This window comes from Variovorax sp. GW822-FHT04E09, from assembly GCF_058800845.1.
Window position 1 is genome coordinate 392,477 of record NZ_JBXAMR010000004.1, and the last position, 56,996, is coordinate 449,472.

A 56,996-nucleotide genomic window follows, 5' to 3' on the forward strand; every position below is an offset into this window, starting at 1 on the left:
AGATGTCCGGCGCCAGCGGCGCGCAGCTCAAGGAACTGCTCAAAAAGCTGCCCGAAGGCATGACCTTCGAGCTGAACCTTGAGAAGGAGGACGATTGATGGCACTAACCACCAGCGCCTTGCAGGCTCTGACCCAAGGCTCGGATGCCGATGCTTGGCGCGTCATCGTCGAGCAGGCCGTCGAGATCGCCAGAAAGCCTCTAGCCGCAGGCAATGCGTCTAGCGAGGTCGTTCGGCGCGACCGCGAAATCGGCGCACTGGATTTGTTCCTGTCCTCCAGCGGTTGGGACTTGTGGCAAGCCTTTGGCAGCAGCGTCGAGCGCACCTCGGATCGTCTGCTGCGCTGGTGGACCGAGCCCTTCAGCGCCAAGGCGGTGCTGATCCTCGACGGCCTTTCCCTGCGCGAACTGCCGTGGCTGTTGCAGGGCGCGAAGGAGCGCGGCTTCACCACGCACGAAGTCACTGCCAACGCCTCCGAACTGCCCGGCGAAACCGATGAGTTCGCCCGCGCGCTCGGCTTCGCCAGTCGCAGCAAGCTTCAGAACAACGGCGGCGGCCTGGCGCACAAGCTGCAAGCCGCCAGTACCGAGACGGTAGATTTGCCGTGGAAGGACTGCGAAGCCTTGGTTGGCAGCGCATCCAACCAGATCTTCTGGCACCCCTGGCCCGACGCCAAGCTACACGACGGCTCCGGTGCAGGACAAGGGCTGGAGCCGCTGACCAAGGACGTGGCCGAGCAATTGTCCAGCGATGACTTCTGGGCCTTCGTCGAGCGCCTCGCGACCGGGCGGCGGCTGGTGATTACCTCCGATCACGGCTACGCGGCCACCGGCTACTTCCCCGATGCGGATGGCGAGGTCGGCCAATTCCTCAAGCAGACGTTTGGAAGCTCGCGCAGCAAGGCGGGAGCCGGAGATACCGGCCCCTTCGTGCCGCCCGTGGTACTGCAGATCAACAGCCCTCACGGCGCCCACCTGCTTGCCTTGGGCCGCAGAAAGTGGCGCAGCCAGGGCGGATACCCGACGCTCACGCATGGCGGCCTGTCGCTGCTGGAAGTGTTGTCGCCCTTCGTCGAGCTGACCAGGTAAGGATTGCGGCTGATGGCCACCAAGAAAGAACTACTTCAACAACAAGTTACCAAGGCCGTCGGAGCGGGCAAGACAGTCGCACTCGAAACGGTCGACTTCAACGACCCAAACCGCCCCAAGACTTGCCTGGAGGTGGATTTCCCGATCCTCCCAGTCAATCAGGTGGCAATCATCGAAGGCAACGCGGGTAAGCCGATCTACCAGATGTCGAAGTGGTGGGCACGGCGGCGTTCCAGCGTGTTTCGCTCAATGCTGATCGCGGCGGCGACCAAAGCGCCGGATGACCCTTCCCACGCTGCCAAGCTGGTGTGGGACAACTACTACGCCAACCACCAGAAGAAAGGTGCGTTCAAGCACCTCAAGGTGGCAGACATCTTCATGGGCGGCGGCACCACGCTGGTGGAAGGCTCGCGCCTTGGAATGCAGATGGTCGGCAACGACCTCAACCCGGTCGCGTGGTTCGTGGTCAAGCAGGAACTGGCCAATGTCGATCTAGAGGAAGTGAAGAAGCTCCTCGCCGACGTCGAGGCCGAGGTCAAGCCACAAATCATGCCGTACTACTACTGCGACGGTCCGGAAGGTGAAAAGGGAACGTGGACGCACCTGCCGACCAAGAAAGCGATGCCCGCCGACTTCGACCCGCTCGCCATTCCGCGTGAGCAGCGCAGGGACTATAAGTACGAAGGCCCGGAGATCATCTACACCTTCTGGGCCAAACACGGCCCCTGCCAGGTGACAGGCTGCGGCCACCGCACTCCGATCATGACCAGCCCGGTGATGGCGGTGAAGACGCTTACCGTCAAGCATTGGGCGCACACCTGCGGCAAATGTGGCAATGCGTTCGATGTGGAGGAAGAAGCCGCGCGCATGGCTCCCGACGCGCCTTTCTACGTTGCGCCCACCGAATCGCCGTACTCTGTGCTCGACCGCAAGAAGGGGGTGATCTGTCCGCACTGCGGTCACACCGCAATGGTGAATCTCGGAAAGGGCAAAAACAAGAAGGTGGAACTCAGTCTGCTGGTGCATCCGCAATGGCTAGCAGGCGAAGCGAAGCAGGATGCGAGCGGCCGGCCCTACGGCGGTTCTGTGCAAGACGATGCCGAAGCGACTGCGCTTTGGGATAAGGCGCGAGCCTTGAAAGGTCGATTGCTGGAAGTGCGCGGTGCGTTACCGGACGAAGTGACTGATCCGAAAACCAAACTTTCATTCAAGACAGACAAAGGTACTGTCCCAAAGCCTGCACACTTCGCTTGCGCAGCGTGCGGTACAGCTCAGCGCATCGTGTCCTCGCTTGAGGCGACCAAGAAAACTGCACCCTCAAGTGTCTTTGCAATCCAAGGCTATGCCCCCATGCGCGATGCCGCTGGGAAGCCATACAGTGGTCGATTCTTTGCAGCGTGCGATTCGGCACTTGCCCGGCAGTACGACACGGCCTTTGCGGAATGGGAAGCACGGAAGGATTCCGATCTACGCGACTTTTGGCCAAAGAGCGAAATTCCGTTCGGTCACATGACTCACCAGCGGCAACCGCTACCGCAGCACGGTTACCTGAACTGGTCAGACATGTTCAACCCGCGTCAGTTGCTGGTTCACGCGCAACTGCTGAAGGCCATCATGAATGTCGGGACCTACGACTGGAGCGTGCGCGAGTACGCTCTTGGCGCTTACCAACAGTACCTGCGCAATCAGAATTCCTTCTGCTTCTGGGATAGTGGGTACGACAAGCTCGTGCCTCATTTGAGTAACAACAATTTCCATCCGAAGAACAACGTCGTCGAGAATTGCGTTTTCCCGATACTGGGCCGTGGCAACTGGGTTTCTTGTAGTGAGGCCCTGATTGAAGGGCGCGAATGGGCTGTGGCGCCGTGGGATGCTGTCAGCGTTGAAACGCTCAAGCGACAGGACGCGGCCTTGGCCGCTCAAGTCACAGGCAAGAGTGAGAAGGTCTATCCAGGTGACCCTGTAGGCGAAGTCGGCGTCTTCCAGGGGTCGTCCACCGACCTAACACATGTTCCCACGGGCAGCCTTGATTTGGTCATCACCGATCCGCCTTTTGGCGGCTTGCTGCACTACTCGGAGCTGTCCGATTTTTTCTACGTTTGGCTGCGCCTTGCGCTAAAGGACAAGTACCCTGATTACTTCGGCAAGGACTACACACCCAAGTCGTTGGAGGCCGTTGCCAACCGCGCGCGCGAGCCAGAAGATCCGGACGGTTTCTATCAGCGCCTACTCACGCAGTGCTGGCGTGAAGCGCATCGTGCGCTGAAGCCCAGCGGCATCCTGGCCTTCACCTTCCACCACAGCGAGGACGAGCCGTGGGTGGCGGTGCTGGAGTCGCTATTCGATGCGGGCTACTACCTCGAAGCGACGTATCCCATTCGCTCCGACGAAACTAAGGGCGATGGTGAGTTCGGCTCCAAGACCATCGAGTACGACATCATTCACGTCTGCCGCAAGCGCACCGAAGAACCCAAGCCGGTGAGCTGGGGCCGGATGCGCCGCGAGGTGATGGCCGACGTGCGCCAGTTGCAAACCATGTTGGAAAACCACGCCAAGGAAGGCCTGCCCGCCGCCGACATCCAGGTTATCCGACGTGGCAAGGCGCTGGAATACTTCTCTCGTCACTACGGCAAGGTCTATGTCGATGAAGGCCGCACCATCTCCGTGCGCGATGCTCTGGTCGGCATCAACCAGCTCATCGACGAGGACGCCGATAAGGGCAAGGAAGCGCCGCCGGTCAATGCGGAGCCGATCACGCGCCAATTCCTACGCACCTTCGGCAGCGCACCTGCGCTGAAGCGCGACCAGTTGCAAAAGTTCCTCAAAGGCTCGATTACCACGCCGGACGAGTTCGTGCAGCGCGGCTGGTGCGCAGAAAAGAACAAGGTCTTTACCCGCACCGACCCGCTGGATTTCGCCCGCGAGTGGTCGGGTAAGCATCGCCGCAAGCTGACCTCCGATCTGGATCAGGCCTTGGTGCTGATTGGCGCCTGCTTCGACGGCAGCGGCATCAATGCCTCAGACACGCTGAAAAACGACAACTTCAAGCCGCATGTAGCGCTTAAGCCTTTGCTGGAATGGCTGCACCGCAACGGACCGGATCAAACGACCCGTAACGCAGCCTCGCGCGCGGTGTCCATCCACAATACATGGCAGGCCAGCCAAGCACCCCAGCCTGCGCAGGCCTCCTTGTTCGATGACGATGGGGAGTACGAGTGATGAGACAACTGCGTGACACAGTGTGGCAACGGCGCGGCACCAGTTGGGTGTGGGACGAAGAGGCTCGCAACCAGATCTGCGCGGCCAGCGAGGTGTGGAGCCTACGCCAGTTCCTGCGGGCCAGCAAAGCACCGGGAAACTGGCCCGACGACCTGCCAAGCAATAGCGGCAAGACGCTGGTCGTGGCTGGGCTGGACGGCAGCCTCGATCTGCTGACGTCGACGGATGCCGAAGCGTGGCTAGGCGATGCGATCAAGCCCGCCATCCTGTCCTTTCAGGACGAATGGGGAAGCGATGGCGCGCTGGTGTTCTGGCTACCCGGCGGCCACAACCGCGTCAGGGCACACCCCGCCACGGATGAGGTAGGCTGGCTCTGTCACGCGCCCCACGGGCATCAGATCGACCTCGGCCGCGTCCTGTGGGGCCAAGCCAACGAGTACCCGCAGGAAATCCTGCTGCGTGAGGGCGGCAAGCCTGCCGGCTTATTTCACCTGCGGATTACCTGAGGGCGGCGCGTGACGGCAGAGAATCAATTCCAACCCGGCGAGCGCATCACGCACCACGAGTACGGCCAGGGTGTCGTCCTCGATCCGGCGCGTGACGGCTACTTGCGCGCGTTCTTCGGCGTAGGCGAACGTCGCGTGCCTGTGGCGTCACTGCGGCGCGAACTCACGCGCACCGAACGCATCCTGCGCGCCGTGGATGGCGGCGTAGAGCGGTCGCGCAAGGCTTGGCTGTCCTACGAGGCAAACGCGCTGCCGGTGATGGAAAGCGCCTCGGCGCTGACCTCGGCCAAGATCGATCTGCTGCCGCATCAGGTGGTGCTCACGCACCGCATTGCCACCGCCTCTCCTCGGCGCTACCTGATCGCGGACGAAGTAGGGTTGGGCAAAACCATTGAAACCGCGCTGATCCTACGCGAGCTGGCCAGCCGGGGTGAACTGACCCGTGCGTTGATGGTGGTGCCTGCAGGCCTCGTGAACAACTGGCATCGCGAATTGAACGAGGTGTTCAACCTCGACTTCGAGGTGTTCGGCTCCGAAGGTGACATCACCGACCGCAAGACCAACGCCTTCGCCAAACACGACCGGCTGATCGCCAGCATCGACACCTTGAAGCGCCCAGCCCGTATCAAGCGCTTGCTGGACGCGCCGCGCTGGGATCTGGTGGTGTTCGACGAAGCGCACCACCTCACGGCCTATCGCACAGGCGGCAAAGTGCGCAAGACCGAGAACTACAAGCTGGCGGAGGCGCTAAAGGATCATTCGCGCGACCTCGTGCTGCTGTCGGCCACGCCGCACCAGGGCAATCACTTCCAGTTCTGGATGCTAGTGCAACTGCTCAACCCGACCCTATTTCGCGGCCCTGACGAGATGGTCGAGGAGCGGCACCGGCTTAATACGGTAATGGTTCGCCGCACGAAGGCCGACGCCTGCCAGCCCGACGGCTCGCCACTGTTCGCGCGGCGCTGGGTTCACACCGAATCCTTCGTGATGAATCAAGCAGAGCGGCTGTTCTACGAGAAGCTGCGCGGCTATCTCGAGGACGGCTTCGACCTCGCGCGCCGCCAAGGCAACCAAGGACGTGCACTGGGATTCCTGATGGCAATCTTCCAGAAGATCGCCGCATCGAGCTTTGCTGCCGTGCGCCGCACACTCAAGCGCCGCCTATTGATGCTGACGCTGCATGAGGCGTTTCTGCGCGACAGGGAGCTAGACATCGAAGGTCGCGAACGCCTGACTGAAGAAGCTCGCGAGCTGATCCACGAGGAATTCGGCCTGCCTCGCGACAGCATCGGACGTAGCGAAGTAGATCGCGTACTGGCCGATCTGAAGTACCGGCTCGTCAAGAAACTGGACGAAGAGGCGTTGGAGATGGCCTCCGACCCGTACGGTAGCGAGTATTCGGCTACGCACGCAGAAGAAGCCGCTTCAGCGGTTGTGAACCTGCATCTGCCCGAGGAACGCCTGCGTATCGGCGACCTGCTGCGCGTGTTCCCGGCAGAGCGGGAAACGAAGATGCAAAAGCTGCTCGATGGCTTGGGCACGCTGTGGAGGCAGAACCCCAACGAGAAGATCGTGATCTTTGCCACCTACCTTGGCACGGTGGACTTGATTGCTTGCGAGATCGAGCAGATCTTCCCTGGCCAAGGCGTTGCGGTGCTGCGCGGCGGCGACCACGGCGCCAAGGTGGCGGCGGAGCGGCGGTTCCGCCAGAAGGATGGCCCGCGCGTGCTGGTCTGCACGGCTGCTGGGCGTGAAGGCATAAACCTACAGTTTGCGCGTGTCTTGTTTAATTTCGACCTGCCGTGGAATCCGATGGACATGGAGCAGCGCATCGGGCGCATCCATCGCTATGGCCAGAACCACACCGCGCAGGTTTACAACCTAGTGCTGTCCGATACTATTGAAGGTCGCATCTTCTTGCTGCTCGACGAAAAGCTCACTGAGATCGCCCGTACGGTCGGCAAGGTGGATGAACAGGGCAACGTGGCGGAAGACCTGCGCGCGCAGATTCTCGGTCAATTGTCGGAACGATTGAACTACGACCGGCTATATCAGGAGGCGCTATCCGACCCGGAGCTTAAACGCACGCAGGTAGAGTTGGAGGCGGCGCTGTCGAACTCCCGCGAGGCGCGGCAAGTGGTGTTTGACTTGTTCCAAGACCTCGACGGCTTCAGCCTCGATGACTACAAGCCCTTTTCGGACGTATCGTCCAGCTTGGATCGGTTGGTGCGCTTCCTTTCGGCGGCGATCACGGATCGCCAACAGAAACTGATCAAGGCTGACGAGAACACCTACGACCTCGTCACCATCGAAGGCACACTCCGCACCCGCTTCACCGTGAGGCGCGAAGCCGCGACCAATCAGGACGATCTGCAACTGATGGGCCTGGATCATCCGTTGGTACAGGACGAATTGAGCCGCTGGCGGAGTGTTCCGCCCGAGGAGGTCGGTATTGCCGTGTCCGGAGATGTCGACGAACCAGTGCTACTGTCGCTATGGATGGTCGAGACATCTATTGGCAAAGGCGAACGTCGCGTGGCAGTACACCCTATTGCCGTCAAGCAGGATGGCACACGTGTCCCCGCAGTTGAGCGCCTATGCGAGAAGTATCTGCAAGCGCCACCCGCTTTGCAAGCCCTCCATCCTGAGGAGCGAATCAACTTGTTCTCCAAAGTGGTCGAACCAACTTTGCAGCGTGAGTTGAAGCACAAGGGAGCCGCGAACGGTAGTGGTGCCTACTCCGCGGAATTGATCGGCTACGTAGAGGTCGTTGGTCATCGACCTAGTTCGTAGTGAATGCCGAGACAAGTACTCGAGCTCGCTCCTCGGAGCAGACCTCTGTCCGGCGCTCAGGTTCGGTGTCGTCTCCAGATTGGCGAAGCGATTCTTCGCCAGCCTTAGCGAAGTTCAACTTGTTCATCGCATTTTGAGTTTCACGAGTGTGCTGTCAGTGGATTTGATGACGAGGTAGGGCTCTTCAAAGGAGACCTTTGCGCCATCTTTCAAATACCGAGAGTTACCCAAATTCGCCATTGCGAGCAAGTCACACGTAGACCCTTTAGCGCACGAGTAGAACCAGCCATCCACACGAATGGTGCCGGAACCCCTTGGTCCATAGAAAGCGTAAACAGTGAAGTCACCTGCGTCCGGGATCTTTACCGTATGCGTTTTCATCTCGTGAACCGGGTACGCCTTCGCGATCCAAGCAGTAACGGCCTCGACATTCTGAAAACGCATCGGCGTTTCCTGGGCTCCGGCGCAGAGAGAAACCAGAACAAGGCACAGTGCGACTAGTTTGGAATACATATTTTTCCACATTGGATTGGGTAGTCGTGAGGAGGACTGGGGGAGAAACCTAAGGGGCGCGCAGGATGGCGCCCTTGCTTTTCCGACCAACTGCCGTCGTAGTCCTGACGATACCAATGGTAGTCGCCAGTCAGGCCCATCGAACCAAGCGGCTGATCTTGGCGAATGAACAACTTCCCTCCGTGGTATCCGGCAGGACAAGACTGATTCTCTCGGGGTGAGATTGCACCGTCTCGTCCTGCTGCGTCGAGTATGTTCCTGCAGAAGTACTGCGAAAACTCCCTTCCAGTGGGTTCGCCGGGGTCTATCCCTCCGCCGCCCCAAATCTGGCTCCCCTCTCGACCGCGTCTGTTCAAGGCGTATGAGTAGCAATTGTTGTTCAGTCGCCAAGCCTCGCTTTCGTTGTATCTGGGGTCAAACACTGGAGCAGAGTGATTTCCCCCTGCGCCCCACTTGTTATCGCCCCAGCGGTCCAATCCATATGGATCGCTGTACTTCAGCGGATTTCCACCTACATACCCAAACCGATTCCATCCGCCTTTCAGGCCAATCGGGTCCGCTTGGCTATACCCCCCAGTCTTGCCGTCATAGCTCCTGAAGTAGTTGTAGAACAACCCCGACTCCTCATCCGCATACTGCCCCGGATACCGCAGGTTGAACTTCACCTCTGACACGCCCGTGGTGCCCGGATTCGGCGTCACATCCAAGTCGGCAAACCGATTCCTCGCCGTCGTCGGCTTGTCTTCCCCGAACGCGCTGTAGCCCCACTGCCAGACCGCTTGCCCGCTCACATCGGTGAGCTTGCGCGGCGTGTTCAGGTGGTCGCTGTGCACCGCATAGGTCGCGCCGTTGATCACCGCCGCGATCGGCATCGGGCCGTTGGCCGTCGGCAGGTAGATGTACTGCGCCTGCCCGCCGCTGTTGGTGCCGCCGCTGCCCACCTCGGCGATCAGCGTGCCTTGCTCGTCGTAGACATACGTGTAGCCCTGCTGCTCGGCCTGGTTCGTTGCGGGGCTCCACAATCGGGTGAAGAAGGCGATCAGGCTTTGCATGAAGCCCGGGTCGGCCTCGTCGCCCTGGCTCGGCGGGTACAGCGGCTCGGTCTTGAACACGCGCTGGCCCAGCGCGTTGTGCGCGTAGCGCGTGGTGGGGCTGATGTCGGTCGCGCCCGTGGTGGCTGCAGCCAGCCGGCCCTCGGCATCGTAGGCGTAGCTACGAAGGCCGTCGGTCACGAGGTCGCCGTTGGCGTTGTACCCGTAGGTGACGCTGGTGTTGCTCGCGCCGCTGATGGTTTGCGCAAAGCCCGTCAGACGGTTGCTTGCGGCGCCCACGGTGTAGGTGCGCTGGGTGCTCTGGCCGCCGAGCACGCGCGTGCTGTTCGCTCGGTTGCCGTTGGCGTCGTAGCCGAAGCTGGCGGTGTTGCCCGTGGCGTCGAAGCCGGTGATGCGACCGACCGGGCTGTAACCGACGCTCCAGGTGACGTTGCCGTTCGCGACGGTGGTGTGCGTCGGGTCGGCGTCGCCGGGGCGGTACAGGTTCTGCGTGAGGCTGGTGATGCGGCCCGCGGCGTCGTACACGTAGCTGCTGAACTCGGTGCCGGTGAGCCGGCCCGCGGTGTCGTACACGCGGCTGGCGGCCACGGACGCGGGCGGGGCGGCGGCAAAGGCCCATTGCCATGCGGTGGGCTGGCCGAGCGGGTTCCATGCGATGCCGCTGACGAGCGGGCTGCCGTTCCAGTTCAGGCCTGCGAGGCGGCCGGTGGCGTCGTACAGGTGAGTGAGCGTGGCGCCGTTGGGGTAGCCGATGCTGGCCAGCGTGCCGTTGGCGTTGTAGCCGTAGCTCACCTGCTGCACACCACCGTTTGCGAGCGTCTGCTTCTTGAGCGTGACGCGCCCGAAGGCGTCGCGGGTGTACTCGGTGGTGCCGCTGCGGTCGATGACTTCCGAGAGATAGCCCTTGCTGGTGGCTGTGAGGTCGTAGCGCAGCGCGGTCGTCTTGCCATCGGCGAAGACAAGGCTGGTCGGCCGGCCGAGCAGGTCGCGCGCGATGGTGGTGGCCTGTCCCATGGCATCGGTGATCTGGCTGGGCAGGCCGAGGCTGTCGTACTGGGTGCTGGCGCCGCCCGTGTCGGCGCTGGTCTCGGCCGTGGCGTTGCCTTGCGCGTCGCGGGTGTAGCCGGTGACCACGCCCTTGAAGTCTTTTGCCTCGGTGACGGCGTCGAGGGCGTTGTACTTCAGCGTGGCCGTGGCATTGGCCGCGTCGGTCACTGCCTTGACGCGGCGCAGGCTGTCGAGGCCGTACTGGGTGCTCTGGTTGAGGCCGTTGGTCTCGCTCGCGAGTTCGCCGTTGGCGTCGTAGCCGAACGCGCGAGGCTGGTCGGGCCCCTCGGTAACGGTTGAGATGCGGTTGAGCTTGTTGAAGATGCGCATCATCTTCCAGGCAACCGCGCCGTTGCTGTCCTTGACGTGCACCCCCCTTCGGTTGCCCATGTTGTCCAGGTCGTAGATGCCGCTCTCGCCACGGTTGTTACTCCAGCCAGTGACGCGGTGCGCGGTATCGTAGGTGTAGCTGAGCACGAGGCCGCTCGGCAGCGTCACCGACTCGACAGTGCCGAAGGGCTTGTAGGTCAGTGTGGTGGTCTGCGCACCGGCAAGGCCTGCGCCAACGGTCTGGGTCAGCAGGCGGTCGCGCAGGTCATACGCATAGGAAGTGACCAGCCCGTTGGGAGCTGTGGTGCTGGTGACCCTGTTCGCCGTGTCGTACACATAGCTGGTGACGTGGCCCAGGGCATTGGAGGCCGTGAGGACGTTGCCCCAAAGGTCGTAGGTGTAGCTCGTGACCGCGTCGTTGGGCTCGATGGCCGTAACAACAAGCTGCTTGACGTTGTAGGTCCACCGCCAGAGCTGGGCCTGATTGGTCGCCGTGTCGGTGATGGTCTTCGACAGCATGTTGCCGAAGGCGTCGTATGTATAGGCAGTGGTGCGGCCGGGTTCAGTAACCAACACGGGCAAGGCGAAGGTTGCATGCCATTGAGTGACCACCGTGCGGGCATCGGGGGTACCGGAGGCGTGAACGACGGTGGTTGGCAGGCGGCGAGCAACATCCCAGGTTGTTGTCGTCACCGCGCCCTTGAAGTCGGTCTCGCTGGTGATAAGGCCGTTGGTATCCTGCAACCGACTGGCGGCATCGGGCTCGCCTTCGCCGGAGGGCAGCGACCCCGAGGTCACGGCCAACTTGCCGGCGGCGACGCTGTAGCGGTAGGTGCGGGTGGTTCCCCAAGGGTCTTGTACGGTGGCCGAATCGGCGGTGGATGAGTAGTACACACCGTAGTAGTCCACTCCGCCAGCCAGATAGGTGCTGATAGCGCGCCCCTGGTCGTCGTAGCCGAAGGAGCCCCAGAGCACGCCGGCTTCGTCGATGATGTCCGTCAGGGCTTGCGTGTAGTTGGCGTTCCTATAAAGGAATGAGCGGTTTCTGCCATCCGGATACAACACTGAAGACAAGCGCCCCGGGGCATCGTAGCCGTAGCCAAAGACTCTTCCATCCGGGACGGTGACAGTGCTGAGTTTGTCGTTGGTGTAGGAAAAGGCCAGAGTCCGGCCGAGGGTATTGGTGACGCTGGCCAGACGCCCATCACCGTTGTAAAGGTAGGTGTTGATCCAACCGTTGCGGGCGACCACCGTTTGCAGCTTGCCGTCGGCGGTGAAGCTGTAAGTACTGTCGTCATCGGAGCGATGCCAGACCCAGGCGCCGTTGAGTTGGGTCAATGTGTCGGCGCCATTGCCCGCGCCAGGAGTCCAGGCGGAGTTGGCATCGGCGCGCATGAAGCTCCGCAGATAGCCTGCAGGCAGGCTGATGGTGATCGTCAGTGGTTCTGTGCCAGGCGTGGCCGTCAGGCCGGTGTTGTAGTTGTGGCTCCAAACTAGGCCCAGCCCCGATGCCGGCCCCGCAGTACCACTAGCCCATGTGCTGCGATAGGTCCGCACGAACGACAGGGCGTCGGGCCCGGAGTCGGACCAGTCTGTTTCGGCGCGAAATTTCTCAGCGGATGCAGGGAAAATCGGATGACCAACAAAGGCACCGTCAACCCGAGGGCAGGACTGCGGGCCAGAGGGCGGTTCGGGAGCAGCGGCTTGGCAAGAGGTGCGGGTGGGGGTTTCTGCGAAACCGCCTTTGCAATCGCACGAATTCCTATTGTTCAACTCGCTGTTTGCAGGACACCCAGTAATGACCTGGACAATCGTGTCCGACATGTACATCGGGCCGCCAGCATTGATGTAGTACACCATGCACTGATTCGTTTTGCCCCCCGCATCGACACCGAAGGAATGCGAAGTCACGGTGACGCCAGCAAAAGCCGATGACAGCGCAAAGGCATCACAGGCTGCAGACGCGCTAGACGCCCGAACCCCAACCGACCGGTCATTCGTCGTCCAGTACGACATCGGAGGCACACCAGCCCACGCACAGCCGATAAGTCCAAGCATCAGCGCAACCAGAGATTTCCTTGCCGCATCGCCAGTCGCGGCAAGAAGCAGGCGCCAAGGGAGGATGCTCGAGGAGTGACGGGAATGCCTCATGGCTTTGCCCTCAGGGACATACGCGCGCAGCCACGGCCTCAGCCAATCCATGCCGACTCCTTCGGCCGGATCGGCCCATTGATATTGCATCAAATTGTATCTTTTCGTCAGCGGCGCTTCTGTGAAGAAGACCGCGCGCCGGCTTGCGATGCCTTCCGGTCACAGCGGAGGAGCGGGTACACGACTCTCTGGGTGTCAGTCGCCTAGGTCAACGCCACCGGCGCCGCGTGCGCCTTTGGCAGTAGTTGCTTCACACGCTTGCCCCAGAGGCTTGAATCTCGGCTCAAACCGAGGTTGCGCCGGCGTCCTTCCCGTGCCAAAGCCCAGCGGCAACACTGAGCAGCACGAATGACGAGTAGGTTTCGGGATCGGGCGCCGCACCGGGGAACAGCACATGGCGGCCGTGGTTGCAGAAGCGGCAAGCGGCCACGATGTTGGAAGCGATGGTGGGCCCGTCATCCATCTGCGCGGTCAGATGCTCGGCAGTCAGCCGGAACATTTCCGCCTGCTCGCAGGAGATGCCATGCGCCGCCGCGAACGATGGCGCGCCTTTGCGCCACATCGGGTGCCGGCAGTAGAAGCAAAGATGGCCCTGGGCCAAGAACGCGCTCTCGCGGAGCGCGCGGAGTTTGCGCGTCATAAGGTTTCACGTTGAAGTGATCCCCCGTTGACGCTTGGCGCAGCTCGGGCACCAGCAGCTTGGCCGACTGGCGATGCGCCGGCGTTGCGCCGGCGCTGTCGAGGTTCTCAGGCCCCGATCAGGCCGAAGTGTATCGCGGCGCCGGCGTCATCAAAGCGCGGTCACTTTCGACGATTCCCAGCAATACCTCTACTTCGGCGTCTAGCTGCTCAACAATGAGTCGACCGCTTCGAAGCAGCTTTGCACCTAGCGCAGCCAGGCCTCCGAGGATCGCGGCTCGATCCGCGACACGCTGGCAGGCAGTGGGGTCGCTCGCGGCTTAGTCCCGACCACGGGAAGCGAAGGCGGTGAACTACTCGCGCGTCCGCTCAGCATCGCTGGAAGCAGTGCGGCGGCGACCATCGAGTGCAGCCATTTTTCTTTTGGTAGGCATTGACGTTGTTCTGTTGAGCTTTGGCACGGGCGGCCCGTATCGCAATCACGTGCTGCAGATCGTCGAGCGCCCGTAACTTGCCGAAGCTGTGCGAGGCCCTGGCCGATTGCGTCAGCCGATCCGGGCAGAGCGCTTACCTAGTAGGCCGCCGTCTTGCCTGCAAGGCTGGCCGCATACGCAAACAGGCGGTCTTTGGCTTTCCGTGGCTTGCAGTAGCCGTAGCACGCGTCGTAGAGGATCGAAAGCGGCACCAGCGCCTCCAGCAGCTCCTCCTGAGTCGCGTCCGCTGAAAACTCTTTGCCAATCGATATGTTGCTATCAACATCCGTCGCAACGTCGGCATAGCGGCTCAAGCATTCGAATGCAGCGCCGACCCGATTGGATCTTGATCCAACAACACCAGTCGCAGTAGTCACCTGCAGCCCCGGTACGTCCAACAGGCGCTCGATTAGACGACGATGGTCTGCAAGCAGGCCAAGCAGCGCCAGCCTTTCACTCCAGCCCCACATGGAAAACTCAATCGCAAGATGCGGATTTGAGCGAACCGGCTCGCGCCCCGGAAAGGCCTGCGGATAGCCCCGGCAGAACTTCAGGCTTAACTCGATGCCGCACACATCTGGGCCGGTCGGATTGGCCGGCCTCGGAATAGGGCTCCCGGTCTTCACGAAATAGTCATCTGAGGGACGCAGCCTGTACTCGCCCATCACCACCATTCGCTCCCTGGACATTAGCAGCTCGCATGTTGACTCCTTGAACATCCGCGAAGGAATTAGAGGCTTTGCGGCACCAAACAAGTTATCGCCCACATCGGCCATGCCGCTCCACAACTCAAAGTCCTCTATTTGGTCATCCTTCGAGGCTTCTAATTTCCCAGATCCATCTAAACACTCTGAACCGTCTAGACCGCCCAGAGCATTCCGAGCACTTTTTTGATCAACAGCCGAATAGCCTTCAGGCTGACGACTAGGCGCCGAAGAGAAGGACTCCAGTTGACTCAATATTGATGCTAACAATTAACCCCCTGATGAAAAAAACAGACAGCAAAGCAGCCTCAAATGGACAAAGGCAGGGCCTATCAAAAGACAGTCATTTTTGATCTTTTGAAAGCCATATTTAGCCCCCCCGTGACATGAAGATGTGCCAGCACGAATACAGATCAACGTTGATACGGACTCCTAGCCCTCCTAGTCCCCTAGCCGAGAGCCTAAGAGGGTTGAGACAGACAAGAGCCTCGTACTACACGGGCTCTATGAGAAACGCCTCAAGATCCATTGAAAACACAGTGATTCTGTTGATTCGGCCTCTACCTCTCCTTACCCTGAACACCCCTTGACAGGGAAAGCAATGTAGGTAGTGTAGGCAAACTCAGAGGTGTAAGGCAGCACTGGCTAGGGTTGTATGCTTTTTTAAAGAATTACAAAAAAAGCCTACACTGCCTACACACCACACGGGTCCCCCTCCTCCCCTCCTCGGGAAAGGGAGGCAGACGCAATCAAAAGAACATGCGCACCATCACCCTCATCGATAAAGACAACTCTATAAAACGTCCGTTTTGTAGAGCTTAGCGCACTGCTTTTCTCCAGCAGCAATTCCCCAGCCTCAGCAATCAACAATGAAAAAAGACGCCAGCCTTGAAACCTCGGTCGATCAAAAGAAGGCCTTACCAGATCAGTCAACCTCAAAAGCCAACGCTAAGGAGGCGGCACGAAAACAGATGAGTGATGACTTTAGCCTTCGACTCGTCAATTTCCACGGTGCGCGGTGCATGAAAATGTGGGCCATTGTGATGATCAGCTTAGGCCGCCTTCCTTTCAGCGATTTGCGCGATTCACTGAAGGAAAACGACAAGAAATTCAACAACGCTTACAAGCGTCGCACTCGGTTTTTGAAAGGGCGACTCACCACCCATCCCGAAACTGGCTTGGCACTTTCGCTCCCCTACTATCCCGGAACTGATGCTGGCACCCCTTTGGAGAACCGGTACTTAGATGTTGTCAGTTCTTTTGAAGTGCTGCGCGACAAGTACAAAGAAGATATTCCGGAAGAAGTACGTGATTTGGAAAGGTCGGTCAAGCACATCCCCATTCCTTCGAGCGCGCATGATGAGATTCCAGAAAACAAAAAGGCCAAGCGCGATCAGGCAAAAACCATTGCAGCCCTGATGAGCCAAAACATGCAAACGCTTTTCGTCCAATTGGTGGTGGATAGGTATGGAACCCTGACGGCCAAGACGATGGGTGGTATTGCCGACGTGATGGCCAAGGACCTCAAGGTGACCGGTTTGAAATTGGATGCGATCAAAACACAGCTGCGACTGGCGCTGAGCGGCGACTTCGAGTAAAGCCAAGCACACTCAAACAATCATGTCAAACGGAGTCCCAGCGGCTCCGTTCCTCTTTTTGAGGGCCAGAAATCAAGCTCCGGGTTTCCAGCACTCGCTGGTTTTCAACAACTCTAGGAGCCCCTCCATGGCAACCCCCTCCCCCTTGGCATCGCAGCACGTGATGCCTTCCGGCCTCGTCGTCCCTCCGGCGGCCCTGGCCCTCATGCGCCGCCCCAAGGTCCTGGCCCTCACCGGCTGGAGCAAGTCCACCCTCGCAAATCGCGTGGATGCGGGCGACTTCCCCGCCCCCGTTCCTAGCGGCCCGCGCACGGTCGGTTGGGTCGAGGCCGAGGTTATCGCTTGGCTCGAAGCCCGGATCCGTGAGCGTGATGCCCGCATCGAAAAGCAAAAGGCCTTCGACCAGAACACTCAAGGCATGCGAGGTGCGCACGCATGAACCGAGCATCCCGTCGCAAAGTGCTACTCGATCCTGAAGTCAAGGGCTCGCGCAGCAAGTTCAAGCAGTTCTTCCACGGCAAGGACCCGGCGCACTTCGCACTCTTCGACAAGGGCGAGGTCAAGACCGCACAGACGCACTACGGTCGATTGGCCAAGGACTTCGACAAGCAGATCGTCGAAGGCAACGCCGATGGACTGAGCGTGTGCATGGCCATCAACAGCAGCCGCGAGGGCAAACGCGTCAAGGACAACTTCTTCAAGGTCAACGCCGTTTTCATCGACAAGGACGAAGGCAAGTTGACGGTCAAAGACCTGCGCGCGCTGCCAGTGAAGCCTCACATGATCGTGCGCAGCTCGAAGAACAAGTTCCATGCCTACTGGCTGATCGACGATTGCCCCGTCTGGGCCTTCTCCGCTGTGCAGACGGCGCTTGCCCAGCTCTTCGGCACCGACACCAGCGTGAGCGACATCGGTCGCGTCATGCGCATGGCGGGCACCCTCAACCCGAAGTACCCCGACGCGGAGCCGGTGAAGATCGTGTACCTGGCGAAGAATCCCAAGCCGCTGAAGCTGTGCAAGCTCATCGACGGATTGGGTCTGAAGCTTGACGCCGACAAGTTGAAGAAGTTGGGTGCGACGAAAGCGAACGAGGCTAACGAGGATGCGCCTGCCACGACGAACATCCTGCCGCCGCCACCGCCCGATGCCAGCGTCCGACGCAAGCTGGAACGCGAACGCATCGTCGCCGCGCTGGCCGCGATTCCCGCAGACGACCGCGATACCTGGATGCGCGTCGGCATGGCTCTGCACAGCTGGGATGCATCGGATGCCGGGTTCCCGGTCTGGGACGACTGGTCGCGCAAGTCATCCAAGCACGATCCCGAAACCCAGCGCAGCACGTGGAGCGGCTTCAAGTCGGGCGGCGGCGTTACGCTGGGCACGCTGTTCCATCTTGCGAAGCTGGAACAGGAACAAGCCCATGACGAGCAGCGCGGCTTCGACGAAGCTTCGCTGGCCGAGCAGTTCTGCCAGTTGCACAGTGACACGCTGCGCTACGACCCCAAGGTGAGTCAATGGTTCGCGTTCGACGGCACGATCTGGGAGCCGAGTACACACCGCCCCCAGATGGCAGCGCGCGAAATGGTGGCGACGCTGAAGCTGGCACGCAGTGGTGGCGCTGCCGAAAAGTTGCGCAGTTTCGGTACGGCTACCGGCTTGAAAGCCATCGTGAACCACGCTCAGCTGCTCCCGGGCATGCTCATCGACGCCAGCACCTTCGACACCAACCCCGACCTGCTGGCTGTCAAGGATGGCGTGGTCAACCTGCGCACCGGCCTCTGGCGTGAGGCCACTCCTGCTGATGGCATGTCCTTTCGCGCCCCCGTGGCATACGACCCGACAGCCACCTGTCCGCTGTGGGACGGGGTCATCAGAGGGGTTGTTTGCGACGACAAGGAGTTCGCGCGGTACTTACGGCGCCTTTTGGGCTACTCCTTGTTCGGACACGCGAAAGAGCAGATTTTCTGCTTGGTGATCGGCTCGGGCGGCAACGGCAAGGGGGTGTTGATGCGGACGATCAAGGCAGTGCTGGACCAGTACGCGCACGCGATCGCGCCGAATGTGCTGTCGCGGGCCTACTCGGGCAACCCCAATTCGCCGAGCCCGGCACTGACGCCGCTGCAACGGGCACGGTTCGTAGCCTGCACGGAACTGTCGGGCGGTGGCCTAGACGAGGCCTTCGTGAAGCAATTCGCTGGCGGCGATCAAGTGACGGCCCGACCCACCTACGGCGAGCAAACGACGTTCACGCCGCCAGGCAAGCTGTGGCTGTCGACGAACAAGATGCCCGAGATCGAGGCCGGTGACCAGGCAATGTGGCGCCGTCTGGTGCCGTTGCCGTTCAAGGCCAATTTTCGCGGCAAGAACGCCGACACCGACTTGGAGGTCAAGCTGAAGAAAGAGCACCCGGGCATCCTGATGTGGCTGCTGCGCGGGGCCACAGAATATGCGCGCGAAGGTTTGGGCGAATGCAAGGCCGTGACCGACTGCTTCAAGGCCCTGAAAGCCAGCGCCGACTCTGTGCAGGCATGGGTCGACGAATGCTGCCGGCCCGATGCCGATGGTCGCATCGCAGCCAGCGAGGCCTACGACAGCTACGCCCGGTACACGCGTGGGGCCAAGCGCAAGCCGTTGTCGAACAAAGAGTTCCCGCAGCGAATGGAGAAGAAAGGCTACGCGCACAAGCGCCGCAGCAGCGGCAGCTTCTTCGAAGGTCTGCGTCTCGTGACCTTGCCCCCCGTCCGACGCAACGGCTAAAGGGCTGGTCGGCGAAAGAGGTGTGCCCGCTCGGTTGGCGCAATGCCGACCGAGCGCAGGCATGCCCTGGCCTCATGTGGCCGTGAGCGGCGTTAACCCGATCTTCACAGGCCTGTCACACCCCTCTCATACCTTGTCCGCCTAATCGCGCACGTCGTCGCGGTGGAGGCGCCGGTGCTGAATCGAGGCGAAGTGGCCACCGATGGGGAATCAAGGGAGGCCGGAATACCGGTGGCCCAGTACGTCCGCATGTCTACGGAGCACCAAAGGTACTCCACCGAGAATCAAGCGGCCGCGATATCCGAGTACGCGATCTCGCACGGCATGCGAATCGTCAAGACCTACGAGGACTCAGGAAAGAGCGGCTTGAACCTCAGAGGCCGCAGTGAGCTGCAGGCGCTGCTGCGCGATGTGAAACAGCCATCCCCGGGGTTCCAAGCCATCCTCGTATATGACATCAGCCGCTGGGGACGGTTCCCCGATCCGGACGAAGCCGCAGCCTATGTGCATGCCTGCAAGAGCCACGGCGTACCTGTGATCTATTGTGCAGAGCCGTTCAAGAACGACGGCTCCATGTCTTCGGGCGTCATGATCAGCGTGAAGCGCAGCATGGCGGCTGAATACAGTCGAGAGCTATCGGTCAAGGTTTTCGCCGGCGCCTGCACCATCGTCCGGCATGGTTGTCGACAAGGGGGCCCCGCTGGTTTCGGCCTGCGACGTCAACTAGTCGACGAGCAGCACAACATCAAGGGCCTCCTATCGCGCGGCGAGAAAAAGAGCATACAGACGGACCGCGTCATCCTGGTTCCTGGTCCGCAGGAGGAAATCGCGGTGGTGCACCGGATCTACCGGCTCTTTCTGGAGGATGGTATGCCTGAGCGTGTCATAGCCGCTGTGTTGAACCGTGAGGGTCTATTGTCCGATGCAGGCGTGCCATGGACGCGCGGCACGATCCACCAGATTCTGACGAACGAGAAGTACATCGGCAATAACATCTACAACCGTACTTCGTTCAAGCTCAAGATCAAGCACATGCGCAACCCGCCAGAACAGTGGGTTCGCAGGGACGGCGCGTTTGAAGCAGTCGTCCCCGCGAGCATGTTCATGCAAGCACAAGCCATCATTGCGGCGCGCTCGCGGCATCTGGACGATGGGCAGATGCTCGAGATGTTGCGGCGGACTCTGGCACAGCACGGCGCGCTATCGGGCATCTTGATCGACGAAGATGACGGCGCGCCCTCCAGCTCAGCCTATCGCACCCGTTTTGGCAGCTTGCTGCGTGCTTACAGCCTTATTGGCTATGCACCTCGGCGTGACTACGCCTACCTGGAGATCAACCGCGCGCTGCGCAGACGCCACCCTCAGCTAATCCAGGAAATGGCCGCCGGTATCGAGCGTGCGGGTGGCTGGATCGCGCACAACGACACCACCGACTTACTCACTGTCAACGGTGAGTTCACCACATCGCTGGTCGTCGCGCGCTGCAAACCGACGCCAGCGGGGTCGTTCCGGTGGCTTGTCCGTTTTGACGCAAGCCTTCATCCCGACGTGACGGTGGTGGCCCGCATGGATCCCTCCAATCGGTACGCACACGACTACTACGTGCTTCCAGCGATCGACTTTTCCGCCGAAAAGATGCCTGTCTTGGAGGAAAACGGCTTCACGCTGGACGCCTATCGCGTCGATTCCCTGGACAGTTTCTACCAATTGGCAGGGCGAGTGGCCCTGCAGGAGGCCGCATGACAACCCTACCGCCGCGTATCGAGATGATCCCCATCGCCGAGATCGCAGTCGTCAACCCTCGCGTCCGCAACCCGAAGGTCCACAAGACCATAACCGATAGCATTGAACAGGTCGGCCTCAAGCGGCCGATCACATTGCGCCGTGTTCCCCCGAGTCATGGCGAGCTACCTTTTGCGCTCGTCTGCGGCCAAGGTCGACTAGAGGCCTGCAAGTTGCTGGGCCAGACAGAGATCGCAGCCCTGGTGTTGGACGTGGACGAGAAGACGGGCCACCTCATGAGCATCGTGGAAAACGTGGCCCGACGCACACCGAGGGCAGTCGAAACCATGGAGCAGGTTCGTGTGCTCACACAACGCGGCTACGCTGACAGCGAGATCGCGGTCAAGTTGGGGTGCACAACATCTTGGGTCAACAATGTGGCCAACTTACTTGAGCGTGGTGAGAAACGCCTGCTGGCGGCAGCGGAAGCTGGCCATATTCCCCTGCATTTGGCCGTCAGTATCTCCCGGGCCAGTGACAGCGAAGCGCAGCAGCTGTTGCTCGATGCCTATGAGAGCGGGGAACTCAAGGGCCGCAAGATCACAGTCGTACGCAAGATACTGGAGCAGCGAGCTCGAAGCGGCAAGAAGGGGAGCAACAGATTTTCGAGGGCTCCCTCTCGGAAGCCGATGACGCCGGAGGAGCTCACAAAGCTCTACAAGCGGGACGGGGAAATGCACCGGCGCATTCAGAAAAAGGCCGAGTACGCACAGCAGTCTTTGCTCCTAGCTCGGCAGATCTTCAAGGAGTTGTTTGCGGACAAGGAATTCTGTGCGCTGTTGAAGGCAGAGAAGCTCAGCAGTGTTCCGCTGCCTCTGGCCGACCTTCTTCCACGCGGAGGGCTGGGGCGATGACAAAGATGCCACCGAAAGTGGTCCGCTTGGGATTCGAGCGTGACTGCGTAGATATTCCCCTAGACCAGATTCGCAGCCCGACGCCCCTGCCCGCCGGTATCAAGGAGTCAGTCAAGTATTGCCAGATTCGCAGTTCAGTGCAGGTAATTGGGCTGGTTGAACCGGTGGTCGTGGCGCTAGACCGCGAGAACACGGGCGCCTTCATTGTGCTTGACGGACGAATGCGTATGGAGGCGTTGCGGAGTCTGGGGGTGCAGCGAGTGCTGTGCTTAGTCTCGACCGATGACGAGGGCTACACCTACAACAAGCGGGTGAACCGCCTTTCTGTCGTACAGGCGCATCGCATGATCGTGCGAGCAGCTGAACGAGGTGTATCGGTGCAGCAACTGGCGGAAGCGTTGAATCTTTCGCCAGGAGCCATTCGCGAAAAGTTCAAATTGCTGGATGGAATTTGCAGCGAAGCCGTGGCGTTGCTGGCGGAGAAGCCGGCAACGTCTGGCATGTTCCGCATCCTCAAGCAAATGAAGCCATTCCGACAGATCGACGTGGCACAAGCCATGGTCAATCTTGGCAACTACTCGGTCAAACTAGCCACGGCAATGCTGCAAAACACCCCCGCTAGTCAATTGACTGAGGAGGCCGCCGCTAAGTCGCAGCATGGCGGTCCGACTGAAGCGCTCCAGCGTCTTGAGCGCGAGCTAGCTGCCTTGCAGGCAGACACGCGCCTACTTGAGGAAGGATATGGGCCAGTAAGCCTGGAACTGGAGATCATCAAGACCCATATCGGTACAACCCTGCTAGAAAACGTCGCGGTGCTCCGATGGTTGGCCAAGACCCGTCCAGAATATCTGCAGCAGCTTCAACGCATTGCCGACATCAAGGAGTTGCCCTCTCAATAGAAGGCCTGGGCGTCGCAATCACGCTAGAGTGCACGCTTGGCCTTCAAGCATGGGAAACCGCTATCAATGCTCGTTCAGCATGAAGCTAGCATGTCCTCTTTTGGCAGCGGGAAGCCGCAGAGGCAGCAAACATGAGATGCGTGTATATCGACGGACCCGCTCACGGAGAAGAGTTGGAATTGGTCGGCGATGGCCTGTCTAGCCATTGTGAGCCGACCCGGTGGCAGTGGGCAAGGAGGCGACCAGCGGCACAGATACGAGCCAGGGATACTTACTCCGGAGTGGGCGCAGCTCGGCTTCACGATGGCTCTTCACTATGTCGGAATAGAACCCGAATCGACCACCTCATCTGTGCAAGCTTTCGCGCCATCCATAGATAGATAGCTCCAGACAACGGCGCGTCGCAGCCACTGACGTGAGCGGATCGTGCCCAGGTCCAGGTCCAGGTCCAGGTCCAGGTCCACGCACGCTAGGTGGTGCCGGTGCCGGCCCCGCGCTCGACGAGCGGTTGCTGGAACTGATTCGGGTGGTCGATGCGGTCGAACAGCATGTTCCCGATCCGTCTCTTGCCGCTGGCAGTGGTGCCGGTGTGCGTGCCCGCCGGATGCGGTATCGCGATGAACTGGGCCTCGTGCTTGAGGACATGATCGGCACCAACGACCTAGTTGACGGGCGTAGGGCCAAACCGTGGGACACCTTCGTATCTGAGACCGCCAAGGTGGCGGCGGCCCATTCTCGCCATCTGGAAACGCGCTAAATGGGCTGCGTGCAAGCGTACCTGCGCCTGCGTGGAGGCGTACGGGCCGACAAGGACTTGCGCACCCACCTAAACAACTGGCAGCCCATGTGCCGAGCCTTTGGGTCCGTCGCCGAACTGAATGCGCGCGTCCTTCAGGACGTGGCGGGCGATGCGGTCACCGTCACGACGATTCACCAAGCCAAGGGCATGCAATGGTGTTACGTGTTCGTGGTCGGTGTGACGGACGGCGTGCTACCCGACAGCCGGAACAAGTCGAAAGAGCAACTGGATGAGGAGCGCCGGCTCCTGTATGTGGCCGTGACACGCGCCCGCCACCGCGTATGGCTGCACCATGCCCCAATGTGGAGCCGACACGCGAGCCACATCTTTGCCGAAGAGTCGCGCTTCATGACCAGCAAGGCGGCGAAATTAACCCTCCACCGGTCCGCCACGCAAAGCAGCTATCCAGCGAACAGATTGAAAGGCTGAATCCCGCGCTGAGAACCTCGATTGCTGGGCTAGCATTGAGGGATGCAATCGCTTACAGACCTATATGCTGCTTTGGTTAAGCCCGAGAATTTCATAGCGGCGGTCTCGGCCGGCGGTGCCGTGGCATCTGCAGTTTGGGCGGGCATCGCCATTCTCCAGGCACGTGCAACGCGCCGACTCGCGCTTGAAGATGCGAAAGCCCGGGACGCAAATGTTGATGGTTACCTCAACGATACGTACCTACAGACGCGAAACGGCCTGCTGCAGGCAGTTTTCGACTGCACCTACGTGAACAAGGCGACCCATCCTAATTCCATCGTGCGCGTGGAGCTTGCGCTGCACTTTATGTCGCAGGGGGCGTCGCACGTTCTGCTGGCGCCCACCAAGGGAGTCGAAACAGAATCCCTCGCTCTCGTGTGCCCCGCGCACATCGGGGCCAAAGCGACCGCGAACGGCATCATGCGCTTCTCTTTGCCGAAAGGCCTGCTGCCGGCCGACGTCAAGCGCTACGAACTGAATGCCTACCTTGTCGACGAGAGGGTGTGCACCCTGTCCGCCCACCTAATGCGAAGGATGGATGCATGAAGGTACAAACCCTGGTGAACGTCCGACCCGTGATTGCCGATGGCCTGTTGTCGCACCCGAGCTGGAACGGCGGACGGATGCTTCCATGTCTGATTGTCCACGCAGAGGAGAGCGATCCTTTCGCACAGCTTTGCAAGCTGCAGTCGCAAGTACCGCCGGGCGACGTGGGTAGCGTCTGGTCATGGCGCCTGCTAGATTCTGGCCACGTCTACCTCATGCTGGATTTTCAACGGCCGGTGCCGAACAAGATCACGGTCCAGTTCAATGTGAGCAGACAGGGTGGGCTGGTGAGCGGCATTCTGGCGACGCGTGCGGTGTACCTGCAGCCGTCGTGCTTCGGCAGCAAGGTGTCCGAAGGGTTCTTCAACCCCGCTTTGCTAGTCGAAGTTCCTGCGGGAGCACCACCTGGGTGGGACCGAAGATTCCACCAGCAACTCAGCAAGCGATTTCGGCGCGAGGGCCGCAGTCGCGATGCGGCGCGAATCGCGGCTGACGACTACCTCCAGAGGACGCAAGAGACATGGGAGCTTCATTCCGGCGCCTCGACAAGCCCTTCCAAGCAAGGATAAGTGCACGGGAATTCGCCAAACTTCCAGCGTTTGAGCCTGGCCAGCTCGAAAGTGATCTTGTCGATCTTGGCCTCGCGCAGTGCAATCTCGCGGTCCTTGCACTGCAACAGCGCGTCGCGCTGGGCAAGGACACGGCCATCCTGGACTGGCTGCTGCACCGCAGTCGCGTCATCACGATCCGCGGCGACAGCTACCGGCTTCGCTCGAAACGCAGCTCTGGGTTGACAGGCCAGGCAGCCACCGAGTCCACAGTCACAACAGATTAATCAACAACCCCGGGGGTCGGTTCTTCATGTCGCCAGGGGGTTAGTTGCTGATGTCGCTTGACACCAGTACGCCCGCATTTCTACGAAGCACCAAAGAAACTCCACCGAGAATCAGGCCGCCGCGATATCCAAGTAAGGATCGGCCGAGGACAGCGTCAAAGGCAAAACTTGACGGCGTTTTTGATCTCATTTCTTTTCACTACACCCGCATCCCAGAGCTTCCGAATCAATCGGACCTGCCGCTGGGGCTCATGCGCCAGATCGTGAGCCTTGTTGATGACGGTGTCACGATAGTTCTGCACACCCGGAAGAGCGGCGAGAGCGCCCATCGCAACCAGCTCGCCAGCGGCCACGACTTCCGCAGCGTGGTCGGGGATCAAGATCTCCTCCGGACTTGCACTCCAAAGCCAAACGCCGTGCTTCTCGAGTTCAGGCTGATATTGGCGCACGCCCTTCCTAAGAAGCGTACCAACGGCATCCACGGGGCCAGGATTCATACGACGCACTTCAGCGAGGAATTTTCCAAGCTCAGAACGCTTGAAATCGGCGACGAACGCGGGAGGATTCTGCAGCTCCTCTACCATGCTTGTGACAAGCTTCTGCGATTTTGTCTTCTTCTTCGGTGACAACGAGCGCATTTCCGCAGCGATTGTCGTGAGCTGGGCGATCATCGCCGCTCGCGCTGGCCCAGTGAGCGTCTTGAACATTGGAAAACTCGTGTCCTGAGAAGCGTCCCAATCGAAGACGGCAACATAGTTCGCCCCGAGCTCCTGAAGGACGGCAGCCAGCGGCGTGACCCCTCCCTTCCCCGCCCCGGAAACGATGTGAATATCCTGCTGCTCCGCCGTTTTTCCAGTTTGAAGTTCAATCAATGTACGGAATAACGTGATGTCACCGGGTCCTTCCACCAACAAGACCTTCCTTGAGAGCATGGCCTCCGCGATGGTCAGCCCGCTACGAGAGACCGCATCCCTCATCTGCTTTTCTGTGCTTCGGATGTTTTGCTGTCGCCTCTCAGTCAGTCTGTTCTCCGTCGTCAAACATAGGTGTGATTCGATCGGGAACATATTGAGCATGTGTGCGGAGTGCGTGGTCATGAAGACTTGGGAGTTCAGCCGCTTCGCGCAAAGCTCTAGATCATCGACCATCGCCCTCATCGAGGTTAGGTGGAGGTGGTTGTCTGGCTCCTCGAACAGGTATAGGACAAACTTGCTAGAGGTCTCTCCGAGCTGGCGATACAGCTCGAGAATCACTGCGCTTTGATGCCCGGTGCCGAGCTTTTCCAACGAATACTCGCGCACCCCAATCTTGAATTTCAGTCCTATTCCGGCGAAAGCCTGGCTCAGATCGACGGAATCGACATCGACCAGAAGCTGATCGACTCGAAGCTGAGATTTGGTCATGTCACGGGTCGCCTGCAACAGCTGCGCTCCCTTTTCTCGGACGACGGATATGAGCGCCTTAGCGCGAGCGTTGAACGACTGAGCCGCACGCATCTTCAACAGCGCGGCCGTAAGCGTCGTGAGGAAAGGCTGCAAGCCGTTTGCCGCAAGGTCTCGCAGCGGCGGCACGTAGACAATCATTACCTCCGACAGGAACGCGAGCCGCTCCGGCTCACTAAGCTGAACAGAGTTGATGCTCGCGGTGACAGATCCGCTCCGACGCACCTGGATGGTGTAAGTGAATTCGTCGCTTGGCGGAATACCGAGACCAGCAGCGATCGCTGGAGTCGGCTTATCGAACTTCAACGAGATCTTCGCGGCCGTCCGAGGACCGAGGCTGTCGACACAAATATTTTCGTTGGCCTTGGCTGGGTCGAAGCTCTCCCGAAAAGCGAACTGCAACGCTCTGCGAATGTTCGACTTTCCGGAGCTGTTAATTCCGCAAATTACATTCGAACGCTGCGGCTCCCAGGTAAATTTCTTCAACGACCGAAAGTGTCTGATATCGATTTCTACGATCTGCATATGCCCCTCCGTGGCCTATGCTACGGACGCGGGCTCAGTTACCTCTCAGGGAAACCGCCAACAACCTATAAGAAGGAGTCCGCTGCGGTGAACTGGTCTGACTGACGCTTCCTTCACGCTTAGCGGTAGTACAAGTGTTGCGGCGACGAACTGCCTCCCGACCTACGGCTAACCCTATTCGGAAGCTCTCGCATATGCAGTAGCCTATGGTGTTGACTTAGGGGTTTGCATGGACCAAGGATTGCAGAAGACCGTCAGCTCGGTCGCGAGCTGGGAAGGTTTGAAGCAGCTCGAAGAGAACGCCAAGCAGAAAGGCCGGCTCACCAACGAACTCGAAACTGCCCTACGGCACCGGTCGACTGAGCTTGCGATCCTCTACATCGAGCAGCGCACTGGTTTGCAGCTTTCGTCGCTTACGCCTGCCGAACGCAGGATCGTGGAGGCCGTGGGCGAGTACGTCGGGCTCATGCGCGCGAAAAAGAAGTACCCCGGCCGGACTCTCGACCAGCTCAAGCATCGCAATCTTCTAGGCGCGGTCGAAGTCGCTGTCGCCCAAATCCGTCCTACGCGGGGTTACGAGACGCTGGTGGAAGCCGACCTTGAAGACCTCGCCTATGAGCAGATCGTGCTCGACCACCCTGAGGAGTTCACACCTCGCGCGCTGTGGTTCTCTCGCAAGACGCTCGGCCTTCCTAATCGCTGGCCCGAGGCGCCTGCGGAGGCCGAGGGAAAGACGCAACAGCACACCGATCGGATGCTAGCCTGGTTCGCGAAACGCGCTGTAGAGGGCAAGGGATTCATCGCTCCGTTCACCAATAGCGACGCGGCGTCTGCGCAGCACTTTGACAAGCCAGCCAAATCCGGCCGTGCGGTCGGAAACATTCAATCCCGCATCGACTTCGCTTGCTATGAGCTGGGCCTGCCCCCACTGGGCCTCACGGCCACGACGCCCTTCGCTGCTGCTTGGCAAGACCAGGGACGCTCCTGGGCATTTCCGATCGTCGGCATGGCAAGAGCCGCGCGGGAGCGCGTGTGGGTGTCCGATGATTTCGAGCGGATCGCGAAGGCGACTCGTGAGCTACCCGCAAAGTCGAAGGTCATTTGGGAAACTACGGTGACCACCGCCGAGGTCAAATTGAAGGTATGGGCTGCAAACTTCGGCTCGCTCGAACTAGGAGCCGACCGGACTATGCCTACGGAGAAGATCCTGCCCAACGATGACTGGATCCGCGACGAGTTGATCCTCGCACTAGACTTGTATCTGCGCTATCGACAAAGCCCGCCTGGCAAGCACTCACCGGAAATACTTGAACTCTCCGCAATACTCGTCCGACTCGGCGAGATTTTGGACGCACAGCGCAACAGCACCTATCGCAATCCAAATGGCGTCTACATGAAGATCATGAACTTCCGCCGCTTCGATCCGCAATACACGACCGGAGGTAAGGTTGGGCTAGGCCGGGGCAGCAAGCAGGAGCAGGTGGTCTGGAACGAGTTTGCCGACTGCCCTGAGCGCCTACAGGAGATCGCAACGGCCATCTGCGCCTCAATCAAATCTCAACAGGTGCCACAGGGCTCGTGGACAGACGAGGAGGACGAGCAGACGGCAACGGAGGGCCGTGTGCTCACCCGGCTGCATCGCACGCGCGAGCGAGACCCAAAGATCGCCAAGCGCAAGAAGGAAAAAGTGCTGAGGGAGACCGGCAAGCTCGCCTGCGAAACATGTGGCGTCGACGCGGTGCAGAAGTATGGCGGAATCGCCGATGGCGTCATCGATGCACACCACACCAAGCCTCTGCACACGCTCATTGAGCCAGGCAAGACCGCGCTCAAGGATCTTGCACTGCTGTGCGCAACATGCCACCGAGTGGTCCACGCGAGCAAGCCATGGCTGACCCTAGAACAACTTCGCGAGGCCATCGATACCCAACGACGTGCGCCTCGATGAATCGCTGCGCACTCTTTTCATGATTTTGCTCGCCATGTGAATGCTGCGGGGATGGGTTCTTGTGAATGAGCAACGTCGCAAACGCGGGCGCTGGATCGAAGTGCTGCGCCATGACGAGTGCCATGGGCGTCTGTTAGAACGGTCTACCGATGGGCCGCCGCTGCTCGCGGCAAGCTCACCACCAGCGTCAGATACGCGGTTTGGTCATCCACTGCAGGTCGACTGCGCAGCCGGATGGTGAGGTGCAGCGCCCCCTCTCCTAGCGCCTCGCCCAGGGTTCGCCCCAGGCCGCGTACCGTACGCACCGTGAGTTGGTATTCGGAGGGGGCCCACAGCACCAAGACCGCGCCCAGTACCTGCTCAAGCCAGATTCCCCGGTCGCTCAGGTCCTCCAAGACCGCCACCATCGCTGCGTCCAAATGTGTGGGTTCGTCCAGTGGTTGCGTGAAGAGCTCGAACTGCACCTGGCCGAAGTCCAAGGTTTCAACGACATCCGAGTGATCCCAGGCCGGCCCCAGAATCGAGAGCCCTTCCAGCACCGAGCGCTGTAGCCCCACATAGAACCATTGCAAAGGCTCAAGCTCAACAGCATCGGCCGGCTGCGCGATGTCGATACGCGCATCGATCGAATCGCAGAGGATGCCGAGCGTCGAGCCGTCGTCCGGCAACAGGTGATTGTTCGCACCAAGCACGATGCCGATGGCATGGGCGTCCCGCCCCCACATGCGCCAGACCAAGAGCATGGCCGCTTCGATCTCGGCGGATGTCATGTCGAAACCAAAGGCCAAGCAAAGAATGCACGCATTCTCAAGATCGACCTGCTCGACCACGGGGAGCGCTTCGCCTGCATCGATCTCGATGTAGTTCGGCTTCTGGTCCAACAGGTCTGCCAACGGCGTGTACGGTGGCATTTCGATGTGGCTGTGAAAGTGCTGAACAAAGCGCCGGCCCGAAGCACCGATGCCGATCAAGCGGACAGCAGCGTTCGGCCCGCTGTCGGCGGGCGTGTGTAGAGCATTCATGGGAGTTATCTGTGACGCCGCGCGCATGTGAGCGGCAGCAATGAAATGAAGGCGGGAAAGCAAAAACGCCGCACCAGCCCCTCGGCCAGTGCGGCGCTTTGCGCGCGTGCAGGATGGCTACGTCAGGTCTTGGGCTTGTGCAGTGCCAGATCCAGCTTGCATTCGCGAATGACCACTTCGGGTTCGCTGGGGTAGCTCTTGCGAAACCGAATGACGCCGGCGGCACGGGTGCGGTTTCCCTCGACTGGCCCCTCGAACTCCGCCACCCACTGATCCGAAGGTGTGTTTTGCCCAGGCCCGGCGATCCCCAGCTTGGTGTTGCCTTGCTCGTCGAGAACAAAGTTGCCGCCGAGCTTCTCGTAGCCACCGCCCTGCGTGGTGCGTTCCATGCGACCTTCGTTGCCCTTCACCGTCAGCGTGACGCGCTGCACAAAGGGACCTTGCGGGCCTTCCTGCGCTTGCCGAATGCCGCCGCAGGTGTAAGTGCCGCTCCAATCCCCAGCCCAGCGGTTGGCTTGGTAGTATTCGCGGGCCTGTTCTTGCATGGCTTTGATGAGCGGCATGGCACCATCCACCTCAATGACGAACCGTGCGTCGCGGTCTTCGGTCATCTGGGTGGCGTAGGCGACGGCCACCTCCTGCGTCTCCCCTGAGAGGGACTTGAGCTCCATGGCCGCGCGGCAGGACTGTTTCTTGGCATCGGCGTGGTACCCCTCGCTGACGATGCGGGTCAGTTCCATCTTGAGGCTGCCTAGGTACTTGCGCATCCAGCCATCGGGATCGTCCTTGGCGTAGTTCCCGAGACCAGCAGTGACGTTCTCGATCACCAGTTCCTGAGCCAGCTTCAAAGTGGCGTCGTCGCCGCAGGCGGGAGGCTTGCTGCAGCCTGCCAGGGTTGTCGCGGCCAGCACGCCAATGGCGACCACGGTAACGAGAGTACGATGACGGGCCTGGGTAATGAGGTTCGTGCTCTTGATCATTTTTGCGTGCTCCTATCCGCCGATACGGCTACGTTCGATGTCCTGGCGGCGCTTCTCGTCGGCCTCGATACGAGCGCGCTCGGCGTCGATGCGTTTTTGCGCGGCAGCGCGGGCCGTGGTCTCATGGCGCGCCTGTTCGTCGCGCTGGCGGTTCTGCTCCGCTAAGGCTTGGTCCTCTTGGCGCTGGTAGGCGGCCTGCCGGCGCTGGCGCTCGGCGTCCACGTAGTCCTTGGTGGCCTGGCCGTATTCGCCCATGAGTTGGATCAAGGCCTGCTTGTAAGGATGCACACGTCGCATGCCCACGATCTCCAGGTCACAGTTGGCCGAATCTGTGACCCGGCGCACCAGCGTCTCGGGCGCTGGGCCGCTGTCGCGCGGCGGGTTGTAGAACTCCGGCGGCTGATTGTTCAGCGTGCTGAGATGGCGGCCGTTGATGGCGCGCACGAATGCCAACACGTTCTCGCTGTACTGGAAGCCACACCCCTGCGCACCTGACGGAAACGGCGGCACTCGGTATTCGCTGGCGAGCACGTACGAGACGGAGCGCAGCAGAGGTGCAAACTGTGCATCGCCGTAGTACGTGATGTTGGTGACGCGCACGAACTCGCCTTTGCGCGTCGCTGCCAGCAGCGCCTCTTTGGTAGGCCAGGCGACCGGCGCTCCTGCCGAAGGGGCACGAGCATCGGCTGTCATGCCGGGCAACACGGATGGCGTTGCATCGGCCCGCGGCGATTTGGAGTGCATCTGCTGCTGCACGGTTTGCAGCACCGCGACTGGCACTGCCACGCGTCCGCCTTGAGCCCCCGCTCCCAATCTCGCCCCCTCGACCACTGCGCTCGCCAGCACCCTGGCGGTGTTCTCGGCCAGTTGAGCAACATCGTTCGGGCTCGCGGATGGCGGAGGCGTTGCGGGACCGACCGCTGTCGAAGCCGCAGACGCCAGTGCCATTTCGCGGGACGCGAGGCCTTGTTCGCGCTCCTTAAGGGCGCGCCCCCGGCTTGCGAGTGCCTCTTCATTCTTTCGGAGAGCCTCTTCCCGCTCGGACAGGCTCGGGGCACTGGCTTTTTCCTGCGCTGCGGTGGATGCGGGGGCAAGAGATCGAGGAGAGGATTCGGAGGCGGACACCATCGACGTCGGGCGCACAGGAGCCGAGGCAACACTGCAGTTCCTAAGGACGTCGAGGCCGTTCTTGGAGAGCATTTGCGCGTGCCCGCCAAAGCCCTCGGGCGAGTAGACAAGGTTGGCCTTGAGCTTCCAGTCCCAAAACGCTTGCTTGGTCGCGGCCGAGACCGAGCCACCAAAGCCGTCAAAGCTCGCGCTTCCGTTTGCAAGCGTGCCGGCAATGACTTCCCGCATCGCAGGCGTTTCGCGAACCCAGGTCACGCCAGAGCCCGCCACTTTGATGCTCACTGGCGCTGAGAACGCCGGCTCGCTCGGGTTTACAACAGTGGCTTCGCACGCAAGCGTGCCGACGTAAGTGCCGTCCGGCGGCGTGGCTGCAGCCAACGCGCTGGTGGCCATCAACATTGCAATCAACGCACCCATAAAAGAGTTTCTCAAGTGTCCCTCGCGTGCCCTTCGGCAAATTGTTGAAAACGTCACTGGCGCTTCCCGCATCGGGCCAGCGTCAGCTGGAGAACATGATTCCTTGTGGAGTATATGCATCGTTAGTAAATGTGTTTATTCCGTGGTACTGAATGCTTCAGCTACCGACGATCATTGGCATGACAACAACTGCTGGTGGTGCCGGTTCGGCCAAGCCCTCGGCCTCGAAAGCCCGAAGAACCCCGAGCCCGCTTCCCCGCGAGGCAAACACGGTCTCGATCGCTCTGGGCAAATCACTCAAGGCGATTCGGATTTCGCGCGATCTTTCGCAGGAACAGTTGGCGGGAGAGGCAGAGGTGGATCGGACCCTGCTCAGCAGAATCGAGCGCGGTGTTTCCAACCCGTCGCTGTTGACCTTGTCGGTCATCTGCTATTGCTTGAACGTCTCGCTGTCGGAACTGCTGGAGCCGGTGAAGAAAAACGTGAAGCCGACATGGGCCGATCCCAATGCGCCCGTCAGGCGCCAAAACAGAGCGTCCCCGCCACGCGTTCCGAAGCGGACTCGACTTCGATAGGGGCGAGAGGCATCAGCAGGGCAAGACGTCAGTACTCCTCCGGCAACAGTAGTGTCGTAACGCTGCGATCTGCTTCGGTGATCAGCCAGATTCGGTTGTCGTGCTCATCAACGTCCTGTGATGGCTGCGTCTGTGCTGCCCCCTTCTCGACCGCTACTTGAAGCGGCAATCGATAGACCGAGAGCACGCGCAAGCCATGCGCGACCGCGTCTTCATTGGTCTGCACATCTTCGGGGTCGATGTCGCCCCAGTCGCCGGTCACATGCTTGGCGAGCAGCGCGAAGGGATTGCTGTTGCTGGTATGTATGAGCGCCAAGGCGCCCGGTGTTGCAACAACACGGCCCAGCGCGAAGCGCAGTGAAACATCAGGTGTGAGGAAGGCGCTTAGAAAGTCTTTCACTTGAAATCTCCATAGAAGAGAAACGCCCATGCGGCAGCCGCACCTGACCCCAAGGGGCAAGGCACAGCAGTCGGAAAAAGCGCGGGGGATGGAAACAAGAACGGCCGCCAGGACCAGCGTCAAAAAAGCGCTGGTTTGGCGGCCATCAGGGGGTACAGGCGGCGGTGCGCCTGCATACGGGCAGGCTCTTACCTGGCTTGCGCCGGTAGGTTTTCTACCCGTGGGTATATTTTAGCATAAAAACAACACTTTACTCAGTGCTCGGCTTTCATCGTCGGCCGAAAACGCCCCTGTTTTGACGGTTTCTTGGCGCGCCGCGCAGGGGCCCCACGGTCACCTTGCCAAAGGCAGCCTACGCGGCCTTCGGCGGGCTCGGGTGGGCCGCTAGCCAGCGCAGCAACCAAGCCGCTGTCCAACAAAGGCCGCTGCCGACCATTGGCGCCCAACGCTTGGGGCAAACCAAAACATGGGCAAAACCATTGCACGCGGCCCACCAATCAGTGTGCAAAGCCGCGCGCCCAGCAAAAAGCCCCTGTAGCAAGGGCTGCTACAGGGGCTTGAGTTTGGAGGAGAGGGAGGGATTCGAACCCTCGGTACTATCGCTAGTACGCCTGATTTCGAGTCAGGTACATTCGACCACTCTGCCACCTCTCCGGTGCTGTCGAGCCTCAGATTATAGCCAGAAAAATCTGACTTTTGACGCCCTGCGCTTCAACCGCGCAAAACTTCGAGGCCGCCGAGGTACGGACGCAACGCCGCCGGCACATTGATCGAGCCGTCTTCGTTCTGGTGGTTTTCCAGCACGGCGACCAGCGCGCGGCCCACGGCCAGGCCGGAGCCGTTGAGGGTGTGCACCAGCTCGTTCTTGCCATTGGCATTCTTGAAGCGGGCCTGCAGGCGGCGCGCCTGGAAGGCTTCGCAGTTCGACACCGAGCTGATCTCGCGGTACGTGTTCTGCGCGGGCAGCCACACCTCGAGGTCGTAGGTCTTGGTGGAACCGAAACCCATGTCGCCGGTGCACAGCAGCACCACGCGGTACGGCAGCTCCAGCGCCTGCAGCACGGCTTCGGCGTGACCGGTCATCTGCTCCAGCGCGTCGTAGCTCTTCTCGGGGTGCACGATCTGCACCATCTCGACCTTGTCGAACTGGTGCTGGCGGATCATGCCGCGCGTGTCACGCCCGGCGCTGCCGGCTTCCGAGCGGAAGCACGGCGTGTGGGCCGTGAGCTTGATGGGCAGCTGCGCCTCGGGCACGACCTCGTCGCGCACGAAGTTGGTCAGCGGCACTTCGCTGGTCGGGATGAGGTACAGCGCCGAATGATCGGGCGCGGGCTCGCCGTCCTGGCCGCCCTTCTTCGCGGCGAACAGGTCGCCTTCGAACTTGGGCAGCTGGCCGGTGCCGCTGAGCGTGGCGGCGTTGACCACGTAGGGCACGTAGCACTCGGTGTAGCCGTGCTGTTCGGTCTGCAGGTCGACCATGAACTGGGCCAGCGCGCGGTGCAGGCGGGCGATCGGGCCCTTCATGACGGTGAAGCGCGAGCCCGAGAGCTTGGCACCCATCTCGAAATCGAGCCCCAGCGGCGCGCCGAGGTCGACGTGGTCCTTGGGCGCGAAGGCCAGCGGCGTGGCGTTGGCGCCGGCGCCGCCCTGGGGCGCCCAGCGGCGCATCTCGACGTTGCCGGCTTCGTCTTCACCGAGCGGCACGCTGGCGTGCGGCAGGTTGGGCACGGCCAGCAGCAGCGCGTGCAACTCGGGCTGGATTTCCTCGAGGCGCTTGGATTGCGACTCCTGCTCGGCCTTGAGCGCGTTGACCTCGGCCATGAGCGCGTCGACCGACTCGCCCTTGGCCTTGAGCGGGCCGATCTGCTTGTTCAGCGTGTTGCGGCGCGCCTGGATTTCCTCGGTGCGGGTCTGCAGCGTCTTGCGCTCGGCCTCGAGCGCGGTGAACGCCGAGACGTCGAGGTAGGGCTGGTTCTTCTTGCGTTTTTCGAGGCCGGCCACAGCGGAGGCCAGGTCTTTGCGGAGCAGGGTGATGTCGAGCATGGGGGGATTTTAGGTGGGCGCCCGGCCCGCGCCCGCCCTCCCCGCTCGCACGCCTGCGGCGACTCAGGCGACCGTGGCCGGATCGACGTTCGCCCCGCAGATGATCAGGCACACCTTCTCGCCCTCGCGCGGCACGTAGGCGCCGGTCTGCAGCGCCGCCAGCGGCAGCGCGGCGGCCGGTTCCACGGCGAGCTTCAGTTCTTTCCACAGCCACTGCTGGGCGGCGCGGATGGCGTCGTCGGACAGCAGCAGCGCGTCGCGCACCTGCTGCTGCGTGATCTCCCAGGCGATGGCGCCGATGCGGCGCGCGCCGAGCGAATCGGCCGCGATGCCGCCGACGTCCACATCGACGGGTTCGCCCGCCTCGCGAGCGCGGAACAGCGTCGGGGCCTTTTCGGGCTCGAGCGCCACCACGCGGGCGCGCTGCTCGAACCAGCCGGCCAGGCCGCCGATCAAGCCACCGCCGCCCACGCTCACCAGCACGGCGTCGGGCAGGCCGCCCTGCGCCTCGATCTCGCGGCCGAGCGTGCCGGCGCCGGCCACCACTTCGGGCTGGTCGTAGGCATGGGTGAGCAAGGCGCCCGTTTCCTTCTGGCGCGCCAGGCAGGCAGCCAGCGCGTCGGGGTACAGCTCGCCGACCACGACCACTTCGGCGCCCAGCGCCCGCAGGCGCGCGCGCTTGGCTTCGGGCGACACGCCCGGCAGGAATACCTGGCAGGGCACGCCCAGCGCCTTGGCGGCGGCCGCCGTGGCAATGCCGGCGTTGCCACCCGAGGCCACGATCACGCCCGCGGCGGGGATGTCGTTGGCCAGCAGGCGGTTCATCATGCCGCGGGCCTTGAAGCTGCCGCTGACCTGCATGTGCTCCAGCTTGAGCCAGACTTCGGCGCCCGGCGCGGCCACGCCCAGGGCGGCGGCCGGCAGCTTCCACAGCGGCGTTTCACGCAGGAAATGGCCGGCGCGTTCGCCCAGCCTGCGGGAGGCGCTCTCGATGTCGGAGCGCCAATCGGTGTTTGTCATGATGTTCAGGAGATGTGCCCGGGGGGCGGGATGTCGTCGAGCTTGAGGCCCTTGGGAAGCGGAAACTTGATGGTTTCCTCGATGCCGTCCATCTTGCGCACCGACACGGCGCCGAAGGCGCGCACGCGCTCGATCACCTCGTGCACCAGCACCTCGGGCGCCGAGGCGCCGGCGGTGAGGCCGATGCGCGACTTGCCCTCGAACCATTCGGGCTTGAGCTCGTCGGCCGAATCGACCATGTAGCTCTCGGTGCCCAGGCGCTGCGCCAGCTCGCGCAGGCGGTTGCTGTTGGAGCTGGTGGGGCTGCCGACCACGATCACGAGGTCGACCTGCGGGCTCATGATCTTCACCGCGTCCTGGCGGTTCTGGGTGGCGTAGCAGATGTCCTGCTGCTTGGGCTCGCGCACGTTCGGAAAGCGCGCGCGCACGGCGGCGGCGATCTCGGCGGCGTCGTCCACGCTGAGCGTGGTCTGCGTGACCACGGCGAGCTTCTCGGTCTGCAGCGGCGACGCGTTGGCCACGTCGGCCACGTCTTCCACGAGGTGGATGCCGCTCGACAGCTGCCCCATCGTGCCTTCGACCTCGGGGTGGCCCTTGTGGCCGATCATGATGAATTCGTAGCCCTCTTTCGCGAGCTTGGCCACCTCGACGTGCACCTTGGTCACGAGCGGGCAGGTGGCGTCGAAGATCGAGAAGCCGCGGTCGCGCGCCTCCTGCTCCACGGCCTTGCTCACGCCGTGCGCGCTGAACACCAGCGTGGAGCCGGGCGGCACGTCGGAGAGCTCCTCGATGAAGATCGCGCCCTTGGCCTTGAGCTCGTTCACCACGTAGGTGTTGTGCACGATCTCGTGGCGCACGTAGATCGGCGCGCCGAACTTGGCGAGGGCGCGCTCGACGATCTCGATGGCGCGGTCCACGCCAGCGCAGAAGCCGCGCGGCTCGGCCAGGAGGACTTCCTCGATGTTCGGATTCATAGCACGCCGATCAGCTTCACTTCGAAGGTGACCGGTTGCCCCGCGAGCGGGTGGTTGAAGTCGAAGCGCACGCCGGTCTCGTTCGACTCGACGACCGCGCCCGCGTAGCTGCCCGAGCCGTCGGGCGTGGGGAACTGCACCACGTCGCCGACGGCGTACTGCTCGTCGGGGTCGCCCATCTGGGCCAGCAGCTTGCGCGCCACCCACTGCTGCATGTCGGGGTTGCGTTCGCCGAAGGCCTCGCCGGCGGGCAGCTCGAAGGTGGCGTGCGCGCCCTCTTCCATGCCCATCAGGCGCTGCTCCATGGCCGGCGAGAGCTCGCCGGTGCCCAGCGACAGCGTGGCGGGCTTGTCGGCGAAGGTGTTGATGATGTCGCCCGCCGGACCGGCCAGCCGGTAGTGCAGGGTCAGGAAGGAGCCGGAAGTCACAACTTGGGACATGGGTGCAGCGAAGGTGGGCAAAGACGAGGGAGGTGTCCCGATAAACTGGCCCTCATTTTAAGGATCGGGGCAACACCTCGCCCCGGCACAGGTTTCAGCAGGGTTTCATGGCATTCAAGGATCTCCCTCTCGACGCCCGGCCGCGCGAAAAGCTCATCGCGCGGGGCGCCGCCGCGCTGGCCGACGCCGAGCTGCTGGCGCTGCTGCTGCGCACCGGCGTGGCCGGCAAGAACGTGCTCCAGCTGGCCCAGCAACTGCTCGAGCGCTTCGGCGGGCTGTCGGGGCTGCTGCACACGGCGCCCGATGACCTCAAGGCGGTCAAGGGCATGGGCGGCAGCGCCAAGCGCTCCGAACTCACCGCCGTGCTCGAACTGGCGCGCCGCGCCATGGGCGAGCGCCTGAAGGAACGCACGGTGTTCGACTCGCCCGAGGCGGTCAAGCAGTACCTGCAGCTGCACATCGGCTCGCGCCCGCACGAGGTGTTCGCGGTGCTCTTCCTCGACGTGCAGCACCGCCTGCTCACGCTCGAGGAGCTGTTTCGCGGCACGCTCACGCAGACCAGCGTCTACCCGCGCGAGGTCGTCACCCGCGCGCTGCACCACCAGGCCGCGGCCGTGGTGCTGGCCCACAACCACCCCAGCGGCAGCATCGAGCCCTCGCGCGCCGACGAATCGCTCACGCAAACCCTGCGCGCCGCGCTGGCACTGGTCGACGTGCGCGTGCTCGACCACGTCATCGTGAGCCCGGGCCAGAGCTTCTCGATGGCGGAACGGGGGCTGCTCTGATGGCGTCGTCTTCTTCGCGTCCCCCGGCCCTGAAGAACCTGGCCGACCTCAAGCAGGTGCAGCGCGTGCTCGCCGAAACCCGCGAGCGCGAGGCCGCGGAGGCCGCCGCGCGCGCCGCGGCCGAGCGCAAGCGTGCCGCCGAGAAAGACCTGTTCACGCGCGCCATCGGCGCCACCGAACCGCTGCGCCGCAAGGCCGCCGTGGCGCTCGCGCCCGAGCCGCCCGCGCCCATTCCGTTTCAACACCAACTCGACGAGCAGCGCGTGCTGCGCGAGTCGCTGTCCGACGAGTTCGACGTGACCACGCTGCTCGACGTCGACGACGCGATGAGCTTTCGCCGCCCCGGCATCGGCACCGACATCACGGCGCGGCTGCGCAAGGGCGACTGGTCGATCCAGGGGCAGGTCGACCTGCACGGCCTGCGCAGCGACGAGGCGCGCGAGGCGCTCGGCGGCTTCATCCGCAACGCCCACAAGCAGGGGCTGCGCTGCGTGCGCGTGGTGCACGGCAAGGGCCTGGGCTCGCCCGGCAAGCAGCCGGTGCTCAAGACCAAGACGCAGCGCTGGCTGATCCAGAAGAACGAGGTGATCGCCTTCGTGCAGGCCAAGCCGGCCGAAGGCGGGGCCGGGGCGCTGGTGGTGCTGCTGGCGCCCGTGCGGCGCTGACACAGCGCCGCACGGGCCCTGCCCTTACTTGCTCAGATCGACCTTGTAGACCGAGCGGCCCTTGCCGCTCCCGTCATCCGCGGTCAGCAGCGAGATGTTCGCAAGCCCCGCATCGGTCGCAGCACTCAATTGCCCCTGCCCCGACGTGATCGTCACGTTGCCCGCCGTCGTCACCTTGGTGAAGCGCCAGCTGCGCGCCGCGCCGTCGGCCGCGCGCGTGATCGTCTTCTTCGCCTTGATGTACGCGATCAGCACGTCGCGGTTCGCATCGGGCGAGGCGTAGATCGTTGCGCGCCCGTCCAGCGCCGGAATGAAGCTCGCACCGCTGGTCGCGCGGTAGTTGTTCGTCGCAATGACGAACTCCTTCGCCGGGTCGATGGGCGCGCCTAGGTACATGAGGTTCTTGATGCGGCTGCCCACGGCCTGCGTCACGTCGATCTCGTACTGCATGTCGGGCGTGGTGAACATGTCGAAGTTGTAGCCCGGGAAGGGGCTGATCAGCGACTGGTCGGTCGTGAGCGCCGGGTCGATCTTGTTGAAGCGCTTGGCCGCGGCCTCGAGCCAGCCCTTGATCTCGGCGCCCGTGACCTTCACCGCGTACACCGTGTTCGGGTACAGGTACAGGTCGGCGGCGCTGAAGATCGCCAGGTTGCCCACGGCCACGTCGGTGTAGTCGCGTCCGCCCTCGAAGCCCGACTTGAAAGGTGCGCTCACCGACAGCACCGGCAGGCTCGCGTACTGCGGCAGGTTGGCCTGGATATAGGTCTTCACGTAGTCGGCCTGGGCCTGGTTCACGATCTGGATCGCGCCCGGGTCGCCCACGTCCGCAAAGAAGGTGTTCATGCGGAAGTCGGTGCTGCCGATCGGCGTCTTCACGTAGTCGATCGCGGCCTGGTGCTGGGTGTCGACCATCGGTGCCACGCTCGGGTCGGCGTCGACGTACACGGCCTTGCCCGCGCCGTCCTTGCCGGTCTGCGTGGAGCGCGCCTCGACCAGCGTCTTGGTCTTGTCCACGCCCCAGGCCTTGCCGTCCCACACGAGCTCGAGCTTCACGAGGCCCAGCGCCTTGCCCCACGAACTGGGCATGACGGCCGGCACGCCGTTGACGGTGCCGGCGGCGTTGTCCACGCCGGGCTGCGTGTAGCCGGGCTTGGCGCCGCGGTCGGGGAACAGGCCGTGCTGGTGGCCCATCATCAGCACGTCGATGCCGGGCACCTTCGACAGGTACAGGCCCGGGCTTTCCATGGTCGGCGAGTACGGCGAGGCGTCGAGGCCGCCGTGCTGCAGCGCCACGACGATGTCGGCGCCCTTCTCGCGCAGCTCGGGCACGTAGCGCTTGGCCGCTTCGACCGCGCCTTCGGTGCGCAGCTTGCCTTCGAGAAAGCGCTTGTCCCAGTTCATGATGCCCGGCGTGGTGAAGCCGATCACGCCGACCTTCACCGGCACCGTCACGCTCTTGCCGTCCGGCGCTGTCGCGGTGAACTGCTTCGTGACGATGGTGTAGGGCGCCACGAGCGGCTTGCCGCTCTTGAGGCTGTGCACGTTGGCCACCACCATCGGGAAGCTCGGGCCCGCGCACTTCTTGCTGCCGTCCACGCCCTCGACATCGAGGCCGCCGCCGAGCACCTGGTTGAGGAAGTCCAGGCCGTAGTTGAACTCGTGGTTGCCCAGTGTGCCGGCGTCGTAGCCGGTGACGTTCATCACCTTGTACATCGACAGCGGCTGCGTGCACGGGATGCGGCTGACCAGCGCTTCGTAGTCGGCCAGTGCGGTGCCCTGGATGGTGTCGCCGTTGTCGAACAGCATCGTGTTCGCGAACTCCTTGCGCGCGGCGTTGATGAGCGCGGCGGTGCGCTCGTAGCCGTACGACTTGTCTTCGGCGAGCTTGAAGTAGTCGTAGCTGCGCACGTTGAAGTGCAGGTCGGTCGTTTCGAGCAGCGCGACCGTGGTGCGCGTGCCGGCGGCCACGGGCGCCGGAGCCGGTGCGGGCGCAGGGGGCGGAACGATCGGGGGGAACGTGGTGCCGCCTCCGTTGCCACCGCCACAGGCGGTGAGCACGGCGGCCAGGACGGCGGCACAGGTGGACATGGGGGCGAGGCGCGCCAGCGACGCGGCCACTGCGTTGTTCATCGAGAGGTCTCCCTGCGGATATGAGGAAGGACCAGTCTCCGAAAGCCGGGTGACAGACCGGTGAATCCGGGCCTGTCGTGCAGCGCCGTTGCGACAGCCGTTACGCCAGGTTCAGGCCAGGTGATTCTTTAGTGGTACCACCGCGTCCGCCACCGCCTCGGGCGCGGGGCTGCGGCCCGCTTCGAGCAGCTTGCGGCTCATCATGTGATCGACCGGCGCGTTCACCGATTCGACGCACACGAGCTGGCCGTCGACGTAGTGGAACAGCGAGAAGGCCTCGGGCTTGGGCCCCGCGCGGCGCACGCTCACCAGGCCCGGCGTGCCTTCGGCCGGCATGAGGCCCGCCATCTGCAGGCGCAGGCCGCCCTGGTCGGACCAGAACCACGCCACCGCGTCATGATCGCGCGCGGCGCCGGTCAGCGTGGCCACGGCCGTGCGCGCCTGGTCGTTCGCGTTCTGCACCGATTCGAGCCGCAGCGCGCGGCCCGCGCGGCGGTCGGGGAAGCGCGTGCAGTCGCCCACCGCGAGCACGTCGGCCGCGCTGGTCTGCATGTGGCCGTCGACCACGATGCCGTCGGCGCACTCGAGGCCCGCGGACTGCGCGAGCGCGGTCTCGGGCACGGCGCCGATGCCCAGCAGCAGCAGGTCGATCGGCTGCTTCACGCCGTTGACCTCGACCGACACGAGCCGGTCGCCCACGACCTCGAAGGCGCCGGTCTGCGCACCCAGCACGACGTCGATGCCGGCCGCGCGGTGCGTGGCCAGCACGTGCGCCGACAGCTCGGGCGACACGGCGCGGCCCAGCAGGCGCGGCGCGCATTCGATCACCTGCACGCGCTTGCCCAGCGCCTGCGCGGTGGCCGCCACTTCGAGGCCGATGAAGCCGCCGCCCAGCACCGTGACCTGCTGCGCATCCGCCAGCCGCGTGCGCAGGCGCTGCGCCTCGTCGGCAGCGCGCAGGCTCGCGACGTTCTCCAGGCCGGCCTGCAGGCCAGGCATCTGGCGTGCGCGCGTGCCGGTGGCCAGCACCAGACGCTCCCACGGCAGCACCGCGCCGGAGCGCAGCGTGACGGTGTGCGCCTCGCGGTCGATGGCCACGGCGGCGTCGCCCAGGTGCAGCGTGATGCCCGCTTCGCGGTACCAGTCGGCGGCCTTGTGCGGCTGCGTGGTTTCGTCGGCGCTCTTGAGGAAGGCCTTCGACAGCGGCGGGCGGTGGTACGGCTCGCAGGCCTCTTCGCAGACCAGGTGCACGCGCGCGCCCTGCCCGGCTTCCGCCAGGCCCGCGCAGAGCTGGGCCGCGGCGTGGCCGCCGCCGATGATGACGATGGAATTCATGGAGAACAGTCTTTCGGGAATCGTTGTCGGGTCACTCACCGCGGTTGCGCATCCAGTCGGCGGTCTTGAAGAAGGAGTCGCGCAGGCGTGCGCGCAGGTCTTCGGGCACGCCGGTCTCGCCCATCGCCTGGTCCATGCAGGCCAGCCACTGGTCGCGCTCCTTGATGCCGATGGTGTGGCCGCCGATGGCCTGCGGCAGATGCCGCGCACGGAGCATCGGGTGGCCGAATCGGTCCGTGTAGTGGGCGGGCCCGCCGAGCCAGCCGCACAGGAACCAGAACAGGCGCTGGCGCGCGTTGTCCAGGTCGGTGCCGTGCACGGCGCGCAGTTGCGCGTAGGCCGGCTCGAGGTCCATCAGGTCGTAGAAGCGCTCGACCAGTGCTTCCACCTTCGGCTCGCCGCCGATCCACTCGAAGGGCGTGCCGGCGGGCGGTTTGTCTTGAATCTGCATGAAAGCGAGTATCCCTTCGAGGGCACTCTAGAGTTGGATCAGATCGGGAATGCCCACATCGGTGCTCACGTCGGCCGTGTAGTCCACGCCGTCGACGGCGAAGCCGAACAGGCGCAGGAACTCGGTCTTGTAGCCCGCGAAATCGGTCAACTCATTGAGGTTGGCGTCGGTGACCTGCGGCCAGAGTTCCTGCACGCGCGCCTGCACCTGCGGCGCCAGCTCCTTGTAGTCGGCGCGCAGGCGGCCTTCGTCGTCCAGGTGCGGCGTGGCGCCGTACAGGCTGTCGGCGTACAGGCCGTGCACCTGCTCGATGCAGCCCTCGTGCGTGCCTTCGGCCTTCATCACCTTGAACAGCAGCGACAGGTACAGCGGCATCATCGGAATGGCCGAGCTGGCCTGCGTGACCACCGCCTTCAGCACCGACACGCGCGCGTCGCCACCCTTGGCCGCCAGCTGCGCGCGGATGTCCAGCACCTTCTCGTCAAGATCCTTCTTGGCGGCGCCGATGGAGCCGTTCCAGTAGATGTCGTGCGTGATCTGCTCGCCCAGGTAGGTGAAGGCCGTGGTCTTGGCACCGTCGGCCAGCACGCCGGCCTGCTGCAGCGCGTCGATCCACATCTGCCAGTCTTCGCCGCCCATGACGGCGACGGTGTTGTCGATCTCTTCCTGCGTGGCAGGCTCGAGCACCGATTCCTTCACGGTCCCGCTGTCGGTGTCCAGGCCGCGCAGCGTCACGGCCTTGCCGATGGGCTTGAGCACGGAGTTGAAGACCTGGCCCGTCTTCGGGTGCGTGCGGCGCGGCGCGGCCAGGCTGTAGACCACGAGGTCGACCTGGCCGAGGTCGGCGCGGATGGTCTCGATGGCCTGCTGCTTCACCGCGTCGGAAAAGCCGTCGCCGTTGATCGTCTTGGCGTAGCGCCCCTCGGCCGTGGCGGCGCGGTGGAAGGCGGCGGTGTTGTACCAGCCGGGCGAGCCGGGCTTGGTCGCGCTGCCCGCGCGTTCGAAGCACACGCCCAGCGTGTCGGCGCCGCTGCCGAAGGCCGCGGTGATGCGCGCGGCCAGGCCGTAGCCGGTGGACGCGCCGATCACCAGCACGCGCTTGGCGCCGCCCGCGATGGGGGGCCTGGCTTTGACGTACTCGATCTGTTGCCGGACATTGGCTTCGCAGCCCACGGGGTGGGTGGTGACGCAGATGAAGCCGCGCACGCGGGGTTGGATGATCATGAAAAGCTCGCTCGGTAAGACATTCGGGGGACGGCGGCGGGGCACGTCGCGGCGTCGCGAATTTAACCCAGCCGGCAACAGGCCGATTCATCAGCCCCATATGCATATGTCGATTGACGATTTAATAATCTTGGGTTTTATTGATATGGTTCCGGCCTGAATTTCACTCTGGAGAGAGGACGATCCCCACCATGCGCCACACCCTGCTTGCCGCGGCCCTTGCCGCTTCCGCCCTGCTGACCGGCGTTGCCGCCCATGCGGACCAGCTCGCCGACATCAAGAAGAAGGGCGAACTCGTGGTCGGCGTGCTCGGCACCGACGAGCCCGCCACCTTCATCGATCCGAAGACGCGCCAGATCGTCGGCTACGAGGTCGACCTGGTGAACGCCATCGCGAAAAAGATCGGCGTGAAGCCGGTGCTCAAGCAGATCGCCGTGGCCGCGCGCATTCCCGAGCTGCAGCAGGGCCACGTGGATCTGGTGGCCGCCGGCCTCACGCACAACAAGGAGCGCGAGGCGCAGATCGACTTCTCGCTCACCACCTTCGTCACCGGCCAGAAGGCCATCGTGAAGAAGACCAGCGGCATCACCGACGTACCGCAACTCGGCGGCAAGAAGGTGCTGACCATCCGCGGCGGCACGCAGGAGCCCAACATCCGCAAGGCCGTGCCCACCGCCGAGGTCGTGACCTTCGACACCAGCCAGCAGGCCTTCCAGGCGCTGCAGCAGGGCAAGGGCGTGGGCTACGTGGACGACGAGGCCGCGCTGCTGCGCAGCTACGCCAAGCTGGGCCCGCAGAAGGCGCAGTACGTGGTGCTCAAGCAGAACCTGAGCACCGAGTCGCTGGCCATCGGCATCAAGAAGGGCGAGAGCGGCCTGAAGACCGTGGTGGACGACACGCTGCGAGAGCTCGAGAAGTCGGGCGAGGCGCAGAAGATCTTCCTGAAGTGGTACGGCCCGAACACGGCCTCCGGCTTCCAGACGCGCGACTTCAAGCTCGAAACCGACAAGATCGACTGAGCCCGCGCGCTCGGCACACCAGGGGCGGGCCGCCATGCGACCCGCCCTTCGCTTTTGAGCGGCACGACGCGCATGCGTACCATGTGCGCCCCGGCGCCTTTCGCCGTGCCTCCCGTTTCCCATGCCCCTGTTCGACTATTCGCTGCTGCTGACCGGCCAGTACCACGACATGCTGGTCGCGGGCCTGTGGCTGTCGCTGCAGCTGCTCGCGGTCTCGCTCGTCTTCGCGCTGCCGCTGGCGCTGGTGGTGGCGCTGCTGCGGCTCTCGCCGCTGGCGCCGCTGCGCTGGCTCGGTTTTGCGTACGTGGAATCGATCCGCAACATCCCGCTGCTGGCCCACATGCTGTTCTGGTATTTCGGCGCACCCGAGCTGCTGCCCGAGGGCATCAAGACCTGGCTCTATGAAGGCCACATCGAGGCCTACAGCGCGATCGTGGCGCTGTCGCTGTACACGGCCGCCTTCATGGCCGAGGACATCCGCAGCGGCATCCGCTCGATCCCGGCCGTGCAATTCGAGGCCGGCCGCGCGCTGGGTTTCAGCTTCCTGGCCACGATGCGCCGCGTGGTGCTGCCGCAGGCGCTGCGCGTGACCGTGCCGCCGCTCATCTCGCAGACGCTGAGCCTGTGGAAGAACACCTCGATCGCCACCGTGATCGGCGTGGCCGAGCTGATGTACCAGGCCGGGCAGGTCGAGAGCGCGACCTTCCGCAGCTTCGAGTCGTTCGCGTTCGCGAGCGCGGCGTACCTGACGGTGTCGCTCGCCATCACCGGGCTCGCCACCTGGTACCACCACCGCTTCCCGGTGCGGACCATCTGAAGGCGGCGCGCTGATGCTCGAAATCATCCACGACTACTGGGTCTACTTCCTCATCGGCCAGTACCCGAACGGCCCGCTCGGCGGGCTGGTGCTCACGCTGCTGCTGGCCTCGTGCGGGCTGGTGCTCGCGCTGCCGCTGGGCATCGTGCTCGGCCTGGCGCGCGTGAGCCCGTGGCGCTGCGTGCGCTGGCCCGTCACGGCGCTGGTGTTCGTGGTGCGCGGCCTGCCGCTGTTGATGGTGATCTTCTGGGCCTACTTCTTCCTGCCCAGCGTCACGGGCGTGAAGACCGACCAGTTCACCACCATGCTGATCGCGCTGGTGATCTTCGATGCCGCCTACCTCGCCGAGATCGTGCGCGCCGGCATCCAGGGTCTGCCGCGCGGGCAGATGGAAACCGCGCGCGCGCTCGGCCTGAGCTACTTCGGCGCGATGCGCCTCGTGGTGCTGCCGCAGGCGCTGCGCAGCATGCTGCCCTCGCTGGTGAACCAGTTCGTCTCGACCATCAAGGAGACCTCGCTGGGCTACATCATCGGGCTGGCCGAGGTGTCGTTCATTGCCACGCAGATCAACACGCAGGTGTTCACCAAGCCGGCGCAGATCTACCTGATCCTGGGCCTGACCTACTTCATCCTGTGCTTCGGCCTCTCGCGCTTCGCCTACTGGCTGGAGCGCCGGCTCGCGCGCCGCGGCCTTCCCGCCGCGCCTCTCAAGGTGCCCGCATGATCGAACTCGAAAAAGTCAACAAGTGGTACGGCAGCTACCACGCGCTGGTCGACGTGACCGAGACCATCCACAAGGGCGAGGTGGTCGTGGTGTGCGGGCCCTCGGGCTCGGGCAAGTCGACGCTGATCCGCACCTTCAACCGGCTGGAGCCGATCCAGTCGGGCCGCATCACGCTCGACGGGCAGGACATCCACGCGCCGGGCCTGGACGTGAACGCGTTTCGCTCGCGCATCGGCTTCGTGTTCCAGCAGTTCAACCTGTTCCCGCACCTCAGCGTGCTGCAGAACTGCACCATGGCGCCGATGCAGCTGCACGGCCTGTCGCGCAAGGAAGCCGACGCGCGCGCGATGGCGCTGCTGGAGCGCGTGGGCCTGGCCAACAAGGCCAATGCGTGGCCCGGCGAGCTGTCGGGCGGCCAGCAGCAGCGCGTGGCGATCGCGCGCGCGCTCGCCATGAAGCCGCCGCTGATGCTGTTCGACGAGCCCACCAGCGCGCTCGACCCCGAGATGGTCGGCGAGGTGCTGCTGGTGATGCGCGACCTCACGCGCGACGGCATGACCATGGTCTGCGTCACGCACGAAATGGGCTTCGCGCGCGAGGTGGCCGACCGCGTGCTCTTCATGGACCAGGGCCAGGTGCTCGAACGCGCCACGCCCGACGATTTCTTCAACCGCCCGCAGCACCCGCGTGCGCAGCAGTTCCTGTCCGACATCCGTTCGCCTTTTTCGAGAGACGCATGACCGACTCCTCCCTCCCCCTCATCGACGTCGCCCCGCTGGTGGCCGGCACGCCCGAACGCGAACGCGTGGCGGCGCAGATCGGCGACGCCTGCCGCGCGCACGGCTTTTTCTACGTCACGGGCCACGGCGTCGACGCCGCGCTGATCCAGCGGCTCGAAGACCTGAGCCACCAGTTCTTCGACCTGCCCGAGGAAACCAAGATGCAATGGCGCATGGCCCTGGGCGGCCGGGCCTGGCGCGGCTTCTTCCCGCGCGGCGGCGAGCTCACCTCGGGCCGCCCCGACTGGAAGGAAGGCCTGTACCTGGGCACCGAACTGCCCGCCGACCACCCGCTGGTGCAGGCGAAGACGCCCGTGCACGGGCCGAATCTCTTTCCCGACGTGCCGGACTTTCGCGAGACCATCCTCGCGTACATGGACGCCGTCACGCAGCTGGGTCACCGGCTCATGGAAGGCATCGCACTGAGCCTCGGCCTGCCCGCTTCCTATTTCGCCGAACGCTACACGGCCGACCCGCTGATCCTGTTCCGCCTCTTCAACTACCCGACGCAGGCCGTGCCCGAGGGCTTGGACGTGCAGTGGGGCGTGGGCGAACACACCGACTACGGCCTGCTCACGATCCTGCACCAGGACACCGTGGGCGGCCTCGCGGTGCACACGCCGGGCGGCTGGATCGACGCGCCGCCGGTGCCCGGCGCCTTCGTCTGCAACATCGGCGACATGCTCGACCGCATGACCGGTGGGCTCTACAAGTCGACGCCGCACCGCGTGAAGCGCAACACCTCGGGCCGCGACCGGCTCTCGTTCCCGCTGTTCTTCGACCCGAACTTCGAGGCCCGCGTGCAGCGCATCGAAGGCCTGGCCGGTGCCGACGCGCTGGACGACAGCGCCGAGCGCTGGGACCGCGCCAACGTGCACGCCTTCAGCGGCCGCTACGGCGACTACCTGCTGGCCAAGGTGTCGAAGGTGTTCCCGCAGCTGCGGGACGAAGTGCTCTGAACTGAACCCGGGCCCTGACCGCGTCAGGGAAACCAGCGCGGCACGTGCGGCATCGCGTCGTGCAGCGAATCGAGCACCTGGAAGGCCTGCGCGACGATCGCTTCGGGCGGGTGCTTGAGGTCGGGCACCACCACCACGCGCATGCCGGCGGCCAGCGCGGCCTTGGCGCCGTTCTCGCTGTCTTCGAAGGCCACGCAATCCGCAGGGTCCACGCCCAGGCGCTCGGCCGCGAGGCGGTACAGCGCCGGGTCGGGCTTGGCGCGCGCCACCTCGTCGCCACCCGCGAAGGCCTCGAAGTGGTGAAGCACGTCGAGGCTGCCCAGGCAGGCCGCGATCTGCCCGCGCGTGGACGACGAAGCCACCGCGCAGCGCGTGCCGCGACCGCGCAGGGCGGCAAGCAGCTCGGCCGCGCCGGGCTTGATGGGAAAGAGCGGCCGGGCGTCGCCGTCGGAGCGTTCCAGCTGCAGCGCGGCGGTCACCTGCGTCGCCGCGTGCTGGTAGGCGGCCGGGCCGCCGAGCAGCGCGGCGAGGATCTGCTTAGATTCGCTCATGGCCAGCCCCACGCATTGCAGGTACTGGGCGTGCGAAAGCTCGACATCGAGCGTGCGGGCCGCGGCGATCCAGGCGGCCATGATGGGGCGCTCCGAATCGATCAGCAGCCCATCCATGTCAAAAATGGCGGCGGTGAACATCGAGGCGAATCCTAAGCGAGCGACGCGTCGGCCATGAAAAAAGGGGCCATCGGCCCCTTGTTTCGAGAAAAACGGCAACGCCGGTCAGTCCCGCGCCAGCGCCCGGTTCAGCCCCAGCGCCGCCAGCGTGCCGAGCGCGCCCGACAGCAGGTAGACGCTCACGAAGGCCAGCCCGAAGTGCGCCGACAGGCCCAGGGCGACCAGCGGGGCAAAGGCCGCGCCGATGAGCCAGGCCAGGTCGGCCGTGAGGGCCGCACCCACGTAGCGGTACTTGGGCGCGAAGTTGGAGGTCACGGCGCCGGCCGCCTGGCCGTACGACAGGCCCAGGAGCGCAAAGCCCAGCACGATGAAGATGTCCTGCCCGATGCGCCCGCCGTCGAGCAGCGTGGGCGCGAAGCCGCTGAACACGGCGATCATGGCGGCCAGGCCGCCGAGCGTGAAGCGACGGCCGATGCGGTCGGCGATCAGGCCCGAGGCCACGATGCCGATGGCGCCGAACACCGCGCCGACCATCTGCACGATCAGGAACTCGGTGATCGACTGGTCGGAGTACAGCGAAATCCACGACAGCGGGAACACCGTGATCAGGTGGAACAGCGCGTAGCTGGCCAGCGCGGCGAACGCGCCGATCAGCAGGTTGGCGCCCTGCGAACGGGTCAGCTCGACCACGCTGGTGGGCTGCAGCTCGCGCTCTTCGAGCAGGCGCGCGTACTCGTCGGTGGCCACCAGGCGCAGGCGCGCGAACAGCGCCACGACGTTGATGGCGAAGGCCACGTAGAAGGTGTAGCGCCAGCCCCAGTCGAGGAAGTCGGCCAGCGGCAGGCTGGAATACAGGTACGCGAACAGCGCGCTGGCCAGGAAGAAGCCCAGCGGTGCGCCCAGCTGGCCCAGCATGGCGTACCAGCCGCGCTTGTTGGGCGGTGCGTTCAGCGCCAGCAGCGACGGCAGGCCGTCCCACGAGCCGCCCAGTGCCAGGCCCTGGGCAAAGCGGAAGATCGACAGCAGCACGATGGCCGTGAAGCCGATGCTGGCGTAGCCCGGCAGGAAGGCGATGCCGGCGGTGGAGGTGCCCAGCAGGAACAGCGCGATGGTCAGCTTGGTCTCGCGCCCGAAGCGCCGCTGGATCGCCATCGAGATCACGGTGCCGAAGGGGCGCGCGATGAAGGCGAACGAGAAGATCACGAAGGCCCAGAGCACGCCTTCCAGGCGCTGCTCGAACGGGAAGAACACCGCCGGGAACACCAGCACCGAGGCGATGCCGTAGACGAAGAAGTCGAAATACTCGGAGGCGCGGCCGATGACCACGCCGACCGCGATCTCGCCCGGGGCGATGTGCGAATGGTCGGCGTCTGCGGCGCGGGCGCCGCCTTCGGTCGGGTGCGACACAGGCTGGGCGCCTGGTGGACTGATGCTGGACGTCGTCATCTTGCTAGCTGGCTGGCTGTAATTCGGGTGTCATGCCGGGGCACGACACAGGGGAAATTCTGGACACCCTGTAGCGTCTCACCGAATTGCGTTTACCGCCATAGGACAAAACGTCCAATAGGCGGAATCCCTTGGGCGGCGTAGATTGCAGGGTCATTTTTGCGCGGCCTTCGCACTTTCCTCTCCCGGCATGCACATCCTCAAGACCCTTCGCCGAGCACTTCTGCTGCTTTCCGCCATTTTCCTGGCGGGCTGCAACACGGTGCTGTTGAACCCCTCCGGCGACATCGCCAACCAGCAGGGACGCCTGATCGTCGTCTCCACGGTGCTGATGCTGATCATCATCATTCCGGTGATCGGCCTGACCATCTTCTTTGCCTGGCGCTATCGCCAGTCGAACAAGGAGGCCACCTACAGCCCCGACTGGGACCACTCCACGCAGCTCGAGCTGGCGATCTGGGCCGCGCCGCTCCTGATCATCATCGCGCTGGGCGCGATCACCTGGATCAGCACCCACACGCTGGACCCGTACCGCCCGCTGAGCCGCCTGGACGCGCAGCGCCCGATTCCCGCCGAAACCAAGCCGCTGGTGGTCGAGGTGGTGGCGCTGGACTGGAAGTGGCTCTTCATCTACCCCGAGCAGGGCATCGCCACGGTGAACGAGCTGGCCGCCCCGGTGGACCGCCCGATCAGCTTCAAGATCACGGCCTCGTCGGTCATGAACTCCTTCTTCATTCCCGCGCTGGCCGGCCAGATCTATGCCATGCCGGGCATGGAGACCAAGCTGCACGCGGTGATCAACAAGCCGGGCGAGTTCGACGGCTTCTCCGCCAACTACAGCGGCGCGGGCTTCTCGGGCATGCGCTTCAAGTTCCACGGTCTGAGCCACGACGGCTTCGACCAGTGGGTGGCCAAGGTCAAGACCGGCAAAGAGGGCGAACTGACCCGCGAGCAGTACAAGAAGCTCGAAGTGCCGAGCGAGCGCGAGCCCGTGCGCCACTACGCCGCGGTCGACCCGGCCCTGTACGACGCCATCCTGAACCTGTGCGTCGACCGCAACAAGATGTGCATGAAGGAAATGATGGCCATCGACGCCGACGGCGGCCTGGGCAAGCCCGGCGCCTTCAACGTCGCCACCAAGCAGGCCTGGCAGGCCGACTCCCTCGACACGCCCAAGCGCAAGTACGTCACCGCGATGTGCACCACCGAAGACTAAGATGTTGCAGAACCTAGACCTGACGAAGCTCGTCTTCGGCCGCCTCTCCTGGGAGGCGATTCCCCTTCACGAGCCGATCCTGCTCGTGACCTTCGCGGCCGTGATCCTGGGCGGCCTGGCGCTGCTGGGCGCCGTGACCTACTTCAAGCTGTGGGGCACCTTGTGGAATGACTGGATCACCAGCATCGACCACAAGAAGATCGGCATCATGTACATCATCCTGGGCCTGGTGATGCTGCTGCGCGGCTTCGCCGACGCGCTGATGATGCGGGCCCAGCAGGCCGTCGCCTTCGGCGACAACGCGGGCTTCCTGCCGCCGCACCACTACGACCAGATCTTCACCGCCCACGGCGTGATCATGATCTTCTTCGTGGCGATGCCGCTGGTCACGGGCCTCATGAACTTCGTGGTGCCGCTGCAGATCGGCGCGCGCGACGTGGCCTTCCCGTTCCTGAACAACTTCAGCTTCTGGATGACCACCTTCGGCGCCGGCCTCGTGATGGCCTCGCTGTTCGTGGGCGAGTTCGCCAAGACCGGCTGGCTGGCGTACCCGCCGCTGTCGGGCATCCTGTTCAGTCCTGACGTGGGGGTCGATTACTACATCTGGTCCTTGCAGATCGCGGGGGTGGGCACATTGCTGTCCGGCGTGAACCTGCTGGCCACCATCGTGAAGATGCGCGCGCCCGGCATGACCATGATGAAGATGCCCGTCTTCACGTGGACCGCCCTGTGCACCAACGTGCTGATCGTGGCCGCCTTCCCGGTGCTCACGGCCGTGCTGGCCCTGCTGTCGCTGGACCGTTACGTCGGCACCAACTTCTTCACGAACGACATGGGCGGCAACGCCATGATGTACGTGAACCTGATCTGGATCTGGGGCCACCCCGAGGTGTACATCCTGATCCTGCCGGCCTTCGGCATCTTCTCGGAAGTGGTCTCCACCTTCTCGGGCAAGCGCCTGTTCGGCTACGCCTCGATGGTGTACGCCACGGTCGTGATCACGATCCTGTCGTACCTCGTGTGGCTGCACCACTTCTTCACCATGGGCTCCGGCGCCAGCGTGAACTCGTTCTTCGGCATCACGACGATGATCATCTCGATCCCCACGGGGGCGAAGATCTTCAACTGGCTGTTCACCATGTACCGCGGCCGCATCCGTTTCGAGCTGCCCATGATGTGGACCATCGGCTTCATGATCACCTTCGTGATCGGCGGCATGACCGGCGTGCTGCTGGCCGTGCCCCCGGCCGACTTCGTGCTGCACAACAGCCTGTTCCTGATCGCCCACTTCCACAACGTGATCATCGGTGGCGTGCTGTTCGGCATGCTGGCAGGCATCACCTACTGGTTCCCGAAGGCCTTCGGCTACAAGCTCGATCCGTTCTGGGGCAAGTGCTCGTTCTGGTTCTGGATCGTCGGCTTCTGGATGGCCTTCATGCCGCTGTACATCCTGGGCCTGATGGGCGTCACGCGCCGCATGAGCCACTTCCAGGACATGTCGCTGCAGATCTGGTTCCAGGTCGCCGCCGTCGGCGCCGTGCTGATCGCCCTGGGCATCGCCTCGTTCCTGATCCAGCTGGTGGTGAGCTTCATCCGCCGCGAGTCGCTGCGCGACACCACGGGCGACCCGTGGAACGGCCGCACGCTGGAGTGGTCGACCTCGTCGCCGCCGCCGGCCTACAACTTCGCGTTCACGCCGCGCGTGCATGACAACGACGCCTGGACCGACATGAAGGCCCGCGGCTACCAGCGTCCGCTGGACGGCTTCAGCCCCGTGCACATGCCCAAGAACACGGCCGCCGGCTTCATCATCGCGGCGCTGAGCGCGGTGTGCGGCTTTGCCCTGATCTGGCAGATGTGGCTCGTGGCCGGCATCGGCTTCGTGGCCATGATGGTCGCGATCATCGCCCACACCTTCAACTACAAGCGCGACTACTACATCCCCGCGGAAGAAGTCGTTCGCACCGAAGAAGCACGCACGCGCCTCTTGGCCACCGCCCATGTCTGATACCACCGCCCTCCCCTCCCGGAACGCGAACGCACCGGCGTTCGACCTGTTCCACGTCCGCAACGAGGACCACCACCCCGAGAACGGCACGCTGCTGGGCTTCTGGCTCTACCTGATGAGCGACTGCCTCATCTTCGCCTGCCTGTTCGCGGTGTACGGCGTGCTGGGCCGCAGCTACGCGGCCGGCCCCTCGGGCGCCGACCTGTTCGACCTGCCGCTGGTGGCGATGAACACCTCGCTGCTGCTGCTGTCGTCGATCACCTACGGCTTCGCCATGCTCGAGATGCAGCGCAAGCGCATGGGCGGCGTGCTGCTGTGGCTGGGCATCACGGGCCTCCTGGGCCTGGGCTTCATCGGCCTGGAGCTGTACGAGTTCGCGCACCTGCTGCACGAAGGCGCCGGCCCGCAGCGCAGCGCCTTCCTGTCGTCGTTCTTCGCGCTGGTGGGCACGCACGGCCTGCACGTGAGCTTCGGCATCATCTGGCTGGTCGTGCTGATGGTCCAGCTGCCCAAGCACGGCTTCACCGCTGCCAACCGCCGCCGCCTGATGTGCCTGTCGATGTTCTGGCACTTCCTGGACGTCGTGTGGATCGGCGTCTTCACCTTTGTCTACCTCATGGGATCGATGGCATGAGCGCCCCCGCACACACCGCCACCGCCGCACACGGCCACGGCGCACACGACAGCCACGGTCACGGCGACCACCACGACGACGGCCCCGTGAGCCACAGCACCTTCAAGGGCTACATGACCGGCTTCGTGCTGGCCGTGATCCTGACCGCGATCCCGTTCTGGCTCGTGATGGGCAAGGTGATCGCCAACCCGAGCACCACCGCCCTCGTCATCCTCGGCTTCGCCGTGGTGCAGATCGTGGTCCACATGGTGTACTTCCTGCACATGGACGCCAAGTCCGAAGGCGGCTGGAACATGCTGGCGCTGATCTTCACGCTGGTGCTCGTGGTCATCACGCTGGCCGGGTCGCTGTGGGTCATGTATCACATGAACACCAACATGATGCCGGCCATGGTCCACGACATGAAGAACATGCCCTGATGGCCCCGGCCGCCCGCCCGCGCTCGGTTGTCACGCGTGCGGCGCTGGCGGTCTGCGCCGTCCTTGCCTTTGCCGGCTTTCTTGCGCTCGGCACCTGGCAGGTCGAACGCCGGGCCTGGAAGCTCGATCTCATCGCCCGCGTCGACCAGCGCGTGCACGCCCCGGCCACCGACGCGCCGGCGCGATCCGAATGGCCCACGGTCAACGCGGCCAACGACGAATACCGGCACGTGCGCCTTCGCGGCACGTTCCTCCATGACAAGGAAGCGCTGGTGCAGGCCAGCACCCGGCTCGGCGCCGGCTTCTGGGTGCTGACCCCGCTGCGCACCGCCGACGGCAGCGTCGTGCTCGTCAACCGTGGCTTCGTGCCGCCTGAAGCGCGTGAACGCGCGGCCCGCACCGCCCCCGAGCCCCAGGGCGACACCACCGTGGCCGGCCTGCTGCGCCTGACCGAACCCAAGGGCGGCTTCCTGCGCACGAACGACCCTGCGGCCGACCGCTGGTTCTCGCGCGACGTGCAGGCCATTGCCGCCGCGCGCGGCCTGGCCGACGTGGCGCCCTACTTCGTCGATGCCGAGGCCGGCGCTGCGCCCGCACAGGCTGCGCCCACGTGGCCAGCAGGCGGCCTGACCGTCATCGCCTTCCCCAACAGCCACCTCGTCTACGCCCTCACCTGGTACGGGCTGGCGCTGATGGTGCTCGGCGCCTATGGGTTCGTGTGGCGCGACGACCGGCGCCGACGGGCATCGCAAGACGGTAGCGGCGAAAATGCACCGCATGCCGACGCCGCACGCCCCGACCCCGCCGATGCCCGCCGCGACTGACAAGCTGGTCGCGGTGGCCGGCGAGCTGCACGCTCCGCGCGCGGGCGTCGCGAGCCTGGACAACGCCATCGGCCACCAGAACATGCAGCAGCTGATCCAGCTGCGCTGGTTCGCCGTGGTCGGGCAGGTGGCCACCATCCTCGTGGTGCACTACGGCTTCGGCATCCGCCTGCCGCTGAACCACATGCTGCAGGTGCTCACCTGCCTGGCCCTGTTCAACATGGTGAGCCTGCTGCGCCTGCGCATCCATGGCCGCGTGACCAACGAAGAGCTGTTCGTCGCGCTGCTGGTCGACGTGGCCACGCTCACGGCCCAGCTGTACCTCAGCGGCGGCGCCACCAACCCCTTCGTCTTCCTGTACCTGCTGCAGGTGATCCTGGGCGCGGTGCTGCTCAAGGCCTGGTCGACCTGGACCATCGTGGTCATCACCGGCCTGTGCTTCGCGGGCCTGGCGCTGTTCTCGCGCCCGCTGCCGCTGCCGCTGGACCACGACCGCGGCCTGTGGAGCCCCTACGTGCAGGGCATGCTGGTGTGCTTTGCGCTCAACGCCGCGCTGCTGGTGGTCTTCATCACCCGCATCAGCCGCAACCTGCGCGTGCGCGACGCGCGGCTGGCCGACCTGCGCCAGCGCGCGTCGGAAGAAGAACACATCGTGCGCATGGGCCTGCTGGCCTCGGGCGCGGCGCACGAGCTGGGCACGCCGCTGGCCACGCTGGCCGTGATCCTGGGCGACTGGCGCCGGCTGCCGCACTTCAGCTCCGACCCCGAGCTGCTGCAGGAAGTGGCCGAGATGGAAGTGCAGATCCAGCGCTGCAAGAGCATCGTGAGCGGCATCCTGCTGTCGGCCGGCGAGACGCGCGGCGAGTCGTCCGAAGAAACCACCGTGCGCACCTTCCTGGACGACCTCGTCGAAGAATGGCGCAC

Annotated in this window: 49 protein-coding genes, 1 tRNA gene and 1 pseudogene (2 of these 51 running past the window's edge); 31 read left to right on the forward strand and 20 right to left on the reverse strand. The window is 63.6% G+C overall.

Going from position 1 to position 56,996, the window contains the following annotated elements:
• The 5 genes in view from AC1RL8_RS18840 to AC1RL8_RS18860 are tightly spaced (at most 12 nt apart) and all read left to right on the forward strand, a layout consistent with a single transcriptional unit that may run on beyond the window.
• A protein-coding gene (locus AC1RL8_RS18840) for a DUF499 domain-containing protein (protein WP_492685854.1) crosses the window boundary here: on the forward strand, positions 1–98 show its end. It extends 2,635 nt beyond the left edge of the window; only the last 98 of its 2,733 coding nucleotides appear in the window; its start codon lies beyond the left edge, outside the window; its stop codon occupies positions 96–98.
• Positions 98–1,087 carry a hypothetical protein gene (locus tag AC1RL8_RS18845; protein WP_492685853.1) on the forward strand — a complete coding sequence of 330 codons (990 nt, stop codon included), beginning with the start codon at positions 98–100 and terminating at the stop codon, positions 1,085–1,087. Before AC1RL8_RS18840 ends, AC1RL8_RS18845 begins: the two co-directional genes overlap by 1 nt.
• Before the next feature lie 12 nt (positions 1,088–1,099).
• Positions 1,100–4,306 carry a DUF1156 domain-containing protein gene (locus AC1RL8_RS18850; RefSeq protein ID WP_492685852.1) on the forward strand — a complete coding sequence of 1,069 codons (3,207 nt, stop codon included), beginning with the start codon at positions 1,100–1,102 and terminating at the stop codon, positions 4,304–4,306.
• Positions 4,306–4,812, forward strand: coding sequence for a hypothetical protein (locus AC1RL8_RS18855; RefSeq protein WP_492685851.1), 507 nt, complete (start codon positions 4,306–4,308; stop codon positions 4,810–4,812). The genes AC1RL8_RS18850 and AC1RL8_RS18855 overlap by 1 nt, the downstream gene beginning before the upstream one ends.
• A 9-nt stretch (positions 4,813–4,821) precedes the next feature.
• A complete protein-coding gene (locus AC1RL8_RS18860) occupies positions 4,822–7,605 on the forward strand; it encodes a DEAD/DEAH box helicase (protein ID WP_492685850.1) in 2,784 nt (927 codons plus the stop codon).
• Between the two features lie 123 nt (positions 7,606–7,728).
• Here the strand turns inward: AC1RL8_RS18860 and AC1RL8_RS18865 are convergent, their stop codons facing one another.
• The 4 genes from AC1RL8_RS18865 to AC1RL8_RS18880 all read right to left on the reverse strand — a co-directional run bounded on the left by AC1RL8_RS18865 (position 7,729) and on the right by AC1RL8_RS18880 (position 14,586).
• A complete protein-coding gene (locus AC1RL8_RS18865) occupies positions 7,729–8,118 on the reverse strand; it encodes a hypothetical protein (RefSeq protein ID WP_492685849.1) in 390 nt (129 codons plus the stop codon).
• Positions 8,103–12,407: an RHS repeat-associated core domain-containing protein gene (locus tag AC1RL8_RS18870; RefSeq protein WP_492685848.1), complete on the reverse strand. Its 4,305-nt coding sequence runs from the start codon at positions 12,405–12,407 to the stop codon at positions 8,103–8,105. Before AC1RL8_RS18870 ends, AC1RL8_RS18865 begins: the two co-directional genes overlap by 16 nt.
• A 574-nt stretch (positions 12,408–12,981) precedes the next feature.
• The gene (locus AC1RL8_RS18875) at positions 12,982–13,338 is read right to left on the reverse strand and encodes an HNH endonuclease (RefSeq protein WP_492685847.1); all 357 of its coding nucleotides are present in this window, start codon (positions 13,336–13,338) and stop codon (positions 12,982–12,984) included.
• A 570-nt stretch (positions 13,339–13,908) separates the two neighbouring features.
• Entirely contained in the window at positions 13,909–14,586 is a 678-nt protein-coding gene (locus tag AC1RL8_RS18880; RefSeq protein ID WP_492685846.1) for a hypothetical protein, read from the reverse strand.
• Positions 14,587–15,383: 797 nt separating this feature from the next.
• Here AC1RL8_RS18880 and AC1RL8_RS18885 point away from each other — a divergent pair.
• From AC1RL8_RS18885 to AC1RL8_RS18935, 11 genes and pseudogenes are all read left to right on the forward strand, one after another.
• A complete protein-coding gene (locus AC1RL8_RS18885) occupies positions 15,384–16,112 on the forward strand; it encodes a hypothetical protein (protein WP_492685845.1) in 729 nt (242 codons plus the stop codon).
• 127 nt (positions 16,113–16,239) lie between these two features.
• Positions 16,240–16,551 carry a helix-turn-helix transcriptional regulator gene (locus AC1RL8_RS18890; RefSeq protein WP_492685844.1) on the forward strand — a complete coding sequence of 104 codons (312 nt, stop codon included), beginning with the start codon at positions 16,240–16,242 and terminating at the stop codon, positions 16,549–16,551.
• On the forward strand, positions 16,548–18,869 hold the full coding sequence (locus AC1RL8_RS18895) for a phage/plasmid primase, P4 family (protein ID WP_492685843.1): 2,322 nt from the start codon (positions 16,548–16,550) through the stop codon (positions 18,867–18,869). The genes AC1RL8_RS18890 and AC1RL8_RS18895 overlap by 4 nt, the downstream gene beginning before the upstream one ends.
• A gap of 231 nt (positions 18,870–19,100) precedes the next feature.
• A complete protein-coding gene (locus AC1RL8_RS18900) occupies positions 19,101–20,612 on the forward strand; it encodes a recombinase family protein (protein ID WP_493196588.1) in 1,512 nt (503 codons plus the stop codon).
• Positions 20,609–21,505, forward strand: a complete 897-nt coding sequence (locus AC1RL8_RS18905) for a plasmid partitioning protein RepB C-terminal domain-containing protein (RefSeq protein ID WP_492685842.1) — start codon at positions 20,609–20,611, stop codon at positions 21,503–21,505. Before AC1RL8_RS18900 ends, AC1RL8_RS18905 begins: the two co-directional genes overlap by 4 nt.
• Positions 21,502–22,404, forward strand: a complete 903-nt coding sequence (locus AC1RL8_RS18910; protein ID WP_492685841.1) for a plasmid partitioning protein RepB C-terminal domain-containing protein — start codon at positions 21,502–21,504, stop codon at positions 22,402–22,404. The genes AC1RL8_RS18905 and AC1RL8_RS18910 overlap by 4 nt, the downstream gene beginning before the upstream one ends.
• A 508-nt stretch (positions 22,405–22,912) precedes the next feature.
• Positions 22,913–23,161: a hypothetical protein gene (locus AC1RL8_RS18915; RefSeq protein WP_492685840.1), complete on the forward strand. Its 249-nt coding sequence runs from the start codon at positions 22,913–22,915 to the stop codon at positions 23,159–23,161.
• Between the two features lie 9 nt (positions 23,162–23,170).
• Positions 23,171–23,632 carry a 3'-5' exonuclease gene (locus tag AC1RL8_RS18920; RefSeq protein ID WP_492685839.1) on the forward strand — a complete coding sequence of 154 codons (462 nt, stop codon included), beginning with the start codon at positions 23,171–23,173 and terminating at the stop codon, positions 23,630–23,632.
• 42 nt (positions 23,633–23,674) lie between these two features.
• Positions 23,675–24,217: a hypothetical protein gene (locus AC1RL8_RS18925; RefSeq protein ID WP_492685838.1), complete on the forward strand. Its 543-nt coding sequence runs from the start codon at positions 23,675–23,677 to the stop codon at positions 24,215–24,217.
• On the forward strand, positions 24,214–24,786 hold the full coding sequence (locus tag AC1RL8_RS18930; RefSeq protein WP_492685837.1) for a hypothetical protein: 573 nt from the start codon (positions 24,214–24,216) through the stop codon (positions 24,784–24,786). The genes AC1RL8_RS18925 and AC1RL8_RS18930 overlap by 4 nt, the downstream gene beginning before the upstream one ends.
• Before the next feature lie 131 nt (positions 24,787–24,917).
• A pseudogene (locus AC1RL8_RS18935) lies at positions 24,918–25,052 on the forward strand (ATP-binding protein); the annotation flags it as partial.
• A 155-nt stretch (positions 25,053–25,207) separates the two neighbouring features.
• On the opposite strand, the gene AC1RL8_RS18940 reads toward AC1RL8_RS18935, so the two are convergent.
• On the reverse strand, positions 25,208–27,019 hold the full coding sequence (locus AC1RL8_RS18940; protein WP_492685836.1) for an ATP-dependent nuclease: 1,812 nt from the start codon (positions 27,017–27,019) through the stop codon (positions 25,208–25,210).
• Positions 27,020–27,260: 241 nt separating this feature from the next.
• On the opposite strand from AC1RL8_RS18940, the gene AC1RL8_RS18945 reads away from it, so the two are divergent.
• Positions 27,261–28,967: an HNH endonuclease gene (locus AC1RL8_RS18945; RefSeq protein ID WP_492685835.1), complete on the forward strand. Its 1,707-nt coding sequence runs from the start codon at positions 27,261–27,263 to the stop codon at positions 28,965–28,967.
• A gap of 143 nt (positions 28,968–29,110) precedes the next feature.
• Here the strand turns inward: AC1RL8_RS18945 and AC1RL8_RS18950 are convergent, their stop codons facing one another.
• From AC1RL8_RS18950 to AC1RL8_RS18960, 3 genes are all read right to left on the reverse strand, one after another.
• Complete coding sequence (locus tag AC1RL8_RS18950) at positions 29,111–29,989, reverse strand: hypothetical protein (protein WP_492685834.1); 879 nt, start codon at positions 29,987–29,989, stop codon at positions 29,111–29,113.
• Between the two features lie 122 nt (positions 29,990–30,111).
• Positions 30,112–30,969 (reverse strand): hypothetical protein, encoded by an 858-nt coding sequence (locus AC1RL8_RS18955; RefSeq protein ID WP_492685833.1) that lies wholly within the window; start codon positions 30,967–30,969, stop codon positions 30,112–30,114.
• A gap of 12 nt (positions 30,970–30,981) precedes the next feature.
• Complete coding sequence (locus tag AC1RL8_RS18960; RefSeq protein ID WP_492685832.1) at positions 30,982–32,514, reverse strand: hypothetical protein; 1,533 nt, start codon at positions 32,512–32,514, stop codon at positions 30,982–30,984.
• A 179-nt stretch (positions 32,515–32,693) separates the two neighbouring features.
• Between AC1RL8_RS18960 and AC1RL8_RS18965 the strand changes: the two genes are divergently transcribed.
• Entirely contained in the window at positions 32,694–33,089 is a 396-nt protein-coding gene (locus AC1RL8_RS18965) for a helix-turn-helix transcriptional regulator (RefSeq protein WP_492685831.1), read from the forward strand.
• A 28-nt stretch (positions 33,090–33,117) separates the two neighbouring features.
• Here AC1RL8_RS18965 and AC1RL8_RS18970 read toward each other — a convergent pair whose 3' ends face one another.
• The 6 genes from AC1RL8_RS18970 to AC1RL8_RS18995 form a co-directional block, all read right to left on the reverse strand.
• Positions 33,118–33,489: a type I restriction endonuclease subunit M gene (locus AC1RL8_RS18970; RefSeq protein ID WP_492685830.1), complete on the reverse strand. Its 372-nt coding sequence runs from the start codon at positions 33,487–33,489 to the stop codon at positions 33,118–33,120.
• A gap of 564 nt (positions 33,490–34,053) precedes the next feature.
• Positions 34,054–34,143: transfer RNA gene (locus tag AC1RL8_RS18975), tRNA-Ser, on the reverse strand.
• Positions 34,144–34,200: 57 nt separating this feature from the next.
• Positions 34,201–35,532, reverse strand: coding sequence for a serine--tRNA ligase (serS, locus tag AC1RL8_RS18980; protein WP_492685829.1), 1,332 nt, complete (start codon positions 35,530–35,532; stop codon positions 34,201–34,203).
• A gap of 63 nt (positions 35,533–35,595) precedes the next feature.
• On the reverse strand, positions 35,596–36,552 hold the full coding sequence (locus tag AC1RL8_RS18985; RefSeq protein ID WP_095743997.1) for a threonine/serine dehydratase: 957 nt from the start codon (positions 36,550–36,552) through the stop codon (positions 35,596–35,598).
• A 5-nt stretch (positions 36,553–36,557) separates the two neighbouring features.
• Positions 36,558–37,526, reverse strand: a complete 969-nt coding sequence (gene ispH, locus AC1RL8_RS18990) for a 4-hydroxy-3-methylbut-2-enyl diphosphate reductase (RefSeq protein ID WP_095743996.1) — start codon at positions 37,524–37,526, stop codon at positions 36,558–36,560.
• On the reverse strand, positions 37,523–37,966 hold the full coding sequence (locus tag AC1RL8_RS18995; protein ID WP_062469447.1) for an FKBP-type peptidyl-prolyl cis-trans isomerase: 444 nt from the start codon (positions 37,964–37,966) through the stop codon (positions 37,523–37,525). The genes ispH and AC1RL8_RS18995 overlap by 4 nt, the downstream gene beginning before the upstream one ends.
• A gap of 107 nt (positions 37,967–38,073) precedes the next feature.
• Between AC1RL8_RS18995 and radC the strand changes: the two genes are divergently transcribed.
• Both radC and AC1RL8_RS19005 read left to right on the forward strand, forming a co-directional pair.
• Positions 38,074–38,751 carry a RadC family protein gene (gene radC / locus AC1RL8_RS19000; RefSeq protein WP_492685828.1) on the forward strand — a complete coding sequence of 226 codons (678 nt, stop codon included), beginning with the start codon at positions 38,074–38,076 and terminating at the stop codon, positions 38,749–38,751.
• A complete protein-coding gene (locus tag AC1RL8_RS19005) occupies positions 38,751–39,416 on the forward strand; it encodes a Smr/MutS family protein (RefSeq protein ID WP_062469125.1) in 666 nt (221 codons plus the stop codon). Before radC ends, AC1RL8_RS19005 begins: the two co-directional genes overlap by 1 nt.
• 24 nt (positions 39,417–39,440) lie before the next feature.
• Here AC1RL8_RS19005 and AC1RL8_RS19010 read toward each other — a convergent pair whose 3' ends face one another.
• From AC1RL8_RS19010 to fabV, 4 genes are all read right to left on the reverse strand, one after another.
• A complete protein-coding gene (locus AC1RL8_RS19010; protein WP_492686124.1) occupies positions 39,441–41,504 on the reverse strand; it encodes a bifunctional 2',3'-cyclic-nucleotide 2'-phosphodiesterase/3'-nucleotidase in 2,064 nt (687 codons plus the stop codon).
• A 153-nt stretch (positions 41,505–41,657) separates the two neighbouring features.
• Positions 41,658–42,881, reverse strand: coding sequence for an NAD(P)/FAD-dependent oxidoreductase (locus AC1RL8_RS19015; RefSeq protein WP_492685827.1), 1,224 nt, complete (start codon positions 42,879–42,881; stop codon positions 41,658–41,660).
• Positions 42,882–42,912: 31 nt separating this feature from the next.
• Positions 42,913–43,332, reverse strand: coding sequence for a group II truncated hemoglobin (locus AC1RL8_RS19020; RefSeq protein WP_056578450.1), 420 nt, complete (start codon positions 43,330–43,332; stop codon positions 42,913–42,915).
• A 27-nt stretch (positions 43,333–43,359) separates the two neighbouring features.
• The gene (gene fabV, locus AC1RL8_RS19025) at positions 43,360–44,556 is read right to left on the reverse strand and encodes an enoyl-ACP reductase FabV (protein WP_492685826.1); all 1,197 of its coding nucleotides are present in this window, start codon (positions 44,554–44,556) and stop codon (positions 43,360–43,362) included.
• Positions 44,557–44,747: 191 nt separating this feature from the next.
• Between fabV and AC1RL8_RS19030 the strand changes: the two genes are divergently transcribed.
• From AC1RL8_RS19030 to AC1RL8_RS19050, 5 genes are all read left to right on the forward strand, one after another.
• Positions 44,748–45,575, forward strand: coding sequence for an ABC transporter substrate-binding protein (locus AC1RL8_RS19030; protein WP_159274898.1), 828 nt, complete (start codon positions 44,748–44,750; stop codon positions 45,573–45,575).
• A gap of 121 nt (positions 45,576–45,696) precedes the next feature.
• The gene (locus AC1RL8_RS19035; RefSeq protein WP_099792089.1) at positions 45,697–46,392 is read left to right on the forward strand and encodes an amino acid ABC transporter permease; all 696 of its coding nucleotides are present in this window, start codon (positions 45,697–45,699) and stop codon (positions 46,390–46,392) included.
• Between the two features lie 13 nt (positions 46,393–46,405).
• Positions 46,406–47,116, forward strand: a complete 711-nt coding sequence (locus AC1RL8_RS19040) for an amino acid ABC transporter permease (RefSeq protein ID WP_070061508.1) — start codon at positions 46,406–46,408, stop codon at positions 47,114–47,116.
• A complete protein-coding gene (locus AC1RL8_RS19045; RefSeq protein WP_099792091.1) occupies positions 47,113–47,856 on the forward strand; it encodes an amino acid ABC transporter ATP-binding protein in 744 nt (247 codons plus the stop codon). The genes AC1RL8_RS19040 and AC1RL8_RS19045 overlap by 4 nt, the downstream gene beginning before the upstream one ends.
• A complete protein-coding gene (locus AC1RL8_RS19050) occupies positions 47,853–48,854 on the forward strand; it encodes an isopenicillin N synthase family dioxygenase (RefSeq protein ID WP_492685825.1) in 1,002 nt (333 codons plus the stop codon). The genes AC1RL8_RS19045 and AC1RL8_RS19050 overlap by 4 nt, the downstream gene beginning before the upstream one ends.
• A 23-nt stretch (positions 48,855–48,877) precedes the next feature.
• Here AC1RL8_RS19050 and AC1RL8_RS19055 read toward each other — a convergent pair whose 3' ends face one another.
• Positions 48,878–49,546, reverse strand: a complete 669-nt coding sequence (locus AC1RL8_RS19055) for an HAD family hydrolase (protein WP_492685824.1) — start codon at positions 49,544–49,546, stop codon at positions 48,878–48,880.
• Positions 49,547–49,630: 84 nt separating this feature from the next.
• Positions 49,631–50,971 (reverse strand): MFS transporter, encoded by a 1,341-nt coding sequence (locus tag AC1RL8_RS19060; protein ID WP_070061504.1) that lies wholly within the window; start codon positions 50,969–50,971, stop codon positions 49,631–49,633.
• Between the two features lie 190 nt (positions 50,972–51,161).
• Here AC1RL8_RS19060 and cyoA point away from each other — a divergent pair, with 190 nt between their 5' ends.
• The 6 genes in view from cyoA to AC1RL8_RS19090 are tightly spaced (at most 1 nt apart) and all read left to right on the forward strand, a layout consistent with a single transcriptional unit that may run on beyond the window.
• Positions 51,162–52,187 carry a ubiquinol oxidase subunit II gene (gene cyoA / locus AC1RL8_RS19065; RefSeq protein ID WP_492685823.1) on the forward strand — a complete coding sequence of 342 codons (1,026 nt, stop codon included), beginning with the start codon at positions 51,162–51,164 and terminating at the stop codon, positions 52,185–52,187.
• A gap of 1 nt (position 52,188) precedes the next feature.
• A complete protein-coding gene (gene cyoB / locus AC1RL8_RS19070) occupies positions 52,189–54,195 on the forward strand; it encodes a cytochrome o ubiquinol oxidase subunit I (protein ID WP_492685822.1) in 2,007 nt (668 codons plus the stop codon).
• Positions 54,188–54,829, forward strand: a complete 642-nt coding sequence (gene cyoC, locus AC1RL8_RS19075) for a cytochrome o ubiquinol oxidase subunit III (RefSeq protein WP_062469091.1) — start codon at positions 54,188–54,190, stop codon at positions 54,827–54,829. The genes cyoB and cyoC overlap by 8 nt, the downstream gene beginning before the upstream one ends.
• A complete protein-coding gene (cyoD, locus tag AC1RL8_RS19080) occupies positions 54,826–55,248 on the forward strand; it encodes a cytochrome o ubiquinol oxidase subunit IV (protein WP_062469089.1) in 423 nt (140 codons plus the stop codon). The genes cyoC and cyoD overlap by 4 nt, the downstream gene beginning before the upstream one ends.
• Entirely contained in the window at positions 55,248–56,072 is an 825-nt protein-coding gene (locus tag AC1RL8_RS19085; RefSeq protein ID WP_492685821.1) for an SURF1 family protein, read from the forward strand. Before cyoD ends, AC1RL8_RS19085 begins: the two co-directional genes overlap by 1 nt.
• Positions 56,056–56,996, forward strand: partial view of an ATP-binding protein gene (locus AC1RL8_RS19090; protein ID WP_492685820.1) — the 5' portion only. The gene runs 454 nt beyond the window's last position; the window shows 941 of its 1,395 coding nt (coding positions 1–941); it begins with the start codon at positions 56,056–56,058; its stop codon lies off the right edge, out of view. The genes AC1RL8_RS19085 and AC1RL8_RS19090 overlap by 17 nt, the downstream gene beginning before the upstream one ends.

What these genes read in the sequence shown, in the direction of transcription:
- ispH (WP_095743996.1), bottom strand. Translation starts at nt 37,526, where the DNA reads ATGAATCCGAACATCGAGGAAGTCCTCCTGGCCGAGCCGCGCGGCTTC.
- AC1RL8_RS18995 (WP_062469447.1), bottom strand. Translation starts at nt 37,966, where the DNA reads ATGTCCCAAGTTGTGACTTCCGGCTCCTTCCTGACCCTGCACTACCGG.
- AC1RL8_RS18940 (WP_492685836.1), bottom strand. Translation starts at nt 27,019, where the DNA reads ATGCAGATCGTAGAAATCGATATCAGACACTTTCGGTCGTTGAAGAAA.
- AC1RL8_RS18955 (WP_492685833.1), bottom strand. Translation starts at nt 30,969, where the DNA reads ATGATCAAGAGCACGAACCTCATTACCCAGGCCCGTCATCGTACTCTC.
- AC1RL8_RS18875 (WP_492685847.1), bottom strand. Translation starts at nt 13,338, where the DNA reads ATGACGCGCAAACTCCGCGCGCTCCGCGAGAGCGCGTTCTTGGCCCAG.
- AC1RL8_RS19010 (WP_492686124.1), bottom strand. Translation starts at nt 41,504, where the DNA reads ATGTCCACCTGTGCCGCCGTCCTGGCCGCCGTGCTCACCGCCTGTGGC.
- AC1RL8_RS18880 (WP_492685846.1), bottom strand. Translation starts at nt 14,586, where the DNA reads ATGGCCGATGTGGGCGATAACTTGTTTGGTGCCGCAAAGCCTCTAATT.
- fabV (WP_492685826.1), bottom strand. Translation starts at nt 44,556, where the DNA reads ATGATCATCCAACCCCGCGTGCGCGGCTTCATCTGCGTCACCACCCAC.
- AC1RL8_RS19020 (WP_056578450.1), bottom strand. Translation starts at nt 43,332, where the DNA reads ATGCAGATTCAAGACAAACCGCCCGCCGGCACGCCCTTCGAGTGGATC.
- AC1RL8_RS18895 (WP_492685843.1), top strand. Translation starts at nt 16,548, where the DNA reads ATGAACCGAGCATCCCGTCGCAAAGTGCTACTCGATCCTGAAGTCAAG.
- AC1RL8_RS18885 (WP_492685845.1), top strand. Translation starts at nt 15,384, where the DNA reads ATGAAAAAAGACGCCAGCCTTGAAACCTCGGTCGATCAAAAGAAGGCC.
- AC1RL8_RS18950 (WP_492685834.1), bottom strand. Translation starts at nt 29,989, where the DNA reads ATGAATGCTCTACACACGCCCGCCGACAGCGGGCCGAACGCTGCTGTC.
- AC1RL8_RS19045 (WP_099792091.1), top strand. Translation starts at nt 47,113, where the DNA reads ATGATCGAACTCGAAAAAGTCAACAAGTGGTACGGCAGCTACCACGCG.
- AC1RL8_RS18855 (WP_492685851.1), top strand. Translation starts at nt 4,306, where the DNA reads ATGAGACAACTGCGTGACACAGTGTGGCAACGGCGCGGCACCAGTTGG.
- radC (WP_492685828.1), top strand. Translation starts at nt 38,074, where the DNA reads ATGGCATTCAAGGATCTCCCTCTCGACGCCCGGCCGCGCGAAAAGCTC.
- AC1RL8_RS19035 (WP_099792089.1), top strand. Translation starts at nt 45,697, where the DNA reads ATGCCCCTGTTCGACTATTCGCTGCTGCTGACCGGCCAGTACCACGAC.
- AC1RL8_RS18890 (WP_492685844.1), top strand. Translation starts at nt 16,240, where the DNA reads ATGGCAACCCCCTCCCCCTTGGCATCGCAGCACGTGATGCCTTCCGGC.
- AC1RL8_RS18850 (WP_492685852.1), top strand. Translation starts at nt 1,100, where the DNA reads ATGGCCACCAAGAAAGAACTACTTCAACAACAAGTTACCAAGGCCGTC.
- AC1RL8_RS18930 (WP_492685837.1), top strand. Translation starts at nt 24,214, where the DNA reads ATGAAGGTACAAACCCTGGTGAACGTCCGACCCGTGATTGCCGATGGC.
- cyoB (WP_492685822.1), top strand. Translation starts at nt 52,189, where the DNA reads ATGTTGCAGAACCTAGACCTGACGAAGCTCGTCTTCGGCCGCCTCTCC.
- AC1RL8_RS18870 (WP_492685848.1), bottom strand. Translation starts at nt 12,407, where the DNA reads ATGGTGTACTACATCAATGCTGGCGGCCCGATGTACATGTCGGACACG.
- AC1RL8_RS18865 (WP_492685849.1), bottom strand. Translation starts at nt 8,118, where the DNA reads ATGTATTCCAAACTAGTCGCACTGTGCCTTGTTCTGGTTTCTCTCTGC.
- AC1RL8_RS19055 (WP_492685824.1), bottom strand. Translation starts at nt 49,546, where the DNA reads ATGTTCACCGCCGCCATTTTTGACATGGATGGGCTGCTGATCGATTCG.
- cyoD (WP_062469089.1), top strand. Translation starts at nt 54,826, where the DNA reads ATGAGCGCCCCCGCACACACCGCCACCGCCGCACACGGCCACGGCGCA.
- AC1RL8_RS19005 (WP_062469125.1), top strand. Translation starts at nt 38,751, where the DNA reads ATGGCGTCGTCTTCTTCGCGTCCCCCGGCCCTGAAGAACCTGGCCGAC.
- AC1RL8_RS18985 (WP_095743997.1), bottom strand. Translation starts at nt 36,552, where the DNA reads ATGACAAACACCGATTGGCGCTCCGACATCGAGAGCGCCTCCCGCAGG.
- AC1RL8_RS18845 (WP_492685853.1), top strand. Translation starts at nt 98, where the DNA reads ATGGCACTAACCACCAGCGCCTTGCAGGCTCTGACCCAAGGCTCGGAT.
- cyoA (WP_492685823.1), top strand. Translation starts at nt 51,162, where the DNA reads ATGCACATCCTCAAGACCCTTCGCCGAGCACTTCTGCTGCTTTCCGCC.
- AC1RL8_RS19030 (WP_159274898.1), top strand. Translation starts at nt 44,748, where the DNA reads ATGCGCCACACCCTGCTTGCCGCGGCCCTTGCCGCTTCCGCCCTGCTG.
- cyoC (WP_062469091.1), top strand. Translation starts at nt 54,188, where the DNA reads ATGTCTGATACCACCGCCCTCCCCTCCCGGAACGCGAACGCACCGGCG.
- AC1RL8_RS19050 (WP_492685825.1), top strand. Translation starts at nt 47,853, where the DNA reads ATGACCGACTCCTCCCTCCCCCTCATCGACGTCGCCCCGCTGGTGGCC.
- AC1RL8_RS18965 (WP_492685831.1), top strand. Translation starts at nt 32,694, where the DNA reads ATGACAACAACTGCTGGTGGTGCCGGTTCGGCCAAGCCCTCGGCCTCG.
- AC1RL8_RS18905 (WP_492685842.1), top strand. Translation starts at nt 20,609, where the DNA reads ATGACAACCCTACCGCCGCGTATCGAGATGATCCCCATCGCCGAGATC.
- serS (WP_492685829.1), bottom strand. Translation starts at nt 35,532, where the DNA reads ATGCTCGACATCACCCTGCTCCGCAAAGACCTGGCCTCCGCTGTGGCC.
- AC1RL8_RS19015 (WP_492685827.1), bottom strand. Translation starts at nt 42,881, where the DNA reads ATGAATTCCATCGTCATCATCGGCGGCGGCCACGCCGCGGCCCAGCTC.
- AC1RL8_RS19060 (WP_070061504.1), bottom strand. Translation starts at nt 50,971, where the DNA reads ATGACGACGTCCAGCATCAGTCCACCAGGCGCCCAGCCTGTGTCGCAC.
- AC1RL8_RS18960 (WP_492685832.1), bottom strand. Translation starts at nt 32,514, where the DNA reads ATGGGTGCGTTGATTGCAATGTTGATGGCCACCAGCGCGTTGGCTGCA.
- AC1RL8_RS18925 (WP_492685838.1), top strand. Translation starts at nt 23,675, where the DNA reads ATGCAATCGCTTACAGACCTATATGCTGCTTTGGTTAAGCCCGAGAAT.
- AC1RL8_RS19040 (WP_070061508.1), top strand. Translation starts at nt 46,406, where the DNA reads ATGCTCGAAATCATCCACGACTACTGGGTCTACTTCCTCATCGGCCAG.
- AC1RL8_RS19085 (WP_492685821.1), top strand. Translation starts at nt 55,248, where the DNA reads ATGGCCCCGGCCGCCCGCCCGCGCTCGGTTGTCACGCGTGCGGCGCTG.
- AC1RL8_RS18910 (WP_492685841.1), top strand. Translation starts at nt 21,502, where the DNA reads ATGACAAAGATGCCACCGAAAGTGGTCCGCTTGGGATTCGAGCGTGAC.